Origin of the sequence: Heliobacterium chlorum (assembly GCF_014502795.1) — a bacterium.
GTDB classification, from domain to species: domain Bacteria; phylum Bacillota; class Desulfitobacteriia; order Heliobacteriales; family Heliobacteriaceae; genus Heliobacterium; species Heliobacterium chlorum.
The window spans coordinates 1-41,662 of record NZ_JACVHF010000025.1 but is presented as its reverse complement, the minus strand read 5'-3'; the positions used below and the strand labels follow the sequence as shown (position 1 = coordinate 41,662).

The following is a 41,662-nucleotide window of genomic DNA, read 5'->3' as shown; positions in this document are numbered from 1 at the left end:
TAAAATAATCTTGCCTATTTGCCACTTTTCTTTAGTTTAATTTGTTAGAGGCGCATAGTAGGGGTGTCGAATGTGCGCTGAAGGGACTTTCAAAATGGATTTTAATGAAATAAAAGAAAAATCGGAACCCATTCTCAAAAAGTACGGTATTGTTCGAGCTTATATGTTCGGTTCATTCGCCCGTGGGGAACAAAAGGAAACGAGTGACGTTGACCTTCTGATTGAGTACGGTGGTTCGAAAGAGAAACTATCTCTCTTTTCTTTCGTAGAACTAAAAGAGAAACTGGAAGAATCATTACAGCGTAAAGTTGACTTAACTACTGAGATGGGTCTTACGGAACGCATTCGAAATAATGTGCTTCGTGATAGGAAACTGATCTTCGACTTACATGAAGCATTCACTCACGATAATGACCATTAGCCCACCGCACTACATCCGCGGAGGGCTGTTCATTTGATTTTGTTTTTTTCGACGTGGCGGATCGCGTCCAGGCCTTGAGGCGCGTTTGGCCGTGGGTATAGGGGTAACCACCGACAGCGCGGCGACCTGCACACGCGTCGGCAGTTTGCGCGTGGACTGCTTGCGCCGTTTTTTCGGCTTGCGCCAAGCGATCAACATATCCAAAATATCGTCGATCAAAAAATACGAGATGATCGACGCAGCAAACAAAACGATAATCAGGCTCAATCTATACTTATTCCCTTCCGCAAAAACTTTCATGCGGCAGCCAGCGTTTTCTTTCGACGGCGGAAAGGAATGCTCTCTCCCTATATTTATGCGCAGACTGAGTATCGTATGCCTGCCGATTATCGATACATCATTCCTGCGCATCCATAATCTCGCTGAGCCGTATTTCAATGTCCTCCCCGTTGACCAAAACGTATAGCCTGCCTGCTACGACCGTTACCGGTGTCGCAGATATCCATATCCCATCCTGCAACCTGATCCGAATTTCCTCTTGGTTTCGCATTGCCTTTGCCAAGATGTGCTCCATTTCCTCCCGTTTCGTTTCAGAAGGCCTGGAGAGCTGCTCGGCAAGTGATGTCAGCCTGCCTTGTATCGTCCCTTCCCGATGTTCTGGAAGGAAAAAACTCGTTCGCCAAAGTTTATTGGAACGATAAAACTCAGCCACTCGTTGTTCCATGACTCTCTTGCTCCGGCTCATTTTCGCTTTCTCCGGGCTTCTTTGGCCATGGCCATGGTGCCGTCATCTAACGTGGTGATATGGTATCGTTCGCCGTTATGTAATACGAGATACCCGGGTATTAGGCCGGATTCCTCCAATCTTTGCAATAGATCAACCGTGATCTTTGACCAAGTGACCCCGCCATCTACACTCACTTTTATCGCGGTTTGGTTATTGGACATCGACTCGGTGTAGTGGTCCGGCGCGATTTGGCTGTACTTTTCCTCTTGATATTCGAACATACAATCCCCTCCTGCACGAACATTATATCGCAAACAGGGTGACATTAAAACATACGTTCTGATTAATTCGTAAAAAATAAGAGCGACCGGCGAGGATTTGCCTGTCGCTCTTTCGTTTAATGATTGATTTCGTCCAGCGCCCGGTCGATAATATCCTGGTTAATACCGATGTATCGAAGTGTGACACTGGGCGACGAATCGTTAAAGACTCCTGTAGCTGCGCAACGTCGCGCGTACATCTCTCGTATACTTGGCTCCGTCCAGGGTGTATAATGTTTCCATAGTTTAGTTAAGGAGTGGGATTGATGTCTGTATTTACGCCTGCCGAGGTTTTTAACTGCTAGGTCGCAGATTCCCCTGACAGGCTTAAGGGGGACCTTCTGCGACCATCGATTGAAATTGGTCAAGGAGGAAACCCCATTGAAACTTTCTATTCTCGGTTGGAATGAACACTTTGCCCACCATTTTTCTGCCTATGATGAACAAGTCTACCGCGTGGGCCGGGTAGCTGTTGAGCATACCCATCTTTACCGTGTCTATTGTGAAGACGGAGAAACCCTCGCTGCCGTCTCTGGAAAATATTCGTACCAGGCGCAAGGCCGGCAAGACTTCCCGGCTGTCGGTGACTGGGTGGTTCTCAACTGTTCCCTTCCCGGTGAGCAGGCTGTCATCCACGCCTTGCTCCCTCGCCAGACCAAGTTTTCCCGTAAGATAGCCGGCAAGACATCGGATGAGCAGATCGTCGCCTCCAACGTGGACACGGTCTTTCTCGTGATGGCCCTAAACCGGGACTTCAATCTGCGGCGCATGGAACGCTATATCACTTTAGCTTGGGACAGCGGTGCCAGCCCCGTCATCGTGCTCAGCAAGGCCGATCTCTGTGCGGATTTGGATGAAAAAATCTCCGCCGTCGAAACGGTCGCTTTCGGTGTCCCTATCCACCCGGTCAGTGCGGTGACCGGTGCAGGGTTAACGGATTTGATGCGCTATGTGACGACCGGACAGACGGTGGCCCTGCTCGGCTCTTCCGGAGTCGGTAAGTCGACCTTGATCAACTGCCTTATGGGAGAGGAACTTCAGAAAACCCAATCCGTCCGGGCTGACGATGACCGGGGACGACATACCACCACCCACCGCGAGATGATCCTCTTGCCCGGGGGCGGGATTCTCATCGATACGCCAGGCATGCGGGAACTACACATGACGGGATCTTCTGAAGGTATCCAAGACGCCTTTGAAGATATTCTGGCTTTGGCTGAACAGTGCCGGTTCCGGGACTGTCGCCACGAACAAGAGCCCGGTTGTGCCGTCCAATCCGCTTTACAGCGTGGGGATTTGGATGCCAGTCGATATGAAAGCTATGTTAAGCTCCAAAAAGAGCTGGCCTATATGTCTCGCCGGGAAAATCAACGGGAGCAGCTCGCTGAGAAAGAAAAGTGGAAGCAGATTCACAAACAGATAAAACAACATTTTAATTTTAAGCGATAAAAGGCAAGGCCCCCTTCCATGTGACGGAAGGGGGCCTTTTTCTACATTATCTGAGAAATGGGCAAAATGTCATACGAAAGAGGCATCGTTATCGTTTTAACGTTGTTCAGTCGGTATTGTGAAGAAGTCTTTCATTGATGCTACAGCAGCGTCAACTGTTCTACCTCTTCTAAGCGCTCCAGGCTCGTTGGCGCATGATCCTGAAAATAAGCATAGCGGATCTCTTTTTGCGCTTCGACAATGGCGATGGAGGGATCTTTCGTCGGGCGGAGCCGGCAGCTATAGATGATGGGGAAATAATCGCGAAGGAATTTCCCTTCCGCATGGGCTGTGAGGGCGAGCATTTGGAAACCCAACTGTTGGGCGATGAAGAAGACGGGACCTAAGACGTGGCTACTGGAGGCTTTGCCAAAGGGGTTGTCCAGGATGACGACGCGGTGGTTTCCCTGGCCTTTGCGAATATGCTGGCGTTTTTCAGCGAGGTAGTTGAGAATGCCCAGGAAGAGGGTCATGTTTTTGCTCCATTTCTCTCCGCCTGACCACCTTTCACTCGTCGGCCAGTCTGTCAAGGCGCTGCTGACACGGTTATCATTGGTGACCTTCCGACAGCGTACTTTGATCTCCTGGCTCGAGGAGACCACTTGCAGCAGTTGCTTCGGGTGGAGCCAGCTTTCGATCTGGGCCTGCACTTTCGCCGTATCTTCCAGGCCTTGCTCGTTGCGGTACTTCTCATTTTCCAGTGCCTTCATCATCCATTCGAGATGTTGGCGGAGCTTCGTCTTCCCTTCTAGTTCCGGCCAGTGGGGAACGGTAAAGTCGAAGATCTCTTTTCGTTTCTCCTCCACTTTGACGGCGGTCATCTTGGGAATCGCTTTCAACTCTTCACAGATCCGCACCAGGTGGGAATGGAGATGGTTGATAAAAATCTGCACCTGCTCATCGAGGCTGCGCAAGCTCTCTTCGGCAATCCGGATGGCCGTTTCGATCCGCTCTTGCAGTCGCAATCCCCAATCGTGGATTTCACTGAAGCTGTCTTTTAACCGAATGCCGTTGACGGCTTGTTGCTTCGTTTTTTCATCCTTGATCTCTTGGAGGCAGTAGGCTTCAAAACGCTTTCGTTCCTGCTCCACCATTTTGCGCTCCAGGTCCACCTTTTCTTGCGCTCTCTCCAGTTGCAGGGACAGTTCGTTCGTGAAGGCCAGCCGCTTATACGGATACTCCTGCAAGTCCTCTTCCTTCAGCGATATGGCGGTGATGCTTTCTCGCCCGAATTTATGGACGCCCCGGGCCACTTCCAAGGCTTTTTTGACACTGTTCAATTCCGCATAGAGTTGTTCTAATCGCCGTCGTTCTCCTTTTACCTGCACCCCCTCTTGGCTCAGGCGCTGTGATTCTTGATGAAGGAGAGTCTCGACCTCTTCGAGGGGCTGCCTACCAAAGTCTACTATGGCCGCATCGGGTAAGGTCTTGAAGAATTGCTCTTCTTTGGCCGCCACCCGCGTCCGGGCCACCGTGGCCTTCGTCTGCGCGTCGGCCAGCTCTTGGTTCAACCGATCGAGGGTTCGTTTTAAGGACCGGGTCGTCTCGGTCAGACGCTCAATCTCTTCTTCCCCATTCGGTGGGAAGGTGATTTCCCCTTGAAGGATGTCGCTGAATTGTTCCCGCTGTCTGCGAATCTGCTGCTCCAACCGGTGCACATCTTTCTCTGCGCTACCGATCATCGCCTGCAAGGATTTGCGGTTTTGCTGGATGCCCTGTAGTTTGTCAGTCAACTCGGCCTTGCGGCTTTTTAAGAGGTTGAGGGAGAGCTCGGCTTTTACGGGAGCGCTGTTTTGGCTTTCCTTGTTATCGACGTCGTTGCGAATATCTTTTAGCTTCTCGTCCAGTTCCCAGGTGCGCTTTTCCTGCTGGCGCTGCTTCGATTCCAGATCGTCCATCTGTGTCTTGAGTTCGTCTACCTCTTGGGCGACCCCTTTCTCGTCGGCGCTCAGTCCTTCCAGCCTTTCCGTCAGACGGTTACGCTCTTCTTGAAGTCGCTTCCATTCAAGCCCCTTCCGGTAGCGCTCCGTCACGTCAGCCTGTTCGGCTTCCCAGCGAATCTTCTTGCTGGCGCCTTCCTTTAACTGGCGCTGCAAGTTCTGCTTTTGACCATCGATATGAGCGACGGCATTGTGCAGTTCTTCCAAACGCCCTTTGCCTTGGCTGATCTTTTCTTTTAACGGTAAATAGATCGCTTGAAAATCATATTCCTGCCAAAAGCGGTCGACGGCATCAGCCAGCGCATGCCACTGGCGAAGCTTTTCTTCCAGCGTTTTGCGTTCCTCGACGACGAAGGCGGCTTTTTGACGGCTCTCTTCCAGCCAGGCCTGAAAAGGGATCGATTCTGAGATCTGCGGCCATTGGCCCGGTGATACGTGGACAGCCGGCAATTCAAAGGGGGTCGTCCAACGGGCCTGCGCTTCCTGCTCCGTCAAGATGAACACGGGGTGGGTCCACTGCTGGGCGGCACCTTCGACCAGCTTCTTGACCTTGCCCAGATCAGCAGCCCCGCAGATCAAGGTGATGGGCCAGAAGGGATAGTGCTCATAGAGTCTGCTCATGGTCAACTGGGGCTTCTCTTCCAGAAGGATTTGCAGGAAGGCCGTGCCCAGTTGTAAGGAGGGGATGTCTGATTGCCACCGTCGGCACTGCCGTTCGAGCCCCGGATCGGCCGTGAACAGTTGGCTGTCTTTATAAAGGTCATAAAAGCGCAGCAGGATCCGTTCCTGCTCCATCTGTTGGTTCTTCTCTTCTTCCAATAATGTCCTGGCTTCATGGAGGCGCGCCCGGATCGTCGGCTGCCGTTTATAGATAGAGTTGAGCTCCCGGTCTTCCGGGGAAAGAAGGTGCAACCGTTCGAGCAGTTGCTGCGCTTGTTTATCGACGGTCGACAGTTCCGTCTCCCACTTGGTGAGATCTTGGCGGAGGGCAGTTAATTCTATCTGGATTTGCTTCTCCTGGCGATGCAGTTCTTCACTCTCGGCCTGCCAGCGTCCCATATCGGCGATGAGCCCATTGACATCTTCACCGAGGGCGATAGACCGTTTCTGCCAGTGGGGAAGCTGTTCCTCCACTTGCTCCCGCAGCGGATCGTGCAAGATGGCCTGGACGATCCGCTGCATCTGTTGCTCTTTATTCTCGATATGCGTCCGAGTCTCTGTGCGGAGAACGAGTAGGCTTCTCCTCTTTTCCTCTGCTTCGAGGAGTGCCTTTTTCTTCGTCTGCTCTTCCTGGGCCAGTTCCGATAAAATCGCCTGGGCCCGATCTTGCAGTTGACGGAAGTCCTCTTCCAGCCGGTCGAAGTGATAGCGCAGTTGGGAGAGAACCTGTGCCCGTTCGATTTGCAGATGGGCGATATCGGGCGAATGATCCAGTTCCTCCAGTTGGCGCTGGTATGCGCTTAGGTCTGTTTGCTTATCTTGAAGTTGTTCCAATAGCGCGGCCAGTTTCAACGATTCCAGCAGGCTTGCGCTCTCGCGGTGCTCTGCCTGTTTTTCATCACGCCGCTGCTCACAACGGTAGAGCCTTTCCTCCGCCTCGGATCGTTCTCGCTGTAGGCGAGCGATATCTAGGGAAAGGGCTTTTTGATGCAGCCTTTTCTCCTGCTCTTGCAAGGCCCGTTCTTTTCGGTCTAATTCTTCCTGGGCCTCTACCGACTGGGCCAGTTCCTCATCGACATGCAGAAGCAGCCCCTTGGCGCGGCCTTGCAGCGATTGATAGGCCTGCTCCTCACGGTCAAAGCGGCTGTACCGTTCCACCACTTGGCTGACGCGGGAGATCACGTCTTGATATTCCTTAATCTGTTCGGTCAGTTCCAGATATTCGCGAAAATGCTGCCGGTGGTTATCGAAGAGCCGGGCAAAATCTTTCGTGCCGTTACCGGCCATACCCTGTTCTACCACCGGGATGAGCAGCCGGTCGACCAGTTGGCCCGTCGTGGCACACTGTTCAAAGAACTTTTCTACGCCGCCTTCTGCACCGTTGATTTTAAGAATCGCTTCCCATTCAGAGGGGACGATTTGAAATGTTTCTTCGAGATATGCCTGGTACTCTTTTTTCGTGCTGAAGGTTTTGGCGTTCATGTGGCTGTAGGACATGCTTTGGTAGTATTCTTTGATCTCCTCGCGACTGGCCGGACGTTTGCCCGATCGGTCTTTCTGCACAAAAGGGAGGTTTTCGATCTGCCCCTTGTCTCCGGCTGGGTAGTCATAGGCATAGAGCAGATATTCGAGTCCCTCTTTACCCATATAAAAAGTGACGCAGGTCAGGGCGTACTGTCGCGGTTTGTCGTTGAGGATCCACTCTACAGCGATATGGGCCGGCGCCGCCGACACGTCGAGGGTGTCACGGAGTTTGCGATCGGCCAGGATGCCATTAGGGATGACCGCCTGGGCGGCCGTTTGCACAAGGACCGATTTACCTCCTCCGTTTTCGAGCAGAATGGCGCCGTTATGGCCGTCAAACCGGAAGGTCTGGTCCGTGTACCGTTTATTGCCCTGTTCATACTGCACGTTCGTCAGGCGGATTTTAGCGATGGCCGGCATCGGGATCATTCCCTTTCACTTGATCGAACTGATACATATAGGCCAAGAGGTCCCGGTTGTATTCCCGGTCCATGTAGTACCGTTGGACGATGATCTTGGCTTTTTCCGTCAGTTTCAGTTCGTCGTTGCCCTGATCTTGCACCAGGTCCTGGGCGTCGAGGAATCGGATGACTCGCTTCAGAAAGCCGAGCCGGCTCTGCTGCTTCGTATCTTGCCGCTTGGCCGTCTCTTTAAGGTCGTCGAGGGAATCCCAGAAGTGAATCACGCCGACCCAGTTCCACTCGGTCTCGCCTTCGATCTGATCTAGCTGTTCTTCCCCTTGTTCCTTGATCGTATCGAGTCGCTCCCGAATCTTGCTCATCCACTCACCGATCGGTAAAAAGTCCCGCGTCGCCTCCGGCGTTTCATAGCTGTCATAAAACTCGCCGAAGAGGACGATGATGGCAAAGTACATCATGTAAAGATCGATGTTGGTCGCCTGGTAGCCGAGATACTCTCTTTTGATGTAGGCATTTTTCATGCCGAAGGGGGACTGGCCTGACTTGGGCACCAAGTAGAGGTGGTCTGAGGTCTTGACGACGACGCTGTCCATCTCGGTGGCAAAGGTGTCGACCAAACTGCGTACTTCACTCTGGGCGATATATTCCCGAAACCCCGGCTGGTCTTGGGACAACTGCCCCTTTTGCAGCAATTGTGCATATAGATGAAAGGCCAGTTCCATATGAGCATGTTCAACGACGGTCGTCACGCGTTCACCTTCAATCGTAAGATCATTTCTTGGATCTCATAGCGGGGATGGGGCTGTAGCAGTTCCGGTTCTTCCTGCACTTCGATCTCTTCCACGTGGGAAAAAGCGGCGATGATGTCGTCGAGGAGATAGCTCTTTCCGTCTTCATTGCGTCCTTGATGGATCTGTAACGGTGTATGCTGGTGAAGGAGCAACCAGTAATCATAGAGCGACCGGTTTTCGACGAAAGGAGCCCGTTCTGGGTCGGCCTGCAGGTATCCCAGGAACTCAGACAGGCGGATTTCGGTTTTTTCTCCCAGATAGGCTTGCAGTTCTTGACTGAGCCGATGAAAGTTTTGCCGCTGCTGTTGGAGAAAGGACGGGCCTTCCGTGCGGTCATCGGCTTCTGCAAAATGGGGGATCTCCCATTCGCCCTCGTCATCGCCTCCCGTTCGTTGGGGCGCAAAAACGTCTAAGGGAGACCAATTTCGCTCCACATAGGGGCCGAGCAGCGGTTTGATCAGCCCTTCCAAGGCAGAGGCAGGTAGAGGAGAGGTCACGGCGCGGGAGGTAACATCCTGGTTGAAGTTGAAGGCGATGAGCCCGGCATGGTAGAGCGATTCCTTGGCCGCATGCAAGGCCTTGCGTTTGAGGGTGATGCTGTCATGCAAAAGGGCGCGGTGCATACGGTGGACCTCATCGAGTTCTTTCGCGATCTGGATGAGCAGGTTGTAGGCCCGGATATCGCGCTCCGCCGTCATCTCATATTCCAAGTTCCGTTTTTTCTCCAAGACAAAGCCGTAGAGTTCACGGAATTCTTCCTCTTCGCGGGTTAGGCGTCCATGGATGGCATCGAGGATCTCCGTGTATTTCTTTTGCGTCTCGTGGGAAATGATGTTGCGCTGCACTTCCAGATTGAGTTGAATCATTTTCCGCTGCAGTTGTTCCACAGCGATCCGCATCTCATCGATTTCGCGCAAGGCCCCATTTAGCTCGCCCTTTTCGAGCTGTTTCCGGAGCACCAATTGACTGATGGAAAGATGAAACTCACTGAAATACTCTTTCGTTGCAAAGATCAGTTCCAGCCCTCGCTCGGTTAAGCGGTAATTCTGGATGTTTTGGCTCAAGTCGGAGTCGCTCACTTCAATGAGAGAGTAATAAATCCGGTCCTCCTGGCGCGTTTCCCAGTTAAAGAATACTTTTTCTTTTCGCTTACCCGAGGCGTCTCGGAAGGCGTCGATAATCTCCCGGGCGATTTTTTGAAATCCCGCTTCATCGGCGCTGATGGGGCCTTCCTGGTTGAGCTCCATTAGGTACGCCGCCAAATCTTTCACCGAGGTCTGCCGTCGCCGCGTCAGCATGCTTTCGAAGAAAAAGAGCAGGCTGACCATGCCGAGGCTGAACCAGTCGATGGGGTTATTCTGCTGGTCCCGGCTGACCTTTCGCCCTAGTTCGTAGAGGGGATCAAAGATGGCCAGGCGGTTGATGCGATCGCGAAAGCCTCTCGTCAAGTCAGCTAGACGCTGATCCATGCTGGTTCCTCCATATATTCGCTGTCTCTTCCGCCGACAAGGCCTCTTGGGGTAAGTACCCACCTTGGTCCATCATCGATTGAATCGCTGCTTGTTCTTGTGATGAAAAGTTCGTTAAAAACAGGGCGAAAGCTTCCGGATTCGGCCTCTGGTTCTCTTTTCCGATGGCATACTCTTTTTGCAGTAAGGCGCGGTAAAAAGGCAGGGCCAAGCGAATCGGGTAACGCTTCTGCAAGCTGTACCAAATGCTGATGCCTTCATGATCTAGATCGCCGTAGTAGTGAAAGGTGTGGTTCTGTTCACCTAAACAAAAACCAGCCTGAGTCGTAAACCCTTGTAGGGTTGAAATGATCGCCTTGCCCTGGCCGTAAATCAGCGTCGTGAAGACGCGTTGCTGATGCATCAATGGCATGAGCACATGGTAGGGCGTCTTATTTTCTACAATCAAATGTTCATGACACAGGCGCTGGGGATCTTTATACAATTCGGATTGCATCGCAAACATGCAGGGATCGGGGACGGGAACGACCGAGAGCCTTTCAAGAGACAGGCCGACTCGGGCTAAGAAATCGGTCCCTTCTTTGCTTTCCAACCATTTCTCATGATCAAAAATTTCAAAAGAACGTTCCTGTAGGGAAGCGGCTTTTTGCGGTAAGCCCTGCTTCTGCAGGTAGGCGTCTAGCTTGGCCAGTGAATCCTGATCCTTTTCCCAAACGGCGGGGCTCAGTCGGTAATAACTTGATAAGTCAATCGACGAATGAAACCGCAACCGGGCACGTTTGAGCCTCTGATAGTGTTCTTCGTGAACTCTTCCGTGCCCGATAGTGAATTTGTTGGGCAGGGGCGAAGTTTTCCGATTCGTCCCTTTTGCTTTGATCGGTGTCAGTACCCCATCATCAATGAGTTTATTGATGATTGACGCAAAGCTTCGATAATCGGTGTTTCCAGGCATGGTATCCTGCAAAAGAGAGAGTTCCATCGTCTTTAATTTGTGGTTTTTTAGCATTTGAGAAATATGATTGAGAATATCTTCGTTCATCAGTAATTCTCCATTGTCCAACAACAAATTTCGTTATAATCGGCAAACAATAATCCGATCATTTAGTTTTTCTATGACTATGTGCTGAATCCTTTTTGTCAAGAGATTAGCTAAAATTTCTTCTACTATAACGGACCTATAGAGGAACAAAAATTTGCAGTAATTAAAACCGCTTGCATTCACTCGGCTTTTATGGCTATGTATGTAACTATATAATTTACTATTATATGTTAGCAAAGACTTTACGGCAAAATATTATTTTAATAAAATATTCATGCCAAAATTCGACACGAATTTTGGTCAAATTAAACTAAAATAAATTTAGGTCGTATCGTAGTGGGAGGAAAGCTATGAAGGCTTATCTCATAGATCCCAAGAAGACACTGGGTTCTATCGTCACGGCAATTAGGTTTTTCAACGCGCTTAGATCTGAATTAGAACAATATGTAGAGGTCGTTTCGCTTTGTTCTGAGAATGTCTTGAAGAGTGTCCAGTTCACTGATAATGATGTACTTATTATCTTTAACCGACCAGATAACAACTATGATTCTTTAATCACTGAAGTTTTAACGAGGGGTATAAATACAAACACAGAAGTAATTCCAGTTGCCCTCGATAGGGACACGCGAACCCCTCACACATTAATAAGCACTCGGCAAAGCTTCGATGTTGTTGATCAAATCAACTTACGTTCTTTAACTTCCTCTAGTCTCGAAACTATTGCTGTCGTATTGGCACGAGTCGTTGTAGTTAAGCTAAAACCTAATCTATCAAGGACACGTATGTGTTTCTTTTTGAGTCATCGCCGAGCTGATGGAGAGATTTTTGCAGCTACCCTTTACCGCGAATTATGCATAAGGGCTGAACATACATTTCGAGATCTTACTGAGGTACTGGTAGGGGAAGACGCACAGGAAGTTATAGAACGAAACCTTTGTAAGAGTGACGTTGTTCTTTTTCTAGATACTCCTAAAGCGGGAGAATCTAAATGGGTTGCTCGGGAGCTACAGTTAGCCCTCGCACTAAATATACCCATTGTTTGGATAAAAGTTGGTCTTGTAGACGGAAGATCAGAACTACCGGTACGTCCAGCTCGCGAACCGCATTTACATCTAGGTGATTTGTCTAGTTCCGACAAAACTCTAAATCCTGAAGTTATAGAAAGTATAATCGAGACTGCCTTTAAGGTTTGTATGGAATCCGGTCATAACGTCTTCGATCGAATTAATCGGTTAAAGTCTGTTATAAGCTTTGAAGGTGCCAATATTATCGAGTTAGATCAAAAGAATCTTATTTATGAGGTTCAACTCCCTCGAAGAGGTTTTCGATACCCTCAACGTCCTATGACTCATCTTGTTCAGTTTTATGGTAGGCATCCAGAAGATTCCGATATTCAGTTGTTCGACAAAAATATACAAGCGATGGGCTACATAGCACATCCTAAACATGGTCACCTTGTAGATGCGGCCCTTTTACTTGCACCTTCTCAGGGGACATGTATTAAAAACTTTTCTCCGGGTTTTTTTTATGTTGACTCAGCAGACGAGTATTTAACGAATATACACAAGTACATAAGCGTCCCACCAAGAAATGGGAACAAAAAGAACGGAGTTATTATTTCCGGTTCATTTCCCATGTGTGGACCTATATATCAACAGAATTTAACGACGGCAATTCATGCCCTAACTCAGGCAATTCTTGACTGTGGCGGTAGGGTAATCTTTGGTGGTCACCCTACCTTTCAACCATTGATTTTTGACTTAGCCAAAAGGCGCTGCCCTTATGATTATAAAGAAGCTATTCGGCTTTATATTTCTAAATATTTCGTATCAGATAAAGAGATTGAAACGTTTAAGCAATATTCGACTGTTATTCCAACCAAAATCATCGATGGTAATCGGGAGAAAAGCCTGACGGTCATGCGTCAGGCTATGATTAATGATGAAAATGCATTAGGTCTGGTTGCACTAGGTGGAAGAAGTAAACCGAACGGAACATTATCTGGCGTCGATGAAGAGATTGAAATGGCATTGAGAAAAAATTTACCCGTCTATTTAATTGGTTCGTGTGGAGGTCGTGTATCTGAAATTGCTTCAGAATTAGATTCTCAAGGTTGGGTCAAGATCATAAACAACATGAACACGTTAGAAAATAGAGAACTTCTTCTCAGCCTAGATTACACAACCTTAGCATTGAAGATATTAGATCGCTTAGGGCTCTAACAACAACCAAACCCCGAAAATAAATGAGATTTAAAACTGAGAATAATTAAGAAACCCAATTAAAACAATCACTCAAAAATATTTTTGTTAGAGTTTATATCCTAAAATAACTAAAAATTATTGGGGGGTTATCTTATGGAATATTATATTTTCGTAACAAACAACTGTAATTTGGATTGTAATTATTGCTCCGGTGTAAATATCAATAAGAATAACTGTTATCCAGAAAAGCCATCATACTCAATAGGGCAGTTAAAAGAATTTATAATAAAAACACAAAAAACTTATAACGATAATGAAATAAATATTCTCTTTTTTGGCGGCGAACCAACATTGGATTACGACTATATCTTTAAAGTTATACAAGAAATTGGTTTTGTCGTCGAAACAATGCCTGTAAAATATATATTACATACTAATGGTATACTTTTAGACAAAATACCCTTAGAAATTCTTTCAGCGCTTAATCGCATAATAATATCAATTAACTATGAGAAAATACCTTCGTACGGTCTATACAATAGTTATTTTGCTAAGATTATAAATAACATAAATTACATCAGACAATTGAGCAACATAACAATTCTTGGTAGACTCACAATAACCGAAAAAGTAAGTGTTTATACCAACGTAATGCAAGTATTAAATTTCTTTGATTACGTTCATTGGCAAATAGAGAACTGTTACACGTTTAATAGATTTGAGGATTTTTCAAAAACGTATATCTATGAGACTAAATTACTATATCAGGTTTGGATAAATAGTTTAAGAAAAGGTAGTATGCTAAACATAATACCTTTTATGAGCATGGTAAGACTACTAATGAAAATTAAAAAATCTAGTGGTATATTATGCGGTTTTAATTACGGTAGCGTTTATGTTCAGACAAATGGAAATTGTTATAGTTGCTCAGAAGAAATGAACAACAGTGAGTTTTACATAGGCAGTGTTAGCACATTGGTAAATTTCGGAAGCTTTACATGTAAAGAGTCAATCTGTGTTCAAAAGAGTTGCTTTGAAATGTGTTATGGTCGTTGTGGCAGAATGCATTTAAAATTTTCAAACAATCATATTAATGAATATTGCGAGCTTAACAGAGCAATGATTAGTTTATTTGAAAAAGATAAAGATGATATCATTCGGCTAGTATCATCGCAATTAAGCGCATTAAATGATCCAATTTTTGAGCTTACGGAGTGTATACCCTAAAGTAAATCTATATACTGCTCGTAAATCATCTTATAATAGTTCATAAGCTTTAAACCCTCTCTTCCTTTCAATGTGACAGAGGGCGGCAAAAGAGAATCTTTGTATATTTTAGTACCATGTAATGTGTTTTTATAAAATTTCATACGTATAAACTTACATAACTCTTCCCCCTTGGAGCTGATGGCATCAGCGACTATATCGGTAATATATATTTCATCATAAACTGCTAAGTCGAATAACTGTTCAATAAAAGACCTGTAAATAAGTCTTAATGCACTTGTATGTGTATACTCGGGATCTACACATAACGAACATAAGTAAAGCTTATAAAAATCGGGTAAGTTGTATAGCCTGATATCTTCAGTTGATATATGTGTATCAATGTATTCACCGGATGATATTTTTTCAAACAACTCATTGGTAATAGGTAGCGTGCACAAAAACCCAACTAATTTTCCAGTTAAAGTATCTCTCACCCCAATTAGTGTTTTATTGTTGTGTTCATACCATTGGGTCGCAACTTCTACAGGAGATATAAAGCTTGGATCGAAAAACTTTGATTCTATGGTGTATATTTCTTGGATATCTTCTTTATAAAATTCTCCGGGTTTAACCAGACACAATCTATCCTTATTGGTTTTTTTTGAGTAATATGAGTTAAAATACCAATTAAGTATTCCTTTTAGAGATTGTTTGCATACATTTAGGTCTGTTTGATTAATCGTTTCTTTTGTATAAAAACCATTATTACGGAGGGCTATATCACCTAAATTGTAGATTATTTTAATCTGTCCTAAGGTATTTTTCCCCAGAACCTGACATAACAAGTTTGCATTTTCTACATCTTTAATACTATTTATTCTCTCTCTAGACTGATACAGGTAAAAGTAAACATCTATTAATATAAGACTAACTACATGCTGGGCTCCAAGAAAAGCCAATTCCAAATCAATTTCCGATATCTTAATAAATTTTTCTAACTGTTCTCCAGCTTTCTTTATTCCATCGTACGATGATGTTTTGCAGTACTTTATAATCTCATTAAAATTCATGTTGGGTACAGGAATATACTCCTGCACTGCCCCTGGAAAATTTGGTTTTTTGGATACTACACCCATTATTTGTTTGACTACCACGTCCAATCCTTTTTTGCTTTGAACTCCAGCCTTGTCAGCTAGTAATAACGAATAATTCTTAATTTCTTCAATAGATATATTATGAAGAACGGGCAAGATGACTTTTTCCCCAAGCTTCTCTTTACTTAATAATGCATTTAGTTCTCTTATAGGCCATTCTTTTTTAAAAAAGTTATGACTGAGGATTACTATTCCATACCTTGAATTTGATAAGCCTTTGTTAATTGTTTGATTTAAGCTATCGCCTAATTCAATATTAAAGTCGTCATACCAGACCTTAATGTTGTTCTTTCCAATTCAAGTACTAAAGGTACTACGATATCGTGTTTATCTTCTGAAGCATATGAAACAAATACGTCATAGCTTTCCATTCCTTTACCCCCAAATAATTTTTAGTTATTTTAGGGTTATTTTTTAAAAAACGTTTGCATTATAGTTGTTGACTCCACCGGTCAACAACATTATTAATTATAAAAGGCGATTTCGTGGATTATATTTTATGAGTACATCTTTTTTCCTAGCCAATGAGACTTCAGTGTAAATTTGAGTAGTACTTATACTTGAGTGTCCCAAAATTTCTTGAACGGCACGAAGGTCGGCTCCGTTATTTAACAATTGAGTTGCAAACGTATGTCTGAGATAGTGCGGAGTGGCCTTGGGATTGATTTTAGTCATTTTTTTGTACTTTTTAAATACCTCTTCCACTGCAAAAATAGACATTTTGTCCCCAAACCTATTTATGTATAAACTATTACTTTTGGGAATTAGTAGGCTTCTTACATTTAACCAATCTTCTAAAGCATGTAAGACTTCTTCGTTAGAAATATATAATAACCGCTCTTTCCTACCTTTTCCCATTATAAGCAACGTCCTTTCCTGTAGGTCCAGCGCGCTTAACGTAATCTCTACTAATTCTCCAATACGAATTCCTGTCGAATAAAGTAGTTCTAAAATAGCAACGTTTCTATAACAGATCGTTCTTCTAATATTGCTTTTATAAATTAAGAGCTCATTTTTTGGTGCGTTTAATAAGTGTACTACTTCATGTCCGCTTAACGTTTTCGGTACTCGTTTTGTAGTTACAAATCTTTTTTTGTTTTTCATCCACTGTGTCTGATTCAAAAAACCTAAGTCTATCAGGTAATTTAGAAAGGATTTTATACATATAATTTTTCGTTTTTTAGTAGCATCAGATAATTTAGAACCAAACACCTCATGAATATAACACAAACAACTTTCTTCTTGAAAACATCCTTGTGAATCTTCTATCCAATTTGACAAAATGTTTAAATCTGATTGGTATGCCTTTATGGTTTTAAGTGCCAAGTTTCGTTCAAGTTTAATAGAATCAAGATACTCATTTACCAATTCCTTAAGCTTAGAAACACTTATATTCATTTGCATATTCCTCCAACAAGTCTAGAAAAGGAGTGTTGTAATACCTAAACAGTTAATTTTTAGTTCAAGTCTGGTTGATAAAATAATTCTACAATTTATTTACTTCTTTAGACTTTTAAAGGAATTCCATTTTATTTGTTTAAAGTACCTTTTTTAGGTATTTAATTCATGTTACTATTTTATATTATTCTACGCAACCTTTTTTGAAACTCTATTTTACTTATTCTTTTACCTAAATATTTAAATTTATAGTGCCCATTCTACAACAGACTTGCCCGAATAGTATTTAACTGTTTATAATTGTTTTTTCTTTTGCCTGTGTAATGGGTTTTAAAACGCCTATGCGAGTGCATAGGCGTGAATGGATTGTAAGTATAAATATCTTATTTTGCTAAACCCGCGGTCGAACCCGGTTCGTCGGGATCGCATTCCAGGGATCATCGGGCCAATAATGTTTCGGGTAACGTCCCTTTAAGTCTTTGCGCACCTCAAAATAGGTCTCTCGCCAGAAGTTAGCCAGATCGCGGGTCACTTGAACCGGACGATGGGCCGGCGAGAGCAAGTGCAGGGTCAGGGGAACCCGTCCCCGGCAGATCGTCGGCGTTTCAGCCAGCCCGAACATCTCTTGCAGCCGGACGGCCAACACCGGCGACTCAGGTACGCTATAGTCAATGGGAATTCGCTGGCCGCTGGGCACAAGAATATGAGTGGGAGCGCTCTCATCCAGTTCCCGGCGCTGCTCCCACGAAAGCATTGATTCAAAAATGGGCACAATGTTCAACGATTGCAAGTCTTCCCGGCTTCGCAGCCCGTATAAGTGCGGTCCAAGCCACTCGGAAAGACGATCTTTCAGCACACTCTCGGACATATCAGGCCAGGTTGGATTTTGCCGGTGCATAAATTGCAAGCGATACTGAAACTGGCGAGCCGCTTTCGTCCACGGTAAAATTTCGTGGCCTTCTTCGAGGATCCCATCGAGAAGCGCTGCCACCGTTGCTTCCGGATCGGCATCAGTCATATTTACTTCTTTAAGGATGAGCGAACCGAGCCGTTCGCGTTTTCGTGCCCGCACTGCTTGTGCCGACCTGTCCCAGGCGACCACCGATTCTATTTCGACTTGTTCTCTGAAGTATTCCATCAGATCAGACAGTTCGACCGGCGCTGCCAGGAATATGCGGCCCTCTGCGCCCTGATCATCCAGTTCCACTGCTACGAGGTACGGTTCCTCTGCCAGGGGTTGATCCTTCGCCAAGGCTGCACCGCGCCCGTTTCGAAGCAGGTACCTACCGCCGCCCCGACCTTGGGCAATCCGATCAGGGTAGGCAAAGGCCAGCAGAAGTCCACTTGCGTTAATCTCGCTGGCTTTGTTGTTCAGAGGGATCTGGAATACTCTCTTCCAGTGCTTTGCCTCGGTGCGGGCTCTCCGAAGGGCAGCCTTGCCCACTCCGTAGAGGTCTTCCTTGTCAGCACGCAGCGCTTCCACTCGAAGACGTATATCTCCATCGGTCGTTCCACTAATCCGGAAAATGTCCCGCTCACTGAGGATAGCCGCCAGTTCACAGGCAAGTCCTCCCTGTCCGAGCGGAATCGCCTGCACGATCATATGAGCCAGCCGGGGATGCAATCCCGATTCGGCCATCTGCCGTCCATGGGAGGTGATCTTGCCGTCACCGCCGAGGGCACCCAGTTGCCGGAGCAGCGCACAGGCTTGGTCAAAGGCGCCCTTCGGCGGCGGATCGAGCCAAGAAAGCTCTGCCGGGTCCGAAATTCCCCAAGCAGCCAGTTCGAGGGCGAGAGGGGCCAGGTCGGCCTGCGATATCTCCGGCGTGCCCTGCGGAAGCAAGCGAAGATCCTCTTGGCGAGTCCACAGACGATAGCATTTTCCCGGTGCCAACCGGCCTGCCCGTCCCCGCCGTTGGTCAGCGGAAGCTCGGGAAACCAGCACCGTCTCCAATCGAGTCATTCCGGTTCGAGGAGAAAAGCGCGGCACCCGCATGAGCCCGCTGTCGATGACCACTCGAACTCCCTCTACCGTCAGGCTTGTCTCCGCGATCGACGTTGCCAGCACCACTTTGCGCACTCCCGGCGGGCTTGGAGCAATGGCTTTGTCCTGAGCGTCCTGGCTAAGGTTGCCGTAGAGCGGGCAGATCATCACTTGTTTATCTAATCTCATCTCGACCAGCCGATCTTCTATCCGTCCGATTTCCCCTGCACCCGGTAAAAAGACTAAAATATCTCCGGGATCTTGGTGCAGGGAATCCTGAATCGCTCGGACCACCAGCGGCTCGATGCTCCCGTCACGGGATCGCTCCAAGTATTGAGTCTCCACAGGATAGGCACGGCCCTCGCTTTGAACCACCGGCACATTTCCCAGAAGCGCGGCCACCGGTTCGGTATCGAGCGTAGCCGACATGACTAACAGTCGGAGGTCTTCCCGAAGAAGCGACTGCGACTGCAGGCAGAGCGCCAACCCTAAATCAGCCTGGAGGCTTCGCTCATGAAACTCGTCGAAAATCACCAGCCCTACATCCTCCAGGGCAGGGTCCGCCTGTAGAATGCGGGTCAGTACGCCTTCGGTGATGACTTCGATCCCTGTTTTCGGCCCGACACGACTGTCCAAACGGACCCGGTAGCCCACTCGTTCCCCCACCGACTCTCCGAGTGAAGCGGCCATAAAACGGGCTGCCGACCGGGCCGCCAGACGGCGAGGTTCTAGCATCAAGATCTTGCGCCCCACAAGCCAATCTTCTTCCAGTAGCGCCAGTGGCACTCGGGTCGTTTTTCCCGCTCCAGGAGGCGCCACCAGTACCGCATTGCGATACTTTTGTAATGTTTCAGATAGTGACTGCAATATAGAATCGACCGGAAATTGTATCACTTACATCCCCATTCCAACCGCTTTACACACAGATTCTCTCATCGAAAGTCAAAAATAGTTTAGCTTTTCACCGATAGGCCTGCAACTACTCAATTCCTATCCACCTTTTCGAAAGCTTGGCTTCGAACCTCGAAAAATTATGATAATAGTCCACTCCATCCCCGGCAAACCTAAGAGCAGTATAGATAATGGAGGATGGAGCAGGTTGGAAAAATTCAAAGCGTTAGGCATTTCCGATAGAATTCTGCAGTCTCTCAATACCATGGGCTTTGAGGAGCCAACACCGATTCAGGCGCAAACGATCCCTCCGGCTATGGATGGAAAAGATCTGATCGGGCAGGCCCAGACAGGCACGGGAAAAACGGCCGCTTTCGGCATTCCCCTGATCGAAAAGTCAAGCAACAAAGAAGGACAACTGCAAGCAATCGTCCTGACGCCCACCCGGGAATTGGCTATTCAAGTGGCCGAAGAACTCAACCGGATCGGGAACCAGGCTGGAGTCCAGTCGTTGCCTATCTACGGGGGACAGGATATCGTCCGGCAGATTCGGGCCTTGAAAAAGCATCCCCAAATCGTCGTGGCGACGCCAGGCCGGCTGATGGATCATATGCGTAGAAAAACGATCCGTCTCGGGCAAATCAGCATCATTGTCCTCGACGAAGCCGATGAAATGTTAAACATGGGCTTTTTAGAAGACATCGAAACGATTCTGCAAGAAACGCCCGATACCCGGCAGACACTCCTGTTCTCCGCCACGATGCCCAGACCAATCCAAACATTGGCCCAACGGTTCATGAAAGATCCTGAGTTGATTAAAATCCAAGCCAAGGAAGTTACCATTCCCCTGGTCGAACAGCAGTACGTCGAAATGCAGGAGCGCCAGAAGTTTGACGTACTCTCTCGCCTGCTTGACATTCAATCGCCGGAACGTTCTATCGTCTTCGGCCGTACCAAGCGGCGGGTCGATGAACTGTCAGAAGCCTTGAAAAAACGGGGCTACTCAGCCGAGGGCATTCACGGCGATCTGACCCAAGGCAAACGGGACAGTGTCATCCGCCAGTTCCGCGAAGGGACTGTGGAGATCTTGGTCGCCACCGATGTAGCCGCTCGCGGCTTGGATATCAGCGGCGTCACCCACGTGTACAACTTCGATATCCCCCAAGACCCGGAGGGTTACGTGCACCGCATCGGACGAACGGGCCGGGCCGGCCAGACTGGTGTAGCTGTCACCTTTATCACCCCCCGCGAGATCGATCATCTGCGGACCATCGAGCGGTCGACCCGGCGAAAGATGCTTCGCATGTCGATCCCTACCGTCACCGAAGCCCGGGAAGGCCAACAGCGCTTGGCTATGGATAAACTGTTGCGAGTTGTCCAAGAAGGGCGTATCGACCCCTATAAAACCCGAGCCGAGGAATTGCTGAATGAAGAAGATTCGGTCTCCCTATTAGCGGCAGCCTTGAAACTGCTGACCAAAGAAACGAACAATCTCACGATTCAACTTACCCCTGAATCACCCCTGAGAGTTCGTAAGCCTTTTCAAAAGAAAACGCACAAAGGCACTGGCAACCGAGGGCGAGTCTATGCCGGCGACAAAAACAACCGGGGAAAATTCAACCCGCCCCCTCGAAACCTACCTCAACAAACACTTCATTAAAGTAAACAGCTCCCCGGTACATCAACGTACTAGGGAGCTTTCTTTCATCTTTACCCATGCAGGAATCCCTCAGAAGTTAGGGAATTATTATAGGTCCAAATATTCTTACCACGAATAAAGCGGGGGGATTCCATTGATTATTGATAAAGGAAGCGATTTTGACACTGTTGAGCTCTCTTTCGAAGAAATCGACAAAGGGTACACACCGCGACAAGCCATCGCCGAGGCCAAGCGTTGCCTGCGCTGTCCGAAACCGGCCTGCCGCAGCGGCTGCCCCATCGAAAACGAAATCCCCCAATTCATTGAAGCATTAGCCCAAGGCAATATCGGCGAAGCCAGCGCGATCATTGCCCAGCGAAGCAACCTCCCCGCTGTTTGCGGGCGGGTCTGTGCTCATGAAAAACAGTGTGAAAGCTATTGTGTCCTCAACAAAAAGGGCTCGGGGATCAAGATCGGCAAACTGGAACGATTTATCGCCGATTTTGATGCCGAAATGGGGATCACCCAGCCTACGGCCTGCCCCGTTCTGAATAAAGGAAAAGTAGCCGTAATTGGCTCCGGTCCTGCTGGGCTGACTGTAGCCGGCGATCTAGCGAAACAGTGTTTTGATGTCACCGTCTTTGATGCTCAAGAAGAACCGGGCGGTGTGCTCATGTATGGCATCCCCGACTTTCGTTTAAACAAGGAAGTCGTTCGAAGGGAAATTGCCAAAATCGAGAACCTGGGCGTCACGTTCCACAACAAAGTGGTCGTCGGTCAAGATATTGCGGTAGATGAGCTTTTTGCCGAAGGCTATGATGCCGTATTTCTCGGCACTGGCACAGCCCTGCCAAAACGCATGGACATCCCCGGCAACGAATTGCCTGGAGTCATTCAAGCGGCCTACTTTCTGCGTGTGGTCTCTCTTGCCAACGCCGGGAAAGTGAGCCACCGGGAAATTCCCATCTCCATCGGTGATAAAGTCTTTGTCATCGGCGCAGGCAACGTGGCCATGGACGCGGCCCGCACCGCTCTTCGACTCGGCGCTTCCAAAGTGGCCGTAGTCTACCGCCGCGGCGAGTCTGAGATTACGGCTTTGCGCAGCGAATACGAAGACGCCAAAGCCGAAGGAGTTTCTTTTCTCTGGATGTCGTCACCGGTTCAATTTATCGGCGAGGAGATTCTGTCTGCCATCGAGGTAGAACATACGACCTTTGACTCTGAGGGACACCTCGTCAGTACAGGCCAGAAAGAAACCCTTCCTGCTGATAAGATCGTCCTCGCCATCGGCCAGAGACCAGCAGCACGGATCATCACTTCCACCGGCGGCATCGAAGTGGACCGCAACGGCTATGTCATTACCCGGGAGCGCCCCTACGGTATGACAACTCGGCGCGGCGTCTTTGCCGGTGGTGATGTAGTCCACGAACCGGCCACCGTAGTTCTGGCGATGCGGGAAGCCAAAAAGGTCGCTTCCGGAATCGCCATGTATGTGGAAGCGAAAAAGCTCTTAGAAGAATGTGGGGAAGGTTAAGGCCTACAAAGCTGGAGGTCCGATAATACACAACAATAACTCTAAAAAAGAAAAAAAAGAGGATGGGCCATAATTTTGTCGGCCTCTCCTCTTTTTTTATGGTGTTGAACTTTTCCTATGTTATCAGACTATTTTTATGTTATTAAGCTCTTCAATAGGCTTCGTTAACTTCGCACTTAGCCCCCGGCCTTCTTGGCATTATAGTCCTTAAGAAACTGGTTATAAAACTTTTGGATACAACCATTCAACTGTTGCGCTTCCGTCATTTTCGCTCGGGAATCATTGTCACTGCCCTTTAAAGCCAAGTTAGCTGCTTCCTGTACTGCATCGCAATACTGGATCGCCTGGTTCAGCGCTCCGAGGAGTTCATATTTTAAGGGTTGGTACTCTTGAGGCGTCGGTAGAGCTTCGATCTGTGCTTGGAGAGCTAGACGCACTTTTTTCCCCTCCGCAACTGCATTCGACAGACCGGTCCAGTCGAGTCTTCCATAGTTAAATTCGTTGAACGACTTCGACAGATTTGCCTTAGCCGTATCGTACTGTGCCACGAGCGAGTCCATGGACGCGAAGAAGGTCTTTGGATCCAGCGCAGCCGCGTTTCCACCATTGTTTCCGGCAGCGTTATTCCCATTACCGGACGGTTCAGCCGGTTTTGCCTCCGATGAACCCGGCTCTGGTGACTTACCTTCGCTGTTTTTTGCGCCTTCCGCCACCTGTTGAGCGATCGATTTTAAGGTCACCGGCGGCCGTTGCACATCGAAAACTCCACTGATCCGACTGCCGATCTGATTCAAATTGTTATGGATGTCCACATCGCTGATTCCCCTGAGCACTTCCACCTTTTGCTGGAGTTCCTGATAGGTGTTTTTTGCTTTAAATAAGGTCTTCCATGCTTCTTCCACTTGGCTGATCAGATTTTTCTCGAGGGCGATCACTTCGTTGATCGTATCTTGCTCTCCTATATATTTCTGCGGTGCTTGCATAGAGCCATGTTTGTCTTTCGCCTCATCCAGTTTCTTTTCTAATTGACTTATTTGGTCTTCATTCAGTTTCCCATCGTTTTTCAAGGGAACATCGTTCAGACTCTGAATGAGGCCGCCGTTGACACCGTCTATATCCGCGAGGACCTGCTGCATCTGCCGGAAATAATCCGATTCGGCTAAGACTTGCTTGCTGTAGTTGATCCACCAGTAAGCTCCGCCACCGCCGAAGAGAGCTCCCGCCACGATAACAGAGACGACGATCTTCCACTTCCCGCCTTTTTTCTTTTCCGACGCCGGCCCTTTGGTACCCTTTGCGGCGGCTTTCTCGTTGCTTTTCAGAATAATCGGCTCGTCTACGGTTGCAGATATCTCCGTTTGGGCAGAACTCCCCTTGGAGGAAGAAGCCTCTACCTTCCCCTTATCCGGTTTTCCTGCATCCTGTTTCGTATCCGACTTGGTCTTCACTGTATCTGATTTTGCCGTTTCTGTCGCTTCACTCGTTTTTGACGGCCCCTTTCCTAGATCGTCAGTGCTATTTGATTCACTTTTTGGGGTATCTTCTTTTAGGGCCTTTGGTGTATCTTCCGAAGGCTCCCCCTCAGTCAGGCGTGCCCCGCACTTTCCACAGATGATCTCCCAGCCTTCCATTGGCTTCCATCCACAGCGTTTACAGTAGAGCATGTTCGATCCCTTCCCCCTTCAACCACTCGCCAGGCCTTTTGCCTGTCTGCTTCCCTCCGTCGATCACCTGCACTCCATTGACGAAAACGTGCTTCATCCCCTCTGGTAGCAGGTCCGGATGTTCCTTTCGGGCGAGATCCCGGAAGCGCTCGTAGTCAAAGACGATCACGTCTGCTTTCGCCCCTGCCGTGAGCCGGCCTCGGTCTCTCAATCCGAGTCGAGTTGCGGGAATGCTGGTCATCTTGGCTACAGCTTTTTCCAGTGTGAGCACCCCATTTTGCCGGACATATCGCGAGATCACTCGCGGATAGTTCCCATAAGCCCGGGGATGTCCAGCTCCCCCGTTTTCATAGAGGCCAGCGTCACTGGCAATAAAGATGCGTGGGTGAGCCAATCCAAGAGCGATGTTGTCCTCAGAGATAAAAACCTGAGTGCTGCCAAAATCCCAGGAGGGATAGTCATAGACATACATATCCCCCCAGACGTCCAAACCGGATTCAGCCGCTTGACGTATCTTATCCAACATCTTGGGGAATTTAGACCAGTTCTCCGGCAGCAAGGCTTTCACGTGGGAGATTTGAAGGGACACTCCAGTCGCTTGTGCAACCTCAAGAATCTCGTTCACGGCTTCCAGCAAGTATTGTGACTCACTACGCAGGTGCACCGCTAAAAGGGCTTTTTTGCTCTTCAAGGCTTGGGCATACTGTTTTAACTCCTCTTTGGCCATGGAGTACTGGGGCGTATATTCAAGGGCCACCGACATCCCTGTGGCCCCTTCACTAAGCCCCCGGAGGAGCAAATTCCGCATCTGATCGATCTCTTTTGGCGACGCTTTACGGTCTACGTCCCCGCCTAGTACCTGCCGGCGAAGGTTTAAATAGCCCACGAACTGTCCGTAGTTGACCCCGAGCGACCCCATTTCATTGCGAAAATCCTTGATGTTGTCGATAGAGTCGCCACAATTTCCGCCAATTTGGGAGGTAATCCCCTGAAAAAGTCGTACTCCGGCGAGCGGATTGGCCTTTAGATAGTCTTCATTATGGGTATGGATGTCAACAAAACCGGGTGTGATACAACCACCGGCTGCGTCAATAATCTGGCATTGCTCCGGCAGTCGATAGCGCTGGTTTCCGTTGATATAAAGTCCTTTCTCCAGGCGGGTTTCTGCTTCTGACTTTACCACCGCTTCAATCCGATCGCCCTTAATGGCGATGGCGCCCTCATAAGCAGGTACTCCCAGCCCGTCGACAATTTTTCCGTTGTAAATTAAGAGATTCCAATTCACATCCTGTGTCTTGGCGGGGAACATTACGGGTTGCGGGACTACTCCTGACGGCAACGGGGGCATTGGCAGGTCATTTTCCATTAAGGGAACCAGATATTCTTTCGCAAAGTAACTCCCGCCCATTGCCGCACCGACAAAAGTTGCGGCCATATGTAGAAAATCCCGACGTCTCATCTTCGGCTTAGCCTCTTTCTCTCGTTCGTCGGTACGATGACAACGGTTCTTGATACCATCACCCCCCCACCATAACAACACAAAAAGAAAATTTTTCCATATTATTCTTATGAGACGACTCGTCAATTTAGTCGCAATATTTTACTTGTGACAAAAAAAATTTTGTAAACAATTGTCTATCTTTTGGCTAAAAAGAAAAGACAAGGATTCTTTACCGTAACGGTAGAGAATCCTTGTCTTTTTGAACTAACCCTATATGTTCATTGGGGACAGGAAGAATCAGTCCACATTTACTTTGACGGCGGTGTAATTCTGTTCTTCAAGGAAGCGGTTAAAACGCCGGAGGGCATTCTGAATTTTGGCTTCTGCTACTTCGTCGGAAAAGAATTGTTGAAACATATTGAGCACTCCTTGTTTTTCATTATCTTGGGCACATTGTTATTATAGCACCAATGATAACACTTCTCAAGAGAAAATAGTTCTCATTCAACATTTTTTTATCTTGGCAACAGCCTTCATCAACCAAAAGTGTAGCGATATCTTCTAGGCAAGCCGACTACAGGCAAGCTGAATCCTGCGATAGGTACTTCCAGTTTGCTTTGTCAGCATAACGCTCGACAACTAACCGAACTGTCGTTATATTGTTTTCCGGAGGGTTGGGAACAGTGACACATCCCGGACCAACCATGACACCACGCAAATCAGTCTCCCGTAAAAAGGTTGCTACCTCTTGAATGACTTGATAGGGATTCCCGTAAGAGATGGGTCCAGCCTCATCCAAGCCGCCGATGATGCACTTATCGGTCATCTCTCGGGCCTGTTTCAGGGGCGGATACTCATGGCAATCATGCCAGTTTATAGCGTGTACTGGATAGTCGAGCAGTTCGTCAAACATGATCCGGCTGCCGTGGATGTGAAGTATATTGAACCATCCGGCACTGGCCGCTCGCAGCACATCTAGATCGTAGGGACGGCAAAACTCCTCATATTCATCTGGCGTCAAAGAGCCATGATTGGCGCAGGCTGTAGCAAAAAAGACCCCAGAAGCTCCTGCCGCAAGGTTCGCCTTGACAAATTCGATCGTAGTTTCCGTGATCACTTCCAGTGCCTTGTGCAGGATTTTCGGGTCTTCCCGTAAATCCTCGAACACTCGCTCCCCAGCCAATTTTCTCGCGATCGTCAAAGGGCTGTATACGGTCTGGACAAAGGGAACATCCGGTTTTACTAACTCTTTGACATGGCGAGTAAAAATCAGTTGTTTCCCCAATGTTCCGATCGTTGGCAGCAACACTTTCAGTCGCCGCCAGTCGGAGATGTGTTCAATGGCATGCCGGTATATGACCGGGGATTGTGTCTTTGTGCAAAAATACTTAATCTGGCATCCCCAGTCCTCAACGCAGTACAAGTCAAAGGGGGTCAACTTGATAAAATCTAAGTCATATTTTTCTTGAAAGATAACATGGGCTTTCGCTAGTTGAACCGGATCTTGATCGACGAGGGGATAATTCATCCATAAAGACACTGGCGGTCGATCGACATCCCCGCCCTGTAGGGCAGCTTTTACCCTCTCCCATTTCGTCACAGCCATTCCTCCTCTTCCTTACGAAAAACAAAAAGACCAAGTCCACCCCAAAGGGGGTAAACTTGGCCTTCAGCTTTCTGATCAGCCAACTCGTTTTTTGTTGCTCACTTACTTCCACGGAGACTGTCTGACAAATGCCCCGGGAATGTGATCCGAATCTTATCACCGCTTCAGAACATTGTCAAGGATTTACCGGTCATCTTCTTCCAATCTTTCCTTCACTATCACTTGGACCAATCGTTGTTGATCACCTTCAAGATTTGGAACCAAGAATTCCTGCCGCCAGACAAAACATCCATGTAGGATTTGATATTTTATTCCATGATGGATTGGACCCGGCCGATTTGGCCGTCCTGAAGACGAACTTTGATCCCATGGGGATGTTGGGGCGATTTGGTCAGGATGTCTTTTACCACCCCACGGGTTCGTTTGCCTGTCAATTGATCCTTCTTTAGAACGATTTCCACTTCCAGCCCAGGTGAGATGTCTTTTCGACTCTTTCCGTCTTTCGTCATCGACTCAGGTACTCCTTGGTGTAAGACTTCTCGTGTTAGTTGCAAAAGGTTAGCAAAGTGAGTTCGTCGATGTTCACATTGATTACTGGCTATCCTTTTTTCGGCGTAAAGGTCTTTCCTCCAGGCCGCATCGGTTTCCCAGGCTTACCACCGGGTTTTCCCTGCGGTTTTCCAAGTGGTTTTCCCTGTGCAGTCTCGAAAGGCTTGTCTTTCCCTATACCCTTTGGTTTCTCGAAAGGTTTTCCGGCAAATTTGCCGGCAGGCTTTCCTAAGTCGTTTCCATGTGTTCTACTGTGAGTTTTTTCATAGGGCTTGCTCTGAAATTTACCAGGTGGCCTTTCGTACGGTTTACCCTGGGATCGTTCCTGCGCTTTTTCATCAGGTTTACCTTGAAAATTACCGTCATACTTTTTCAATGGTGTACCTTGGAATTTACCTTCAGCTCTTCCATAGGACTTGCCCTGAAATCTATTTTCAGTTCTACCCTGTGACTTCTCCGGATACCGGCCTTCGGACTTATCGTGCGGCTTTCCTTGGTTTCTTCCTTCGGACTTATCGAATGATTTACTTTGGTTCCTATCCCCGAACCTATCCAAGGATTTTCCTTGGTACCTGCCCTCAGGTTTATCATATGACTTACCTCGAAAACCCGACTCAGATCTCTCGAAGGACTTTCCTGGGAATTTACCTTCTGTCTTCTGAAAAGACTTGCTTCGGAATTCTCCATCGGTCTTTTCAAAGGGCTTGCCTTGAAATTTACCTGTCGGTATTTCCTTTGGCTTCCCTTGGGGCTTACCATACGGATGTTCTGACCGATTCTCGGTGAAACCCGCTCCCGTTTTTTCGGAGAGTTTTCCAGTGGGCTTTCCCGCAAGTTTACCGGCGGGTTTTCCTTTACCGTTATCGGCGAACTGCCGGGCTGGTGCAGTTTTTCGCTCCGCTTTTACGGCCATTTCTCCGTAGAACTTCTTCAGGCGTGCCTCCTCAGAAGGGGTGACCAATGCGATGACCTGTCCGGCGGCACCCATCCGTCCCGTCCGCCCGGTACGGTGAATGAACGAAGTCAGTCTCTCTGGAAGGTCGTAATGGACCACGTGGGTAACTTCGGGAATATCCAATCCCCGAGCGGCCAAATCCGTGCCGAGAAGTACGGTGAGCCGGCCTTCCCGGAAGTTCTTTAAGATATGTTCCCGCTCCGATGCCGTCGCTTCTCCCTGCAACGCCGCAGCGGGAACATTTTTTTCCCGCAGGCGTGTGAGGATATGCTCTAAAAAGGCGGTATTATTCATGAATACGAGCGCTTTGGTTCCACGTTCTTTCACGATTTGACGCAGCAAGTCAGCCTTGTCCCGCCGATCACCGACATAGTAACGATGATTCACTGAACCGGTAGGCACTTGATTCCGTCGGACCCGTATGAATTCCGGGTCGACCATCACAGATTTTGCCCATTCGGTCACCCGTTCGGGAAGAGTGGCTGAAAAAAGCAGCAACTGACGGTCCCGCAGGGTCGCACGGATCAGGTCCTGCACAGCCTCGGCGAAACCCATATCGGTCAGTTGATCGGCCTCATCCAACACGACCGTTTTCACTTCATGCATCTTCAGCTTGCGGCCTTTGATTAGCTCCACGATGCGATTCGGTGTCCCGACGATAATCTGGGGCCGCTCTTTGAGCTTTTCCGTCTGTCGGCGAATGTCGGCACCGCCGATAAGAGCCACTGATGCGATGGTGCTGCCCTCGGTCCAACGCTTCACTTCGTCCTGAATCTGCGCCACCAGTTCCCGTGTCGGTGCCACGATGACTGCCTGGACATTTTTCGAATCTGAATTTACCCGCGTGAGAATAGGTAACAGGTAAGCTAGCGTTTTTCCAGTCCCCGTCGGTGACTCGGCGATCAGATCTTTTCCGGCCAAAATCACGGGGACCGCCTGCCGTTGGACTGCGGTTGGATGTTCAAAGTGTGCTTTTTGCCAGATTTGCTGGATGAACGGTTGGAAGGATTGTAACATTTCCCATGGTGTATTCATCGTTTTATCTCCTTGTCAGCCCCTAAACTCTTTTCCTGGCTTATCCCTACCTCCTATCTTATCACCCTTACAGAAAAATGCAAAAAGAAGGCATGCTACTGGACAAGAAAAAAGCAATAGGGGCTTAGAAAACAGGCTCTCCAGCTATACAAGTAGAACACCCTGGTCGACAGGTACGCCTTCATCCAGAACCAAAAACGAAAATGCCGCTGTAACTTCTACAGCGGCATTTTCACTCCCGATCGCCATATAGACAAACCTGCATGGAATCAACTCACAGCAAACAGACACTTTCCACCCGGTTTCTCCCGGTTCGCTTCGCTTCGTAGAGGGCCTGATCCGTTCTGTCTATAAAAGCTTCCAACGAATCACCCGGTTTCGGAACTACCGTGACCACACCCATACTAACGGTCACTTTATCGGTGATCGAAGACGCTTGATGGGGGATCGCCTTCTCTTCGACGGCGAGTCGGATGGCCTCTGCCAGTAGAAGCGCCCCATCACAGTCCGTCTCCGGTAAAATCAGCGCAAACTCTTCCCCGCCATAGCGGCAAGCCAGATCGGCCGGCCGGCGAGCAAAGGACTCCAGCAGTCGAGCGATAATTTTTAAGCACTCGTCACCGCCAAGGTGTCCATAGGTATCGTTATAGGCTTTGAAAAAGTCAATGTCCGCCATGATCAAAGAAAAAGTTCTTTGGTTTCGGATGGCTCGCTTCCATTCTGCTTGAATGTATTCGTCAAACCTGCGCCGGTTAGCCAGTTCGGTCAATCCGTCCAAGGCAGACAGGGTCTTTAGCTTTTTAACCACTTCCTGCAGACTGCGGGTCACTTCCAATAATTCTTCTTCCCGCGCCTTCCGGCGATCCATCTCCTCTTTCAGGGTCAAAGCGGAACGAATCCGGGCGAGCAGTTCCACCCTTTTGATCGGTTTCGTGATGTAGTCCATCGCCCCTGCCGCAAAAGCCCGTTCTAACTCGTCCATATTCGTTAGCGCTGTGACCATGATAACCGGAATATCGGCCGAACCCTCCTGAGACTTTATGATCCGACAAACCTCAATTCCATCCATCTCGGGCATCATCACATCTAATAAAACGAGGTCCACTTCCACATCGCCCTTTTCCAAGAGGTCAAGCGCTTTATGGGGCGAATCGATATTCGTTACTTGATAGCCTGCTTTCGACAGGATTGCATCCAAATAAATTCGGACGTCTTCGGCATCATCAACGATTAAGATATGCATCCTTTTTCCCTTCCTCATCATCCAAGCCCAGCCGCTTTATGAATGTGATGTATACCACCGGATGGCTTCCAGTAAGGTTTTTTTCCGAATCGGCTTACTTAAGTGGGCGCTGCACCCGGCGTCAAGACTGCGCCGGACGTCTTCTTGCATCGCATTGGCCGTGAGCGCGATAATCGGTATTTCCTTCCGTTCCATCTCTTTCTCCCAACGCCGTATTTCCGCCGTTGCGATATACCCATCCATAATAGGCATCAGCATATCCATCAACACAACATCATAGTTGCCCTCTTTATATTTTTCCACGGCGATGCTGCCGTTCTCAGCGATATCGATCTGATAGGGCAAATCTTTTAGATAAGTGCGCACAAGTAGGCAATTGTCTTCGGCATCATCGACCAGCAAAATGCGCAGGGGCCGTTCTCCTTTGGGTTCGCCTGAGTTTATCGAACCCGCGTCCCGCTCCATGGCTCTGCTATCGACGCCGATAATTCTAGTTAACGTGTCGTACAAGGCTGCCCGCCGGACCGGCTTGACCAAATAAGCAGCCAAACCTAGCTGTTTAGCCCGTAGAATATCACCTTGCCGGTTATCAGAAGTCACCATCAAGACCGTAGAACCTTGAAGCCCTGGTTCTCCCTGGATCAATTCTGCCACCTGGAACCCGTCCATGCCGGGCATCCGGCAATCGAGTAAAACTAATTGATAGGCCTCTCCTCGATCAGCCGAACGCTTCATTTCAGCGATCCCTTCTTCTCCCCCCGGTGCTTCGACAGCGATAACCTCCCAGGACTTGAGGGTCTCTAAAAGGATCCTTCGGTTTGTTTCGTTGTCATCGATGATGAGTACACGAAGTCCTTTCAAGGTGTGCCCATACGTTTTCGCCGTCTCCAGCAAAAGGCCTTCTTCTCCGGCAGCTGCAAATTGAGCAGTAAAGTAGAAGGTACTACCCCGGCCGAGAATGCTTTCTACCCATATTTTCCCGTTCATCATTTCGACCAAATGCCGGGAAATCGTCAACCCGAGTCCCGTGCCTCCGTACCGTCGAGTCGTCGACGAATCGGCTTGGGTAAATCGTTCAAAGATGATCTCCTGTTTTTCGGGCGAGATGCCAATTCCCGTGTCAGACACGCTAAAACGAAGGGCCTTTTCCTCTTCTGGCTTCTCCGGATCTCGCTCGATCCGTAAGATGATCTCTCCCTGCTCCGTAAATTTGATAGCGTTGCCGATCAAGTTGATCAACACTTGCTGCAGCCGTTCTGGATCACCGACGACATAGGCGGGCACGTCCGAAGATAGATGACAGGCCAATTCCAACCCTTTTTTGTGCGCCCGTACCGCCATGATTTCACTGGTCTTTTCCACCATTTCAGACAGATGAAAATTCCGGCTTTCCAACTGCATATGGCCGCTTTCGACCTTTGAAAGATCGAGAATATCGTTAATCAGGGTCAAGAGCGTGTCTCCGGCTGCACGGCAAATTCGCAAGTATTCTCTCTGTTCCAAAGTCAGGTTTGTTTCCCAAAGAATCTCCGTCATCCCTAATATGGCATTCATCGGTGTCCGAATTTCATGGCTCATACTCGCCAAAAACTCGGACTTCGCCTTCGAAGCAGATAGTGCCGCATCGCGGGCTTGTTCTAATGCGTCATTGGCTAAACGCAACTGTTCTACATGGCCGTCGATCGTCTCGGCCATATGATTAAAGGTGCGGCTGAGTTCGCGTAACTCGGAAGGTGTACCCCCTCGTTCAGGCAAGTAAATCCGGTGGGTGTATTTTTTCTGTTGCATAAGCCGTGAACCGTGAATGAGTCGATCGATAGGTTCTCGAATCCGGTTAGAAACATATACGGTCAACGGAATCGAGCCTAGGACAATCAGTACCAGATAAGCGATCATCTTGCGCTGTCGATCGTAAAAGGGTTGGAACACCTCGGCTTCGGTGATTTCCCCGACGATGATCCAGCGCTGCCTCTGCATCCACGCGAAGGCGCCGAGAACCTTATCCCCATCGTAGTTCCTATATGTAGATGCGCCCGATATTCCCCGAATGGCACTCTGATAGGCATCACTGTCGACCTTTAACTTCATCCGTGTCGTATCGGTGACGATTCCCCGCTCAATCAAATGGGATGTAAATCGTGACTCTGTGAGCATAATGCCCTGATCGTTGAGCAAGTAGGTTTCGCCGGTCTCCCCCGGTTGATAGCGATTCATCACGGTTTCAATCGTCGACAAACTGACAGAACCAAAGACAATCCCTTTGAATTGGTTCTGTGCATCGTAAACGGGGGCAGAAACGATAATCACCGGACGTCCCGTATTTCTTCCTGTCAGCACATCGGAGATATACGAATTGCCCTTCTTCCCTTCTTGAAAATAGGCTCGGTCGGACAGGTTGATGGCTCCGGCCCGGCCGCCCGTGTCTATTTCGTTATAGCCCTCTTTGTTGATAAATGCAAAACCGTTAAAATCCGAGTGTCCCGTGATAAAGCTGTTAAAGGTGTCGTAGACCTCTTTCTGACTTCCGCTTCGCACCGAGTTAAGCCTTGCCAAGGTTTGTACTTCCCCGCGGCATTGATCGAACCATTCGTCAATGGCATCACGTTGCAGATCGATAACATGGGTGAGTTGTTGGTACTTATCATTTCTAACATGATTATATTCTTCGTACGAGAAGAGCGCTAAAAACCCGATCGCTGGGACTAAGACGAGGAGAATCCCCCAAAGGTTAAGCTGTGTCTTTAGACGATTCAAACGCTCATTTCTTCCTAATCGATGATGCCACTTTTCAGAATCCAGCGCCATTTGGGTGTCACCCCGCCTTCGTTCGCTTCGACGTCGTACTCTTCGACTCGTTCTACCGGAGAAGCACAGAAAATTGCTCCGTCCGGAGTGTGCAAAGCTGTTGATAAACCAGTTCACACTCTTTTTCCAGAGACCCGAGTACTTCTCTTGCCCTAGCTAATTCACCGGACTGACCCATCGATTCCAGTTTCCAACTCAGTTCGCTCACTGTGTCGGCTCCCAACATGGCACTGCTTGATTTGAGACTATGGGCGCTCGCTCGCAACCCTTTCGCATCTTCTTGGGCAATAGCCTCTCTGACGGCATCCAATTTTTTAGGCGTCTCTCGAAGAAAGATGGACACGAGTTGTTCTAGCAGGCTCACCGCATCGGCCAGCTCTAAATCTTCCACGATATCGCCCATAAACTTTAGATTTAAACTTATTGAGTTTTCTTTATAACCCAAAGACATCCCTCATCGCCCCACTCAACAAACGGAAAAGGTGACTTCATACTTTATGTTACATGTTCGCGAAGGAATAACAAAAACCTTTTTATCACAATACACATCATGTCATATTCCTCAAGCAGAACGCCCTTTAGTTGTCCACTCATTTTTTGTCTTACAAGTCGGGATACAGATCAGTTCGCCGGTCTCGCCAAGTAGTGACAGCCCCCCGCTCCCGAACCTGATAGAGCAGTTCCAAATCCAGATCGGCCGTCACGATCATATCCTGGTTGATTTCCCCTTCGGCTAAGATCCCTTTCGGTGGAAAGGGAATATCGTTCGGTGTAAGAATCGCCGCTTGACCGAAGTTCGCCCGCATGAAATCAACCGTAGGCAGGGAGCCGACCGTTCCAGTGGTCACCACATAGACCTGATTTTCGATCGTCCGGGCATGGCTCGTATACCGGACCCGATGAAATCCATGACGGTCATCGGTACAAGAGGGGCAGAAGATCACATCGGCTCCGTTGGCTCTCACCATCCGGACAATCTCGGGAAACTCGATGTCATAACAGGTCAACATGGCGATAGTCCCTTTAGCCGTTTCGAAGACGTTCACTTCGTTCCCAGCGCCCATATTCCATTCCTTCACTTCTGTAGGCGTAATGTGTATCTTCGGCTGCCGGGCGACTCTGCCGTCAGGGTAGAACAGATGGGCCGCGTTGTATAACCGCTCCTTTTCCCGGATCACGTGAGTCCCGCCGATGATGTGCATCCTCATTTGCTTGGCCAGCCCAGCAAACAAGGAACAATAGGCGTCCGTAAAAGCCGGTAGGTCCCCAATGGTTAGTGCCTTCCCCTGGCTATCACCTATAGACATCAACTGCGTCGTTACAAACTCGGGAAACAGGACAAAATCGGCTTCAAATTCAGCCGCTGTTTTAACATAATGCTCCACTTGCTGAGCGAATTCTTCAAAGGATCCGATGGTATGCAGGTGATACTGTACCGCAGATACTCGGAATTTCATAGAAAACCTCCTTCGCATAAGGTCCTATAAACCCATATATCTCATTTCATCAGTGACCGACATTTTTACAGATAATAAAAGAAAAATTGATGGCCTAGCTGGCGGCACGAATGAGGTCATACCTAAAAGTATAATGTTTAGAATCATTCGTCCCGATAGAAGGCCTTCTTACGGTTCGACTAAGGCTTGATCATACACGATATCGGTAACCTCTAAGCGAAACCACTCGAAGTCGCCGCTTTTTAACTTCCAGACGATGCTGCACTGATTCGGCACCCGGATCCCCTGGAATTCCTTATACCCCTTGACGACACAGACCCAGTCCTCTAACCGATATTCGCCGTTGTTTTCCATATATCTGCGGGCGCTGAATTGGATCACGTCACCCTTTTCGTCAAACGTAAACGTGCCCGACGCGGTTACCCCTCCATAACTCATGGTCGCCTTGGCCCTATTCCCATCGACTTCTTCCCAAGTGATATGCTCATTCAATACAGCCGAAGGAACCCATATGCACTCGCCTAGATACCGTAATAGTGTCCCTTGATCGATCTCCGGTCCCTTCGAATCCACGACCGGTACGAGGGCGAGAAACTTAATCAACATGCTCCCTTTACCGTTTTGATACTTGTCTCTACCCACCAAGTACAAGAGCGGTGCTGTTTCAATGTTCGCCTTCCACACAAACCCCGGCTCGTCGGGCGATATGTATTGCTCCGCTTGCATGGGCATCCATGGCTGATCGGCTTTGGTCCGCAAGAACCCCTTTTGTTCCAACCGGACGGTCCGAACAGGCTCCCTTCCGATAACATTCGAACGCTCGAGCCATTTTTGAACCGGCAAGGGCAACCCTGCTACATCCTCTCGTCGGATGATGTCCTTTGTATATTCTTTTTTCCCCTCCAGGAGGCCTCTCACTTCGTCGATTACCATCTGGTTGAAGAGGTAAGTGACGGTTAATGCGACTGTGAAAACCACACCCATTGTGATTGCCATAACACTAAGGGCGACCTTAATCACTTTAAACATCCTCCCTCACTGTTACCGTTTAGCTTTAGTTCAGGGGTTCTCCTGCGTCCCTATTGAGCGGGAACTGACTTCCGGCTTATACCGGATCGGAAAGCGGCCCTTCGAAAAGCTGATAATGGACGATAAAATGACGACAGACAACACCGAATAGGCACCTTTAACGAACCCTACCGAGTAAAGGGCAGACATGACGACGGAGAAGTCGATGACGAAGGTGATCTTCCCCGGATCCCAACCAAAGCGTTTATGGAAATAGAGAACGAGGATATTGACCCCGCCTAAGGAAGATCCGTTCAAAAACAGATATGACAAGCCAACGCCGACAAAAGCCCCGCCGAAAAAGGCACCCGCCCAGTCTGGAACCGTAAATGCGGGGAACAAGCGGTCGGCCATCGTCGTGGTAGAGAGGATCAACGTCGCCAAAAAAGTCGACACGGTAAAACTCCAACCCATCCGCATGATCGAAAGGATATAAAAAGGGATGTTCACGATCAGGTACACCGTAGAAAAGGATGCGTTCAAAAGATAAGATAAACTCAAAGCCAGCCCGGGCGTTCCCCCCGTCACCAGGTGAGCGTGCCGAAGCAAGATGATGCCGATACTGGCAAGGACACATCCGATAAAGATACTTTGAAATTTACGCAAGATTTCCATGCCTGACCAGGCGTTATGTCCCATCTCTTTTGGGGTAAGACTAGGCTCAGTACTCAATTCGGCGTCCTCCATCTGTTCTGTACTTCAAATAATTCCACAATCTGTGGGCGATTCCTCTCACCCCGACTGATTAGCGATGTCTCACAGGCAGCGGTAATGTGATGATAAGGCAGTGAAGTGAAACGGTGAAAGGCAAGGAATTAAAAAGGCCGGAAGAAAATGCTCTTCCGACCTTTACAGCGATTCTATGAATTCCACGAAGCCCTGATTTCCATGCCGTTTTAACCGACGTGGATTCAGTAGACCTTATTCTACATTCTCGTCTTGATCCGCTCCAGGGCTTTTTCGGTGTTTTCCCGAGTGCCAAAAGCGGTCAAACGGAAGTATCCCTCACCGCTGGCGCCGAAGCCGGCTCCAGGGGTTCCCACGACGTTGGCTTGATTCAAGAGCTTATCGAAGAACTCCCAAGAGCCCAGGTTGTCGGGAGTCTTCAGCCAGATGTAAGGCGCGTTCACACCACCGAAGACCTTGTATCCGAGGTTAATCAGGCCTTCCCGGATCAGACGGGCATTCTCCATGTAGTAACGGATATTCTCCTGGATCTGTTGTTGGCCTGCTTCGGAGTAGATGGCCGCCGCAGCCGCTTGCACAGGATAGGAGACACCGTTGAACTTGGTCGTCTGTCTTCTCAGCCAGAACTTGTTCAAGCTGTGGGCATTCCCGTTGGAGTCGTAGGCCATGACTTCCTTCGGCACGACCGTATAAGCACAGCGGGTACCGGTAAAGCCGGCTGTCTTGGAGAAGCTGCGGAATTCGACGGCTACCTCGCGAGCACCTTCGATCTCGTAAATGCTGCGGGGAATGTCTGCTTCCTGGATAAAGGCTTCATAGGCCGCATCATATAAAATGATCGACTTGTTTTCCCGGGCATAATCGACCCATTGCTTCAACTCATCCCTCGTCAGGGTCATCCCAGTGGGGTTGTTGGGGAAGCAGAGATAGAGCATATCGACACGGGTTTTAGGCAGTTGGGGCTTCATGCCATTTTCTTCTGTGCAGGGCAGGTAGACGATATTATCAAACTGGCCTTTTTCGTTGAATTGTCCCGAACGACCAGCCATGACGTTGCTGTCGACATAGACGGGATAGACGGGGTCGGTCACGGCGACGACGTTGTTGAGACCGAGGATCTCCTGGAAGTTAGCCGTATCCGGCTTGGAACCATCGCTGACGAAAACTTCATCGATGGCCACATCAATCCCTCTGGACTTAAAATCGTGGTCGATGATTTTTTCGAGCAAGAAATCATAACCCTGCTCGGGGCCGTAGCCGCGGAACGTATCGAAACGACCCATTTCCTCGACAGCCTGCTTCATCGCCTCGACGATCGCCGGCGTAAGGGGCCGTGTCACATCACCAATCCCTAAACGGATGATGTCGGCTTCGGGGTTATCCTTTTTAAACTGGTTGACTCTCCGGCCGATTTCGGAAAATAGGTAGCTGCCAGGCAATTTGAGATAATTTTCGTTGATCAGCGCCATGGGTGTTCAGTTCCTCCCTTAGAACATATTTTCTTAACAACTTCCATGTAGTGAAGAGTTTATTAGCCGCTTCTATTGAACAGGGATATCCAAAGTAGAGATATATCTTCCATTATAGTACAGGTATACCTCCACTGCAAACCTACTGTGTAAGTATAGTTATCCTTCTCGAAGGGTGGCGTCTATGGCAATAGGACAAAAGAAATCTCCGTAGCCCCCGCCTCTTTCAGCATCTTCTCGATGGTTTCCTTGGCCTTCTCTTCGGCCTTGTCCAAAATTCCCTGCTCCATCGCAGTATTGGTGAAATCAACTAGGGCGTCATTCTCCAGTTTATGAATCTCATCTCTCGATAGTTTTCGAATACTCCGCTTATCTACAAGTACCTCCCATGTATCAGGCAGGCATTCTTTATAGCGGATCGTAGCTTTTGGTATCGCAATGGTCACTTTTTTGCCCTGAACCTCTTTGATATCCATCTTGCTGGCGTCAATTCCAGCGGCCACTTTGGCCTTGCCCACAGCCACGTATTGCCGGTCTGTAAAAGGAAGATCAAAAGAAAAGCCGTAGGCAGCGAGTCTTTTATGATCTTTAAAATTGATCATGGTCTGCCCGGTATATTCATAGGTCACTAAGTTTGCCACGTCACGAAGTTCAGTGATGTTTACGACGATGTTATTCTCTGTTGTCGTGTTTACTCTTGGAACAGCCGCATCAGGAGGAAAGGGAAGCTCGAAGATCATCCTACCTAAAACAAAGGCACCGACGATCGATAGTACGACGAAGATATACTTTGTATTTTTGTTCATTGACAACTCCCTCCCTACGCCCTATTCCTATTGATTCATCCAGTCCCTTTCAGTATATCGAATTGTATGTATCCATCCTATGGGGCAAAATAAGCCAGTTACCCCCATAAAAGCTGCAGGGCATTAATTTCGTCGATGAAATTAAACGAATACGGGGCCTTGTGCGAACTCACTTCCACCTTTAAAATCCCTTTACATTTATACAGTAGAGCGCTATGGTAAAAAGGAAAGTAAAGGAAGGATTGGTGACAGATGACGGAACGGGAACCCAGAGAGGAAGAGGCCTGCCTCGACCCAGCCTCCTATCGACAAGGCTTTATGGAACGAGATGCATTAGCCCAACACCTGGGCATCTCTTTGGATGAGGTGGGCCCCGGTTATGCTAAAGCAACTCTCCTAGTCACTCCCCCGCTGTTGAATGGAAAGGGATTGACTCACGGCGGTGCGGTCTTTACCCTCATCGATATTGCCTTTGCCGCTGCCAGTAACATCTACGGACCGACTGCCCTTGGATTAAACGTGAATGTTAGCTATATGAAGGCCACTCATGAAGGCGAAACACTTACCGCCATCGCCAAAGAAGAAAAGAAGACACGCAAGATCGGTTTTTACCGGATGGAGGTCTATGACAGCAAAGATGATCTCGTGGCTGTGGCGGAAGGGATCGTCTATCGGAAATAAGAATTAGAGGCTCCCTTATCGGGTGTTTCAGCTAAATTCAAACCATAAAAACGGGGACTGAACTCACCGGTTAGGGTTCGGTCCCCGTTCTACTTCCCTAATCTATTTCGATAACTTGTCTCGAGTCTACTTCAATTACGTTGAAGCCAGACCATAGAACTCTGTATCTCGTGGTTGAGCATTTTGGCGGTTAAAGCTTTTTACAGGATCACTTCATTCCCTGGAGATTATGATACTATGAAGCATGAGACTGTAATTCGTGTTAAGGTGGCGACGGGATGGAGAAACGTACATACTGGTTTATCTTCAACAACAGTGAACTTCTGATAAAAGAAGTTGAGGGTATGGCTCACATCGTGACTCAAGACGATATTGAAGCCACAAATATGGAACTATCAACAATCCAACCGATCGGTCAGGTAGACGAAAATAGCGTTTATGTGGCATCTATCGGAGACGCCCAACCGCCGGAGGGCTTTTCCTATACAGACTTACGGCGACTCTATGGACGTACCGAGGATAAGCATTTCTTTCTGGCCATGCGTGCACTACACATCTTCACATGGTTGAAGAAAAATCAGTTTTGCGGTTGCTGCGGCCGTCCTCTAACGATGTCGTCCCAGGAACTCGCATTACAGTGCGAAAACTGCGGTCATCTCGTCTACCCCCGGATCTCCCCGGCCATCATCGTCGCCGTCATTAAAGACGATCAGATCTTGTTGGCTCGTCCCAATCGGGTTCCACGGGCTGAATGGTACAGTGTACTTGCCGGATTCGTCGAGCCAGGAGAGACTCTAGAAGACTGTGTAAAGCGAGAGGTTAAAGAGGAAGTCGGCATTGATGTCGATCATATTCAATACTTTGGCAGCCAACCGTGGCCCTTCCCCGATTCACTCATGATCGGCTTCACCGCACAATATGCTGCAGGAGATATTACGATTGACCCCGTTGAAATTGGGCATGCCGATTGGTTTTCCGTAGACCACCTACCGACTCGTCCTGCGAGTTTTAGTATCGCCTCTAGACTCATCGAGTGGTTTATCTCCAGTCAGCATGTAAGGACAATGAAAAGCCAAGGTAAGGATTAAAACTTTATAACAAAAGAAGCCATGGTTCATCAAACCATGGCTTCTTTTGTACCCCATCAACACTACACAGAGTTAATGTATCGTAAAGCTGTAAGGTCAAGTCCTCGACCGATTCGTACCCGTCGACTGAACGCCTCACGGCGTGTACATCTCGGGCCGATCAACCAGGTCATCTTCCTGGGGTCTTACCTCTTTCGAGTGGGAAGTCTCATCTTTGGGTCGGTTTCGCGCTTAGATGCTTTCAGCGCTTATCCGCTCCCGACATAGCTACCCAGCGCTGCCGTTGGCACGACAACT

At 48.4% G+C, this 41,662-nt stretch carries 31 protein-coding genes and 1 rRNA gene; 8 read left to right on the top strand and 24 right to left on the bottom strand.

Features of this window, described 5'->3' with window-relative positions; all coding sequences use genetic code 11:
- The first annotated feature begins 94 nt into the window (after window positions 1–94).
- Complete coding sequence (locus H1S01_RS16645; protein WP_188041528.1) at window positions 95–421, top strand: nucleotidyltransferase family protein; 327 nt, start codon at window positions 95–97, stop codon at window positions 419–421.
- Window positions 422–430: 9 nt separating this feature from the next.
- On the opposite strand, the gene H1S01_RS16640 is transcribed toward H1S01_RS16645, so the two are convergent.
- From H1S01_RS16640 to H1S01_RS16630, 3 genes are all read right to left on the bottom strand, one after another.
- On the bottom strand, window positions 431–688 hold the full coding sequence (locus tag H1S01_RS16640) for a hypothetical protein (RefSeq protein ID WP_188041527.1): 258 nt from the start codon (window positions 686–688) through the stop codon (window positions 431–433).
- Window positions 689–818: 130 nt separating this feature from the next.
- The gene (locus H1S01_RS16635; RefSeq protein ID WP_188041526.1) at window positions 819–1,166 is read right to left on the bottom strand and encodes a hypothetical protein; all 348 of its coding nucleotides are present in this window, start codon (window positions 1,164–1,166) and stop codon (window positions 819–821) included.
- Window positions 1,163–1,429, bottom strand: coding sequence for a hypothetical protein (locus H1S01_RS16630; RefSeq protein WP_188041525.1), 267 nt, complete (start codon window positions 1,427–1,429; stop codon window positions 1,163–1,165). Before H1S01_RS16630 ends, H1S01_RS16635 begins: the two co-directional genes overlap by 4 nt.
- Window positions 1,430–1,849: 420 nt before the next feature.
- Here H1S01_RS16630 and rsgA point away from each other — a divergent pair, with 420 nt between their 5' ends.
- Entirely contained in the window at window positions 1,850–2,917 is a 1,068-nt protein-coding gene (gene rsgA, locus H1S01_RS16625) for a ribosome small subunit-dependent GTPase A (protein WP_188041524.1), read from the top strand.
- A gap of 140 nt (window positions 2,918–3,057) precedes the next feature.
- Here rsgA and H1S01_RS16620 read toward each other — a convergent pair whose 3' ends face one another.
- From H1S01_RS16620 to H1S01_RS16605, 4 genes are read right to left on the bottom strand one after another with little or no spacing between them, the layout of a single operon-like run.
- On the bottom strand, window positions 3,058–7,509 hold the full coding sequence (locus tag H1S01_RS16620; RefSeq protein WP_188041523.1) for a hypothetical protein: 4,452 nt from the start codon (window positions 7,507–7,509) through the stop codon (window positions 3,058–3,060).
- Window positions 7,484–8,248 carry a DUF6063 family protein gene (locus H1S01_RS16615; protein WP_341479121.1) on the bottom strand — a complete coding sequence of 255 codons (765 nt, stop codon included), beginning with the start codon at window positions 8,246–8,248 and terminating at the stop codon, window positions 7,484–7,486. Before H1S01_RS16615 ends, H1S01_RS16620 begins: the two co-directional genes overlap by 26 nt.
- A complete protein-coding gene (locus H1S01_RS16610) occupies window positions 8,245–9,759 on the bottom strand; it encodes a replicative DNA helicase (RefSeq protein WP_188041522.1) in 1,515 nt (504 codons plus the stop codon). Before H1S01_RS16610 ends, H1S01_RS16615 begins: the two co-directional genes overlap by 4 nt.
- Window positions 9,740–10,798 carry a Wadjet anti-phage system protein JetD domain-containing protein gene (locus H1S01_RS16605; RefSeq protein ID WP_188041521.1) on the bottom strand — a complete coding sequence of 353 codons (1,059 nt, stop codon included), beginning with the start codon at window positions 10,796–10,798 and terminating at the stop codon, window positions 9,740–9,742. Before H1S01_RS16605 ends, H1S01_RS16610 begins: the two co-directional genes overlap by 20 nt.
- A 350-nt stretch (window positions 10,799–11,148) precedes the next feature.
- On the opposite strand from H1S01_RS16605, the gene H1S01_RS16600 reads away from it, so the two are divergent.
- Window positions 11,149–13,020 (top strand): SLOG domain-containing protein, encoded by a 1,872-nt coding sequence (locus H1S01_RS16600; protein WP_188041520.1) that lies wholly within the window; start codon window positions 11,149–11,151, stop codon window positions 13,018–13,020.
- Between the two features lie 135 nt (window positions 13,021–13,155).
- Window positions 13,156–14,229 (top strand): radical SAM protein, encoded by a 1,074-nt coding sequence (locus H1S01_RS16595; protein WP_188041519.1) that lies wholly within the window; start codon window positions 13,156–13,158, stop codon window positions 14,227–14,229.
- Here H1S01_RS16595 and H1S01_RS16590 read toward each other — a convergent pair.
- The 3 genes from H1S01_RS16590 to hrpB all read right to left on the bottom strand — a co-directional run bounded on the left by H1S01_RS16590 (window position 14,226) and on the right by hrpB (window position 19,641).
- A complete protein-coding gene (locus H1S01_RS16590; RefSeq protein ID WP_341479122.1) occupies window positions 14,226–15,647 on the bottom strand; it encodes a toll/interleukin-1 receptor domain-containing protein in 1,422 nt (473 codons plus the stop codon). The genes H1S01_RS16595 and H1S01_RS16590 overlap by 4 nt on opposite strands.
- A 186-nt stretch (window positions 15,648–15,833) precedes the next feature.
- Entirely contained in the window at window positions 15,834–16,763 is a 930-nt protein-coding gene (locus H1S01_RS16585) for a tyrosine-type recombinase/integrase (RefSeq protein WP_188041518.1), read from the bottom strand.
- A gap of 391 nt (window positions 16,764–17,154) precedes the next feature.
- Window positions 17,155–19,641, bottom strand: coding sequence for an ATP-dependent helicase HrpB (hrpB, locus tag H1S01_RS16580; RefSeq protein WP_188041517.1), 2,487 nt, complete (start codon window positions 19,639–19,641; stop codon window positions 17,155–17,157).
- A 205-nt stretch (window positions 19,642–19,846) separates the two neighbouring features.
- On the opposite strand from hrpB, the gene cshA reads away from it, so the two are divergent.
- Entirely contained in the window at window positions 19,847–21,298 is a 1,452-nt protein-coding gene (gene cshA, locus H1S01_RS16575) for a degradosome RNA helicase CshA (protein WP_423751933.1), read from the top strand.
- Between the two features lie 133 nt (window positions 21,299–21,431).
- Complete coding sequence (locus H1S01_RS16570) at window positions 21,432–22,811, top strand: NAD(P)-dependent oxidoreductase (RefSeq protein WP_188041515.1); 1,380 nt, start codon at window positions 21,432–21,434, stop codon at window positions 22,809–22,811.
- 176 nt (window positions 22,812–22,987) lie between these two features.
- Here the strand turns inward: H1S01_RS16570 and H1S01_RS16565 are convergent, their stop codons facing one another.
- From H1S01_RS16565 to H1S01_RS16505, 13 genes are all read right to left on the bottom strand, one after another.
- Window positions 22,988–24,475, bottom strand: a complete 1,488-nt coding sequence (locus H1S01_RS16565) for a hypothetical protein (protein ID WP_188041514.1) — start codon at window positions 24,473–24,475, stop codon at window positions 22,988–22,990.
- Window positions 24,462–25,934, bottom strand: coding sequence for an N-acyl-D-amino-acid deacylase family protein (locus H1S01_RS16560; protein ID WP_188041513.1), 1,473 nt, complete (start codon window positions 25,932–25,934; stop codon window positions 24,462–24,464). The genes H1S01_RS16565 and H1S01_RS16560 overlap by 14 nt, the downstream gene beginning before the upstream one ends.
- A gap of 556 nt (window positions 25,935–26,490) precedes the next feature.
- Window positions 26,491–27,516, bottom strand: coding sequence for a uroporphyrinogen decarboxylase family protein (locus H1S01_RS16555; RefSeq protein ID WP_188041512.1), 1,026 nt, complete (start codon window positions 27,514–27,516; stop codon window positions 26,491–26,493).
- 314 nt (window positions 27,517–27,830) lie between these two features.
- The gene (locus tag H1S01_RS16550) at window positions 27,831–28,031 is read right to left on the bottom strand and encodes a YwbE family protein (RefSeq protein WP_188041511.1); all 201 of its coding nucleotides are present in this window, start codon (window positions 28,029–28,031) and stop codon (window positions 27,831–27,833) included.
- Between the two features lie 89 nt (window positions 28,032–28,120).
- Window positions 28,121–30,061, bottom strand: a complete 1,941-nt coding sequence (locus H1S01_RS16545; protein WP_207732388.1) for a DEAD/DEAH box helicase — start codon at window positions 30,059–30,061, stop codon at window positions 28,121–28,123.
- A 274-nt stretch (window positions 30,062–30,335) separates the two neighbouring features.
- Window positions 30,336–31,304 carry a diguanylate cyclase gene (locus H1S01_RS16540; protein ID WP_188041510.1) on the bottom strand — a complete coding sequence of 323 codons (969 nt, stop codon included), beginning with the start codon at window positions 31,302–31,304 and terminating at the stop codon, window positions 30,336–30,338.
- A 36-nt stretch (window positions 31,305–31,340) separates the two neighbouring features.
- Window positions 31,341–34,058 carry a response regulator gene (locus H1S01_RS16535; protein WP_188041509.1) on the bottom strand — a complete coding sequence of 906 codons (2,718 nt, stop codon included), beginning with the start codon at window positions 34,056–34,058 and terminating at the stop codon, window positions 31,341–31,343.
- Window positions 34,059–34,161: 103 nt separating this feature from the next.
- The gene (locus tag H1S01_RS16530; RefSeq protein WP_188041508.1) at window positions 34,162–34,554 is read right to left on the bottom strand and encodes an Hpt domain-containing protein; all 393 of its coding nucleotides are present in this window, start codon (window positions 34,552–34,554) and stop codon (window positions 34,162–34,164) included.
- Between the two features lie 157 nt (window positions 34,555–34,711).
- Entirely contained in the window at window positions 34,712–35,566 is an 855-nt protein-coding gene (locus H1S01_RS16525) for a carbon-nitrogen hydrolase family protein (protein WP_188041507.1), read from the bottom strand.
- A 168-nt stretch (window positions 35,567–35,734) separates the two neighbouring features.
- Window positions 35,735–36,586: a DUF6544 family protein gene (locus tag H1S01_RS16520; RefSeq protein WP_207732387.1), complete on the bottom strand. Its 852-nt coding sequence runs from the start codon at window positions 36,584–36,586 to the stop codon at window positions 35,735–35,737.
- Between the two features lie 39 nt (window positions 36,587–36,625).
- A complete protein-coding gene (locus H1S01_RS16515) occupies window positions 36,626–37,306 on the bottom strand; it encodes a YitT family protein (RefSeq protein WP_207732386.1) in 681 nt (226 codons plus the stop codon).
- 254 nt (window positions 37,307–37,560) lie between these two features.
- Window positions 37,561–38,790, bottom strand: coding sequence for an LL-diaminopimelate aminotransferase (locus H1S01_RS16510; protein ID WP_188041505.1), 1,230 nt, complete (start codon window positions 38,788–38,790; stop codon window positions 37,561–37,563).
- A gap of 182 nt (window positions 38,791–38,972) precedes the next feature.
- Window positions 38,973–39,596, bottom strand: coding sequence for a DUF4230 domain-containing protein (locus H1S01_RS16505; protein WP_188041504.1), 624 nt, complete (start codon window positions 39,594–39,596; stop codon window positions 38,973–38,975).
- A 252-nt stretch (window positions 39,597–39,848) separates the two neighbouring features.
- Between H1S01_RS16505 and H1S01_RS16500 the strand changes: the two genes are divergently transcribed.
- Together H1S01_RS16500 and nudC are read left to right on the top strand one after the other, a co-directional pair.
- Window positions 39,849–40,277, top strand: a complete 429-nt coding sequence (locus H1S01_RS16500; RefSeq protein ID WP_243237394.1) for a PaaI family thioesterase — start codon at window positions 39,849–39,851, stop codon at window positions 40,275–40,277.
- 278 nt (window positions 40,278–40,555) lie between these two features.
- Window positions 40,556–41,365, top strand: coding sequence for an NAD(+) diphosphatase (gene nudC, locus H1S01_RS16495; RefSeq protein WP_188041503.1), 810 nt, complete (start codon window positions 40,556–40,558; stop codon window positions 41,363–41,365).
- A gap of 92 nt (window positions 41,366–41,457) precedes the next feature.
- On the opposite strand, the gene H1S01_RS16490 is transcribed toward nudC, so the two are convergent.
- A 23S ribosomal RNA gene (locus tag H1S01_RS16490) occupies window positions 41,458–41,662 on the bottom strand; the annotation flags it as partial.

Coding starts and splice junctions, on each gene's coding strand:
- H1S01_RS16645 (WP_188041528.1), top strand. CDS start 95: ATGGATTTTAATGAAATAAAAGAAAAATCGGAACCCATTCTCAAAAAG.
- H1S01_RS16510 (WP_188041505.1), bottom strand. CDS start 38,790: ATGGCGCTGATCAACGAAAATTATCTCAAATTGCCTGGCAGCTACCTA.
- H1S01_RS16565 (WP_188041514.1), bottom strand. CDS start 24,475: ATGCTCTACTGTAAACGCTGTGGATGGAAGCCAATGGAAGGCTGGGAG.
- H1S01_RS16525 (WP_188041507.1), bottom strand. CDS start 35,566: ATGAAATTCCGAGTATCTGCGGTACAGTATCACCTGCATACCATCGGA.
- H1S01_RS16595 (WP_188041519.1), top strand. CDS start 13,156: ATGGAATATTATATTTTCGTAACAAACAACTGTAATTTGGATTGTAAT.
- H1S01_RS16560 (WP_188041513.1), bottom strand. CDS start 25,934: ATGAGACGTCGGGATTTTCTACATATGGCCGCAACTTTTGTCGGTGCG.
- H1S01_RS16500 (WP_243237394.1), top strand. CDS start 39,849: ATGACGGAACGGGAACCCAGAGAGGAAGAGGCCTGCCTCGACCCAGCC.
- nudC (WP_188041503.1), top strand. CDS start 40,556: ATGGAGAAACGTACATACTGGTTTATCTTCAACAACAGTGAACTTCTG.
- H1S01_RS16620 (WP_188041523.1), bottom strand. CDS start 7,509: ATGATCCCGATGCCGGCCATCGCTAAAATCCGCCTGACGAACGTGCAG.
- H1S01_RS16600 (WP_188041520.1), top strand. CDS start 11,149: ATGAAGGCTTATCTCATAGATCCCAAGAAGACACTGGGTTCTATCGTC.
- H1S01_RS16550 (WP_188041511.1), bottom strand. CDS start 28,031: ATGACGAAAGACGGAAAGAGTCGAAAAGACATCTCACCTGGGCTGGAA.
- H1S01_RS16610 (WP_188041522.1), bottom strand. CDS start 9,759: ATGGATCAGCGTCTAGCTGACTTGACGAGAGGCTTTCGCGATCGCATC.
- H1S01_RS16545 (WP_207732388.1), bottom strand. CDS start 30,061: ATGAATACACCATGGGAAATGTTACAATCCTTCCAACCGTTCATCCAG.
- H1S01_RS16585 (WP_188041518.1), bottom strand. CDS start 16,763: ATGAATATAAGTGTTTCTAAGCTTAAGGAATTGGTAAATGAGTATCTT.
- H1S01_RS16505 (WP_188041504.1), bottom strand. CDS start 39,596: ATGAACAAAAATACAAAGTATATCTTCGTCGTACTATCGATCGTCGGT.
- H1S01_RS16540 (WP_188041510.1), bottom strand. CDS start 31,304: ATGCATATCTTAATCGTTGATGATGCCGAAGACGTCCGAATTTATTTG.
- H1S01_RS16605 (WP_188041521.1), bottom strand. CDS start 10,798: ATGAACGAAGATATTCTCAATCATATTTCTCAAATGCTAAAAAACCAC.
- H1S01_RS16635 (WP_188041526.1), bottom strand. CDS start 1,166: ATGAGCCGGAGCAAGAGAGTCATGGAACAACGAGTGGCTGAGTTTTAT.
- H1S01_RS16630 (WP_188041525.1), bottom strand. CDS start 1,429: ATGTTCGAATATCAAGAGGAAAAGTACAGCCAAATCGCGCCGGACCAC.